This is a genomic window from Bradyrhizobium sp. AS23.2 (assembly GCF_001908185.1).
GTDB lineage: Bacteria > Pseudomonadota > Alphaproteobacteria > Rhizobiales > Xanthobacteraceae > Bradyrhizobium.
In genome coordinates this window covers 1-56,604 of the sequence record NZ_LGHM01000053.1, presented here as the reverse complement: position 1 = coordinate 56,604, position 56,604 = coordinate 1, and the positions used below count along the sequence as shown (strand labels likewise).

Annotated in this window: 46 protein-coding genes and 1 pseudogene; 27 read left to right on the top strand and 20 right to left on the bottom strand. The window is 64.0% G+C overall.

The annotated features are described in order from the left end of the window. Nucleotides 1-358: 358 nt before the first annotated feature. The 8 genes from AC630_RS13010 to rnd all read left to right on the top strand — a co-directional run bounded on the left by AC630_RS13010 (nt 359) and on the right by rnd (nt 9,504). Nucleotides 359-1,207 (top strand): phosphodiesterase, encoded by an 849-nt coding sequence (locus tag AC630_RS13010; protein ID WP_074118923.1) that lies wholly within the window; start codon nt 359-361, stop codon nt 1,205-1,207. 1 nt (nt 1,208) lies between these two features. Further along, complete coding sequence (locus tag AC630_RS13005; RefSeq protein ID WP_083636236.1) at nt 1,209-2,159, top strand: carbohydrate ABC transporter permease; 951 nt, start codon at nt 1,209-1,211, stop codon at nt 2,157-2,159. Then, nucleotides 2,156-3,025 carry a carbohydrate ABC transporter permease gene (locus AC630_RS13000; RefSeq protein WP_074118922.1) on the top strand — a complete coding sequence of 290 codons (870 nt, stop codon included), beginning with the start codon at nt 2,156-2,158 and terminating at the stop codon, nt 3,023-3,025. Before AC630_RS13005 ends, AC630_RS13000 begins: the two co-directional genes overlap by 4 nt. An 11-nt stretch (nt 3,026-3,036) precedes the next feature. Further along, nucleotides 3,037-4,368, top strand: coding sequence for an ABC transporter substrate-binding protein (locus AC630_RS12995; RefSeq protein ID WP_074118921.1), 1,332 nt, complete (start codon nt 3,037-3,039; stop codon nt 4,366-4,368). Between the two features lie 318 nt (nt 4,369-4,686). Then, on the top strand, nt 4,687-5,700 hold the full coding sequence (locus AC630_RS12990; protein WP_167561192.1) for a helix-turn-helix domain-containing protein: 1,014 nt from the start codon (nt 4,687-4,689) through the stop codon (nt 5,698-5,700). Nucleotides 5,701-5,971: 271 nt separating this feature from the next. Continuing rightward, nucleotides 5,972-7,348, top strand: coding sequence for a hypothetical protein (locus AC630_RS12985; RefSeq protein ID WP_083636235.1), 1,377 nt, complete (start codon nt 5,972-5,974; stop codon nt 7,346-7,348). 133 nt (nt 7,349-7,481) lie between these two features. Beyond that, the gene (locus tag AC630_RS12980; RefSeq protein ID WP_245330365.1) at nt 7,482-8,000 is read left to right on the top strand and encodes a hypothetical protein; all 519 of its coding nucleotides are present in this window, start codon (nt 7,482-7,484) and stop codon (nt 7,998-8,000) included. A 355-nt stretch (nt 8,001-8,355) separates the two neighbouring features. Beyond that, a complete protein-coding gene (gene rnd / locus AC630_RS12975) occupies nt 8,356-9,504 on the top strand; it encodes a ribonuclease D (RefSeq protein WP_074118918.1) in 1,149 nt (382 codons plus the stop codon). 169 nt (nt 9,505-9,673) lie between these two features. On the opposite strand, the gene AC630_RS12970 is transcribed toward rnd, so the two are convergent. The 5 genes from AC630_RS12970 to AC630_RS12955 form a co-directional block, all read right to left on the bottom strand. Continuing rightward, a complete protein-coding gene (locus AC630_RS12970) occupies nt 9,674-11,056 on the bottom strand; it encodes an aspartate aminotransferase family protein (protein ID WP_074118917.1) in 1,383 nt (460 codons plus the stop codon). A gap of 156 nt (nt 11,057-11,212) precedes the next feature. Further along, a complete protein-coding gene (locus tag AC630_RS45390; RefSeq protein ID WP_167561190.1) occupies nt 11,213-11,383 on the bottom strand; it encodes a hypothetical protein in 171 nt (56 codons plus the stop codon). Nucleotides 11,384-11,417: 34 nt separating this feature from the next. Continuing rightward, complete coding sequence (locus AC630_RS12965) at nt 11,418-11,981, bottom strand: isochorismatase family protein (RefSeq protein WP_074118916.1); 564 nt, start codon at nt 11,979-11,981, stop codon at nt 11,418-11,420. Between the two features lie 25 nt (nt 11,982-12,006). After that, nucleotides 12,007-12,627 carry a GNAT family N-acetyltransferase gene (locus AC630_RS12960; protein ID WP_074118915.1) on the bottom strand — a complete coding sequence of 207 codons (621 nt, stop codon included), beginning with the start codon at nt 12,625-12,627 and terminating at the stop codon, nt 12,007-12,009. Continuing rightward, nucleotides 12,614-13,231 carry a hypothetical protein gene (locus AC630_RS12955; protein WP_074118914.1) on the bottom strand — a complete coding sequence of 206 codons (618 nt, stop codon included), beginning with the start codon at nt 13,229-13,231 and terminating at the stop codon, nt 12,614-12,616. The genes AC630_RS12960 and AC630_RS12955 overlap by 14 nt, the downstream gene beginning before the upstream one ends. 71 nt (nt 13,232-13,302) lie before the next feature. Here AC630_RS12955 and AC630_RS12950 point away from each other — a divergent pair, with 71 nt between their 5' ends. After that, nucleotides 13,303-14,343 (top strand): LysR family transcriptional regulator, encoded by a 1,041-nt coding sequence (locus AC630_RS12950; protein ID WP_074118913.1) that lies wholly within the window; start codon nt 13,303-13,305, stop codon nt 14,341-14,343. A 70-nt stretch (nt 14,344-14,413) separates the two neighbouring features. On the opposite strand, the gene AC630_RS12945 is transcribed toward AC630_RS12950, so the two are convergent. Continuing rightward, nucleotides 14,414-15,568, bottom strand: coding sequence for an autotransporter outer membrane beta-barrel domain-containing protein (locus AC630_RS12945; protein ID WP_074118912.1), 1,155 nt, complete (start codon nt 15,566-15,568; stop codon nt 14,414-14,416). Nucleotides 15,569-15,949: 381 nt separating this feature from the next. On the opposite strand from AC630_RS12945, the gene AC630_RS12940 reads away from it, so the two are divergent. Further along, nucleotides 15,950-16,156, top strand: coding sequence for a cold-shock protein (locus AC630_RS12940; protein ID WP_008551638.1), 207 nt, complete (start codon nt 15,950-15,952; stop codon nt 16,154-16,156). An 89-nt stretch (nt 16,157-16,245) separates the two neighbouring features. Here AC630_RS12940 and purN read toward each other — a convergent pair whose 3' ends face one another. Both purN and purM read right to left on the bottom strand, forming a co-directional pair. Beyond that, the gene (purN, locus tag AC630_RS12935) at nt 16,246-16,899 is read right to left on the bottom strand and encodes a phosphoribosylglycinamide formyltransferase (protein ID WP_074118911.1); all 654 of its coding nucleotides are present in this window, start codon (nt 16,897-16,899) and stop codon (nt 16,246-16,248) included. Continuing rightward, nucleotides 16,899-17,972, bottom strand: coding sequence for a phosphoribosylformylglycinamidine cyclo-ligase (purM, locus tag AC630_RS12930; RefSeq protein ID WP_074118910.1), 1,074 nt, complete (start codon nt 17,970-17,972; stop codon nt 16,899-16,901). Before purM ends, purN begins: the two co-directional genes overlap by 1 nt. A 156-nt stretch (nt 17,973-18,128) precedes the next feature. Between purM and AC630_RS12925 the strand changes: the two genes are divergently transcribed. The 4 genes from AC630_RS12925 to ppx all read left to right on the top strand — a co-directional run bounded on the left by AC630_RS12925 (nt 18,129) and on the right by ppx (nt 23,327). Continuing rightward, complete coding sequence (locus tag AC630_RS12925) at nt 18,129-18,671, top strand: CDP-alcohol phosphatidyltransferase family protein (protein WP_074118909.1); 543 nt, start codon at nt 18,129-18,131, stop codon at nt 18,669-18,671. Nucleotides 18,672-18,798: 127 nt separating this feature from the next. Beyond that, complete coding sequence (locus AC630_RS12920; protein WP_074118908.1) at nt 18,799-19,476, top strand: P-loop NTPase family protein; 678 nt, start codon at nt 18,799-18,801, stop codon at nt 19,474-19,476. A gap of 143 nt (nt 19,477-19,619) precedes the next feature. Continuing rightward, on the top strand, nt 19,620-21,809 hold the full coding sequence (locus AC630_RS12915) for an RNA degradosome polyphosphate kinase (RefSeq protein ID WP_074118907.1): 2,190 nt from the start codon (nt 19,620-19,622) through the stop codon (nt 21,807-21,809). Nucleotides 21,810-21,824: 15 nt separating this feature from the next. Further along, on the top strand, nt 21,825-23,327 hold the full coding sequence (gene ppx / locus AC630_RS12910; protein ID WP_074118906.1) for an exopolyphosphatase: 1,503 nt from the start codon (nt 21,825-21,827) through the stop codon (nt 23,325-23,327). Between the two features lie 4 nt (nt 23,328-23,331). Here ppx and AC630_RS12905 read toward each other — a convergent pair whose 3' ends face one another. From AC630_RS12905 to ndk, 4 genes are all read right to left on the bottom strand, one after another. Continuing rightward, complete coding sequence (locus AC630_RS12905) at nt 23,332-24,456, bottom strand: PepSY-associated TM helix domain-containing protein (RefSeq protein WP_074118905.1); 1,125 nt, start codon at nt 24,454-24,456, stop codon at nt 23,332-23,334. A 27-nt stretch (nt 24,457-24,483) separates the two neighbouring features. After that, nucleotides 24,484-26,727, bottom strand: coding sequence for a TonB-dependent receptor (locus AC630_RS12900; protein WP_502691512.1), 2,244 nt, complete (start codon nt 26,725-26,727; stop codon nt 24,484-24,486). A 428-nt stretch (nt 26,728-27,155) separates the two neighbouring features. Continuing rightward, entirely contained in the window at nt 27,156-28,016 is an 861-nt protein-coding gene (locus AC630_RS12895) for a TerC family protein (protein ID WP_074118903.1), read from the bottom strand. Nucleotides 28,017-28,147: 131 nt separating this feature from the next. Next, entirely contained in the window at nt 28,148-28,570 is a 423-nt protein-coding gene (ndk, locus tag AC630_RS12890) for a nucleoside-diphosphate kinase (protein WP_008130731.1), read from the bottom strand. 311 nt (nt 28,571-28,881) lie between these two features. Between ndk and AC630_RS12885 the strand changes: the two genes are divergently transcribed. The 3 genes from AC630_RS12885 (at nt 28,882) to AC630_RS12880 (ending at nt 31,446) form a co-directional block, all read left to right on the top strand. Beyond that, the gene (locus AC630_RS12885; RefSeq protein WP_074118902.1) at nt 28,882-29,136 is read left to right on the top strand and encodes a sulfur globule protein precursor; all 255 of its coding nucleotides are present in this window, start codon (nt 28,882-28,884) and stop codon (nt 29,134-29,136) included. Nucleotides 29,137-29,353: 217 nt separating this feature from the next. Beyond that, on the top strand, nt 29,354-29,527 hold the full coding sequence (locus tag AC630_RS45385; RefSeq protein WP_167561189.1) for a hypothetical protein: 174 nt from the start codon (nt 29,354-29,356) through the stop codon (nt 29,525-29,527). Between the two features lie 56 nt (nt 29,528-29,583). Continuing rightward, entirely contained in the window at nt 29,584-31,446 is a 1,863-nt protein-coding gene (locus AC630_RS12880; RefSeq protein ID WP_074118901.1) for an ABC-F family ATP-binding cassette domain-containing protein, read from the top strand. Between the two features lie 151 nt (nt 31,447-31,597). Here AC630_RS12880 and AC630_RS12875 read toward each other — a convergent pair whose 3' ends face one another. The 3 genes from AC630_RS12875 to AC630_RS12865 form a co-directional block, all read right to left on the bottom strand. After that, on the bottom strand, nt 31,598-32,896 hold the full coding sequence (locus tag AC630_RS12875) for an HlyD family type I secretion periplasmic adaptor subunit (protein ID WP_074118900.1): 1,299 nt from the start codon (nt 32,894-32,896) through the stop codon (nt 31,598-31,600). A 143-nt stretch (nt 32,897-33,039) separates the two neighbouring features. Further along, on the bottom strand, nt 33,040-35,172 hold the full coding sequence (locus AC630_RS12870; RefSeq protein WP_074118899.1) for a type I secretion system permease/ATPase: 2,133 nt from the start codon (nt 35,170-35,172) through the stop codon (nt 33,040-33,042). Between the two features lie 28 nt (nt 35,173-35,200). After that, nucleotides 35,201-38,047: a beta strand repeat-containing protein gene (locus AC630_RS12865; RefSeq protein ID WP_074118898.1), complete on the bottom strand. Its 2,847-nt coding sequence runs from the start codon at nt 38,045-38,047 to the stop codon at nt 35,201-35,203. 212 nt (nt 38,048-38,259) lie between these two features. Here AC630_RS12865 and AC630_RS12860 point away from each other — a divergent pair, with 212 nt between their 5' ends. Beyond that, nucleotides 38,260-39,843, top strand: a complete 1,584-nt coding sequence (locus tag AC630_RS12860; RefSeq protein ID WP_074118924.1) for a winged helix-turn-helix domain-containing tetratricopeptide repeat protein — start codon at nt 38,260-38,262, stop codon at nt 39,841-39,843. 59 nt (nt 39,844-39,902) lie between these two features. Here AC630_RS12860 and AC630_RS12855 read toward each other — a convergent pair whose 3' ends face one another. The 3 genes and pseudogenes from AC630_RS12855 to AC630_RS12845 form a co-directional block, all read right to left on the bottom strand. Beyond that, nucleotides 39,903-40,397, bottom strand: a complete 495-nt coding sequence (locus AC630_RS12855; RefSeq protein WP_208867007.1) for a hypothetical protein — start codon at nt 40,395-40,397, stop codon at nt 39,903-39,905. Nucleotides 40,398-40,562: 165 nt separating this feature from the next. Continuing rightward, nucleotides 40,563-41,015 (bottom strand): DNA polymerase III subunit chi, encoded by a 453-nt coding sequence (locus AC630_RS12850; RefSeq protein WP_074118896.1) that lies wholly within the window; start codon nt 41,013-41,015, stop codon nt 40,563-40,565. After that, nucleotides 41,012-42,512, bottom strand: a pseudogene (locus tag AC630_RS12845) (leucyl aminopeptidase). Before AC630_RS12845 ends, AC630_RS12850 begins: the two are co-directional and overlap by 4 nt. 332 nt (nt 42,513-42,844) lie before the next feature. Between AC630_RS12845 and lptF the strand changes: the two are divergent. The 9 genes from lptF to AC630_RS12800 all read left to right on the top strand — a co-directional run bounded on the left by lptF (nt 42,845) and on the right by AC630_RS12800 (nt 54,913). Then, the gene (gene lptF / locus AC630_RS12840; RefSeq protein ID WP_074118895.1) at nt 42,845-44,014 is read left to right on the top strand and encodes an LPS export ABC transporter permease LptF; all 1,170 of its coding nucleotides are present in this window, start codon (nt 42,845-42,847) and stop codon (nt 44,012-44,014) included. Continuing rightward, nucleotides 44,011-45,108: an LPS export ABC transporter permease LptG gene (lptG, locus tag AC630_RS12835; RefSeq protein ID WP_074118894.1), complete on the top strand. Its 1,098-nt coding sequence runs from the start codon at nt 44,011-44,013 to the stop codon at nt 45,106-45,108. Before lptF ends, lptG begins: the two co-directional genes overlap by 4 nt. Continuing rightward, on the top strand, nt 45,108-47,594 hold the full coding sequence (locus AC630_RS12830; protein WP_074118893.1) for an LPS-assembly protein LptD: 2,487 nt from the start codon (nt 45,108-45,110) through the stop codon (nt 47,592-47,594). The genes lptG and AC630_RS12830 overlap by 1 nt, the downstream gene beginning before the upstream one ends. Nucleotides 47,595-47,661: 67 nt before the next feature. Beyond that, entirely contained in the window at nt 47,662-48,597 is a 936-nt protein-coding gene (locus AC630_RS12825; protein WP_074118892.1) for a peptidylprolyl isomerase family protein, read from the top strand. Beyond that, complete coding sequence (gene pdxA, locus AC630_RS12820; protein WP_074118891.1) at nt 48,597-49,610, top strand: 4-hydroxythreonine-4-phosphate dehydrogenase PdxA; 1,014 nt, start codon at nt 48,597-48,599, stop codon at nt 49,608-49,610. Before AC630_RS12825 ends, pdxA begins: the two co-directional genes overlap by 1 nt. Next, complete coding sequence (gene rsmA / locus AC630_RS12815; RefSeq protein WP_074118890.1) at nt 49,610-50,464, top strand: 16S rRNA (adenine(1518)-N(6)/adenine(1519)-N(6))-dimethyltransferase RsmA; 855 nt, start codon at nt 49,610-49,612, stop codon at nt 50,462-50,464. Before pdxA ends, rsmA begins: the two co-directional genes overlap by 1 nt. 25 nt (nt 50,465-50,489) lie before the next feature. After that, on the top strand, nt 50,490-51,548 hold the full coding sequence (locus AC630_RS12810; RefSeq protein WP_074118889.1) for an alcohol dehydrogenase: 1,059 nt from the start codon (nt 50,490-50,492) through the stop codon (nt 51,546-51,548). 773 nt (nt 51,549-52,321) lie between these two features. Then, nucleotides 52,322-52,822, top strand: a complete 501-nt coding sequence (locus AC630_RS12805; protein WP_074118888.1) for a DUF1269 domain-containing protein — start codon at nt 52,322-52,324, stop codon at nt 52,820-52,822. Nucleotides 52,823-53,680: 858 nt separating this feature from the next. Further along, nucleotides 53,681-54,913, top strand: a complete 1,233-nt coding sequence (locus tag AC630_RS12800) for a hypothetical protein (RefSeq protein WP_074118887.1) — start codon at nt 53,681-53,683, stop codon at nt 54,911-54,913. On the opposite strand, the gene gmk is transcribed toward AC630_RS12800, so the two are convergent. Together gmk and AC630_RS12790 are read right to left on the bottom strand one after the other, a co-directional pair. Beyond that, the gene (gene gmk / locus AC630_RS12795; protein ID WP_074118886.1) at nt 54,846-55,505 is read right to left on the bottom strand and encodes a guanylate kinase; all 660 of its coding nucleotides are present in this window, start codon (nt 55,503-55,505) and stop codon (nt 54,846-54,848) included. The two genes, AC630_RS12800 and gmk, sit on opposite strands and share 68 nt — an antisense overlap. 3 nt (nt 55,506-55,508) lie before the next feature. Beyond that, nucleotides 55,509-56,396: a YicC/YloC family endoribonuclease gene (locus AC630_RS12790; protein WP_074118885.1), complete on the bottom strand. Its 888-nt coding sequence runs from the start codon at nt 56,394-56,396 to the stop codon at nt 55,509-55,511. Nucleotides 56,397-56,604 lie beyond the last annotated feature (208 nt).

Genomic DNA, 56,604 nt, shown 5'->3' with positions numbered 1-56,604 from the left:
AACCGGATTGTCGCCAGCCACATAATCTTCCACGCGCGCTGGCAGAAAGCTCGGCTGAGCCCGGCTCATGCCGGTCTTGAAGGTGCGATTCGTCACGCCGAATCGTCAGATAAGAATCTTGCCCAACCTCTTCGCTCTACCCATCCTACAGACCTGCGGGACTTCGAGAGCACAACTTAGAGCTGGCCCACAGTGATGGATGACACCTTCGGCTAGTCTATCCTGTGCTTGAGAGCTTTGTGGACACGTCCCGCCCTCGGGAACCGCTGTCATCAAACTGAAACACTCGCGCTCTAACGGCCTGTCAGGGCCGTCTTGCCGGAGGCGCCCATCGTCCAACAACCCAGACAAGCGCTCCATGCCCTTCAAGTTCATCCATATCACCGACACGCATCTCGCGAACCCGGGGCTGAAGCTCTATGGCCTCGACCCGCGCGCCCGGCTGGACGCCGCCATCGCCGACATTAACAAGCATCAGTCCGATGCCGCCTTCGCGGTTGTGACCGGCGATCTCACCCATTGGGGCGAGCCTGAATCCTACGCCAATTTCGCCGAGGCGATGGCTGCGCTGAAAATGCCGTACATCGCCATGGTCGGCAATCACGACCGCCGCATCGCCTGCCTCGACGGCCTGAAGGCGGCGCCCCGCGATCCCAACGGCTTCGTGCAGGGCACGCGGGCCACCGAGCACGGCCTGTTCGTCTTACTCGACACGCTGGACGAAACCAGCCACGCCGGCGAGATGTGTGCCCAGCGCCTCGACTGGCTTGCGAATACGCTCGCCGCCGCGCCGGCGGACATGCCGTTCGTCGTTTTCATGCATCATCCGCCCTTCCCGGTCGGCGTTCACGCGATGGACGAGATCGCGCTGAAGCAGAGCGCGGAATTCGCGGAAGTGATCGCGCCCTACCGGTCGCGCATCCGCCATCTCTTCTTCGGCCACGTGCACCGCCCGATCTTCGGCAGCTACGGCAAGATCCCCTTCTCCACCCTGCGCGGCACCAACCACCAGGTCTGGTTCGAGCTCGACGCGAGCGCTCCGCATCTCGCCAGCCACGAGCCGCCGGCCTATGGCGTGGTGCTGATCGACGGAGAGAACCTGGTCGTGCACAGCCACGATTTCCTCGACACCAGTCTGCGCTTCCCCTTCGCCGCACCGGCGGGAATGGACGACCGCGACTATGCGCTCAACCTCCCGGCGCGTTGAGATGAGCCTCGCTGAACTCGCGGCTCTCCCGGTCGCGACGTCAGCGCCGCCGCGACTGCACGTGCTGAGGCGGTTCTCTCACCGCTTCAAAGCGTCGCTGCCGGCCTATCTGCTGCTGCTGCCCTCGCTGGTCTTCCTGGCGCTGTTCACCTACGGCGCGATGGGACGCGTGTTCGTCGATGCGCTCTACCAGCGCGCCACGCCGAAGGCGCCGCTCCGCTTCGTCGGTCTCGACAATATCAGCGCGGTGCTCGCCGACCCTTATTTCACCGGCGCTGTCGTCAACAATCTCGTCTATGCCTTGGGCACGGCGATCCCGAGCATCGCGCTGGCGCTGCTGTTCGCGCTGGCGCTGGCGCGCACCAACGCCGTGAGCAGCGTGCTGCGCGCCGCGCTGTTCCTGCCGGTGCTGATCCCGATGGTCGCTGCGTCCGCGCTGTTCCTGTTCATCTTCCTGCCCAATGTCGGACTGCTCGACTACTATATCGGCCGCCTGCTTCCGGTGCTGCCGAACTGGCTCGGCGACCCCGATATCGCGCTCTATGCGATCATGGTGATCACCATCTGGAAGAACGCCGGCTACTACATGCTTTTCTTCCTCGCCGGCCTCCAGGCCGTGCCGGAGGACGTCATGGAGGCGGCGCATCTCGACGGTGCGGGGCCGTTCCAGCGGCTGCTCTACATCATCCTGCCGGAGCTTAAGCCCACCTTCCTGTTCGTCATCGTGATCGCCACGCTCAACGCAGTCACCCAGGTCGACCACGTCTTCGTCATGACCAAGGGCGGCCCCTCGAACGCCACCAATCTGGTGCTGTTCTACATCTACCAGCAGGCGGTGGAGCATTACGACATCGGCAAGGCCTCGGCGGCCACGCTGCTGACGCTCGGCGCGCTGATGGGCCTCACCGCGCTCTCGTTCCGAACAATGGCGAGCCGCGAGGGCGGACCATGACGCTGGTCGACCGCCTTTTTAGGGACACCCCGCTCGCCACCCGTCGCGAGATCACGCCAAAACTCGGCTTCGCGCTGACCGTGCTGCTCGCCATCGTCTGGCTCATTCCCTTCCTGTGGATGGGCGTGGCGACGCTGCGCCCCGCCTCGGACGGCATCAACGCCATGGCCGAGTTGATGCCGAGCCTGAAACCGACGCTCGACAACATCAGGGACGCCTGGGAGATCGGCGATTTTCCGCGCTACTTTCTCAACACCACGATCATCTGCACCGGCATCCTGCTGGTGCAATTCGTCACGATCACGCTGGCGGGCTTTGCCTTCGCGCGGCTCACCTTCGCCGGCAAGACGCTGATCTTCTATCTGTTCCTGATGCAGCTGATGCTGGTGCCGGTGCTGCTGATCGTACCGAATTTGAAGCTCGTCGCGCAGCTCGGCCTCTACGACACGCTCGCCGGGGTGATGATGCCGTTCTTTGCTTCCGCGTTCGGCACGTTCCTGATGCGCCAGGCGTTCGAGGCCATTCCGACCGAACTCGAGGACGCAGCGCTGATCGACGGCGCCGGACTGTTCCAGCGCATCCGCCACATCTACGTGCCGCTGTCGCTGCCGAGCTTTTCCGCCTTCGCCATCATCTCCGTGACCAGCCACTGGAACGACTTTCTGTGGCCGCTGATGGTGATCAATTCACCGGACAAGCGGCCGCTCACGGTTGGCCTGTCCGTCTTCACCGCGACCGCGGAAGGCACGCAGGCCTGGGGCACGATCGCCGCCGGCACACTGATGGTGATCGCACCGCTGCTCGTCACCTTCCTGATCTTCCAGAAGCGCTTCATCAGTTCTTTCGTCACCTCAGGCATCAAATAGGAGAATTTCCGATGCTGTTTTCCCGCAGGCTCATGCTTGGCCTTGCCATGGCAGGCACTTTGGCAGGCGCCCTGGCCTTCCCGGCGCTGGCCGCAGGCCCGACCGAGATCGACTTGTTCTTCCCCGTGCCCGTCGACGGCAAGCTCGCGCGCGACATGGGCACCTTGATCAAGGAGTTCAACGAAGGTCATCCGAACATCAAGGCGACCGCCGTCTACACCGGCTCCTATGACGATACGCTGATCAAGACGCGCGCGGCCATGAAGGCGGGCAAGCCGCCGGCCGCCGTGATCATGTCGGCAAACTTCCTGCTCGACATGCAGATCGAGAACGAGCTCACCAATCTGGATTCCCTGATTGCCGCCGACGGCACCACCAAGGAGCAGTTCCTCGGTCAGTTCTTTCCGGCGCTCCAGGGCAACGCGGTGATCAACCGCTCCGTCTACGGCGTGCCCTTCCACAACTCGACGCCGCTGCTCTACATCAACGCCGACCAGGCCAAAGAAGCCGGCCTCGATCCGAACAAGCCGCCGCAGACCTGGGCCGAGCTCACCGACTGGGCCAAGAAGCTCACCAAGCGCGAGGGCGACAAGGTGACCCGCTGGGGCATCGCGATCCCCTGTGCCTACGACTATTGCGGCTGGATGATGGAAACGCTCACCATGACCAATGGCGGGCGCTACTACAACGAGGAGTTCGGCGGCGAGGTGTATTACGACACGCCCTCGATGCTCGGCGCACTCACCTGGTGGAACGATCTCATCGCCAAGCACAAGGTGCATGCGCCGGGCGCAACGCCCGGCCCGGCCGTCAGCACCTCCTTCATCTCCGGCAATGCCGCGATGATGATGCTGTCCACGGGCTCGTTGACCTACGTGCGCGACAACGCCAAGTTCAACTACAAGGTCGCGTTCATCCCGCGCAACGTCCGCAACGCCGTGCCGATCGGCGGCGCCTCGCTGATCATTCCGGCCGGCCTCGAAGCCGACAAGCAGAAGGCTGCCTGGACGCTGATCAAGTGGATGACCTCGCCCGAGAAGAGTGCCTGGTGGAGCCGCGCCACCGGCTACTTTGCGCCCAACATGGCCGCCTACAAGACGCCTGACATGGTCGACTTCCTGAACAAGAACCCGGACGCCAAGACCGCCGTCGAACAGCTCGACGTCGCCAAGCCCTGGTTTGCGACCTACAAGACCGTGCCGGTGCGCAAGACGCTGGAAGACGAGGTGATGCTGGTCCTCAACGGCAAGAAGCAGCCGAAGGAAGCGCTCGTCGCCGCCCAGAAGGCCGCCGACGAGACGCTCAAGCCGTACAACGCCGAGACATCGCTGAAGCTGCCGTAGACCCGGCGAGCATAGCATAGATCGAGCATAGCATAGATACGTCGGCGCCCTGGACCCTGGGGCGCCGAACTGATTCAAGGCCTGGCAACAGCCGATGTCGAGCCTGAGCACCTGCGCACGGTCCAGTGAGTCTGACCGCGCGTTTCCCAAAATTTCCAATTTCTCTTCCTGCAAATTCCTTTCCTGCTGGCACCCGCCCGTCTTGGCCCATATCGTGCTAGCGGCAGGTTGTCGCACGCGAACCTGATCTCGTTGAAAGGGCACCAACTGCCCGCGGCAGCAGGTTGGACGATACGTCTAGGCATGACAGAGCACCCAGTGAACGGTATCCCCCATTCGATCCTCGATACGCGCGGTCTCCCGGGAAAGCAGGCATTCGCCCTCTGGCAGGAGCACATAAGCCGCTACTATGACCTACGGACGCAAAAGGAGCATCCCCATGCTTTCAACGTCCGTGCAGACTTCTGGCATCTCGGCAATGTTCTATTCGCCGACTTTCGAGTGCCTCCCCAGGACTGGAGTCGCTCCCGCGCATGCATCGGGCGCGACGGACTGGACCTGTTCATGATTCAGGTCCTGACAACAGGTTGGAACGGCCCGCGCGACAGTGGGGGGACGGCTCGCCCCGGCGACATCCTGGTTTGCGACATGGCGCAGCCGACAAACAGGCGCGGCGGCGACAACCACGCGCTCACCCTGTTCCTGCCGCGCAATCTACTCGGCCCTCGTCTTAAGGCGCCCGACGAACACCCGCTGCGTCTGTTGCCGGCGCACGACCCGCTCGCCGCCTTGCTCCGCGATCATCTCCTGGGCTTTCACGCGCGCTTGTCCGGGATGCTGCTGGGCCAGGCTCAAGCCGTCATACCTGCCACCGTGCAACTGATAGCCGCGGCGATCAACGGAGCGGTCGGAGAGGAGCAGGCTGGCGGCATACGCTTGGCCATGACCGACCGGATCTGCTCCTACATCAACGCACACATCCTTGATCCCAACCTCACTCCGGAAAGCATTGCCGGCAGGTTCGGAATGACACGGCGCAACCTCAGCTACCTCTTCGAATCTTATGGTGGTGTTGCCGCCTACGTACGACGAAAGCGGCTCTCCTCCATACGAGTTGCGTTGAGTGATCCCGCACGCAAAGGGCAGTCGATCGAGGCGATCGCCGAAGCCCATGGCTTCAAGCACTATCGCAGTTTTGCTCTCGCCTTTCACAAGCATATCGGCCTCACACCACGCGAGGTGCGCGCGCGCAGTCTCGAGGGCAAAGCCTTGTCATCCATGTCGTGCGATGACCTCGCGGAGTGGGCACAATGGCTCGAGTTCATGAAGTGATTTACCGACCACCGTTGCGGCGGCGCGAACGATGACGCTTCCGGCTCCACGCCCGGAAGCAAGCATGCTTCCGATGTCCTGCGCAGGAGAGAGACGCTGTCGGCAAGGGTAGGCTGCGCAGCAACTACGCGTGATTGATTTGCTGGTCTTCCCGCTGAGGAGACAAGCTCTCCCTTCCTAAAAATTCCCGTTTCACTTCCCGCCATTTCCTATTCCAGGACAGTTCATTCCTTGATCTGTCCTTTCCACGCACGTTCCGCCAAAGAGAGGCATGGGCAGAATGCGCCCGAACGAGCGCGCGACGGCCTTCGCAACAATGCGAGCCTTGCCCGAGGAGAGAATGATGAGTCTTCTGAAGCTTGAACGCTGCAAGCGTCGATTGGCACAAGAAGCGACAACGTCAGAACGCAGACGGGCCCGGCAAGCCGCCCCCGCGGGTGTCGCAGGTTCTGGTCCACTGCAACGGAATCGCAGGTACCTAGCCCGGGTCGGGGTCGCTCTCAGCGGGCTTTTCCTGCTCCTCACGCCCGGCTCAGCTTTCGCGCAGTTCGTTTGCGTCGACGCATCACTCTCGGCTGGCGGATCAACTGCGACTGGGGCCAATTCTGTGGCCTGTGGGATTTCACAGACTGCTGCCGGCCAACGTAGCGTGGCTGTCGGCTTCTTCAATCAGGCGACCGGGGATGACAGTGCAGCCTTTGGCAGCAGCGCCAAGGCGAGTGGAACCGCGAGCACGGCTCTCGGGCTTTCGGCACTGGCAAACGGCGACTTCGCGGTGGCGGTGGGAGATTCGGCTAGTGCAATCGGGGTCTCCTCGACCGCGATCGGCGACCAATCGGCCGCCCTGGGGGTCGGCGCCGTCGGCGTAGGCGCCCGTGCCGCGGCGGACGCGGATCATTCAGTCGCGATCGGCGAAGACGCTTGGGCGAAGGCAGCCGGGGGGAACTCGGTCGCTATCGGCAACGCGGCTACTGCGGCTGCCGTCGGCGCAACGGCCGTGGGTCAAAAAAGCCATGCGTTCGGCGTGAACTCCAGTGCATTCGGCATCGGCAGCGTCGCCAGCGGCGACAACGCGACCGCAGTCGGCACGAGTGCGAGCGCGACCGCCGTCGGCGCGACCGCACTCGGCGCAGGTGCGAGCGCGACCTTCGCCAACTCCACCGCGATCGGCAACGGCGCCTCGACCAGCGCCCCTAACCAGGTCGCGATTGGCACCGCCTCGAACACCTACCGCCTGTCCGGCATCACCTCTGCTGCCAGCCTCGCGGCGCAATCCGGGACGACCTACCTCGTCACGTCAGATGCGAGCGGCAATCTGGCCACCACCGGCTTCAGCACGGCAGGTCTGACATCGCTGCAGTCGCAAGTCACCTCCCTGCAATCCCAGGTCCTCGACAACAGGACCGAGGCGCGGACCGGCACGGCCATCGCATTGGCGGTAGGCTCCATGCCGGCGCTCCAACCCGGCCGAAAATTCGCGCTTTCCGGTGGCTACGGTAATTTCCAGGGCAGCAACGCGTTCGGCCTCGGTGCAACCGCGCTCGTTTACGACAGCAAGAGCTACGCCGTCGTCGTGAATGCGGGCGCCGGCATCGGCCTGGAGCGCAACGTCGCCGGCGGCCGCGGCGCGGTCTCGGTTCAGTGGTGACACGTCCTTGGTCGAGCGCGCGGTGCGTTGGCAACGAGACGGGTCGTTGATTGTTTCGGGGCCGCGGAGCGGCGGTTCATTCCGCCTCCGCAAACTGCTTGTTGCCTCAATCGCGCTCCTCGCATCCTGCGATGTGATCGCGGAAGCGCAGCAGCGGCCCAGCCACGAGGTCGCGCAAGCGCCAAAGCCGGCCAACATCGACCGCAACGGCGTGCTGACGCTGGTGCGCGGAACGCTGCTTGCGCTGGACCACGCCAACAAGACCGGTAACTACACCGTCCTGCGTGACCTCGGCGCGCCCGCATTCTATGTCGGCAACAGCGCCGCACGGCTGTCTGAGATCTTCGCCAAACTACGCAACGACAAGCTCGACCTCTCGGGCGTTGCGGTCATCGATCCGCAGCTCTCGCTGCTGCCGCAGATCGAGACGAACGGAATGATGCGTATGGCAGGATTTTTCCCGTCGGTGCCGTCGCAGGTCAACTTCGAGCTGATGTACGTGCCGGTCGACAGTCAGTGGCGCCTCTTTGGAATATCGGTCGCGGTCGGCCAGTCCGGCCCTGTGCCGCCTCCGTCAGAGCCTCCGAATTCACCCGCAAAGCGGTCGGCGACCGAGAAGAAGCTGCCCTCCCCACAGCCATCTCCGAAATAGCGGCATTGCCCTGCCTCCCGTTAACCCCCCGTCCACCATCCGGCCCACTGCGCCGGCGGTAACCACGAGAATTAACAGACCGTCAACGCGCCCCCGACAATTCTAACGGTCTTGCGAGGGATTTTGCCGTGGATCTGTTGGTTTTCGAGTTCCTGGGACTGGCGCTGGTCGCCATGTGCGTGGTCGTGGTGGCGCTGCCCTGCGCGCGAAAACCCTCGCAGCGGATCCGTTACGAATAGGATTTTGCGCCTGTTCAAGCCATTCCGGCCCAAATGCAAGGCTCGAATTCGCTCCAAGCCCCTTGACATCACAGCGCTTTCGGCAGAACGGCTGATGGTCTCGTCATGGGCCGTTCATGGATTTGATTACCACCACCGCTGACCTCGCGGCTGCCTGCAGCCGGCTGGCCAAGCACCCCGTTATTACCGTCGATACCGAATTCCTGCGCGAAACCACCTATTACCCGCTCTTGTGCGTGGTGCAGATGGCCAGCGCTGAGGAAGCCATCATCATCGACGCCCTGGCCGAGGGCATCGACCTCAAGCCGTTCTTCGAGCTGATGGGCAACGAGAGCGTACTGAAGGTGTTCCATGCCGCCCGGCAGGACATCGAGATCATCTGGCACCAGGCCAGCATCATTCCGCACCCGGTGTTCGACACCCAGGTCGCGGCCATGGTGCTCGGCTATGGCGACAGCATCGCCTACGATCAGCTGGTCGAGAAGGTCACCGGGCATCGGCCCGACAAAACCCACCGCTTCACCGACTGGTCGCGCCGGCCCCTGACCAAGGAGCAGATGCACTATGCGGTGTCCGACGTCACGCATCTGCGCGACGTGTTCGCGGCGCTCGATGCCGACCTGAAGAAGCGCCGCCGCAGCGAATGGGTCTCCATCGAGATGGAGATCCTGACGTCTCCCAAGACCTACGACTTCCACCCCGAGCGCGCCTGGGAACGGCTCAAGACGCGGGTGCGCAAGCCGAAGGACCTCGCCGTGCTGATGGAGGTTGCGGCCTGGCGCGAGCAGGAGGCGCAGAGCCGCGACGTGCCGCGTGGCCGTGTGCTGCGCGACGAAGCCGTCAGCGACATCGCGACCCATGCGCCGAATACGCTGGAAAAGCTCGCCCATCTGCGCTCGGTGCCGAAGGGTCTTGAGAAATCCAAATGGGGCGCGGACATCGTTGCCGCCGTCGAGCGCGGGCTGGCGCGGGATTTCTCCACGCTGCCAAAGCTGGAGAAGCCGCGGAACAATTCCAACGGCGCGGCCATCGTCGAGCTATTGAAGGTGCTGCTGCGGATGACCGCGGAGCGCCATGCGGTCGCCAGCAAGGTGATCGCGACCGTCGACGATCTCGAGGAGATCGCGGCCGACGACGAGGCCGACGTGCCCGCCTTGCACGGCTGGCGCCGCGAACTGTTCGGCGATGCCGCGCTGAAGCTCAAACGCGGCGAGCTGGCGCTGGCGATCGAGAAAGGTCGCGTGATCGGGGTCCAGCGGGCGTAGGCGATTAAACCGTCATTCCTGACGTGCTCGCCATGCGCAGCATGACGAGCCTCGAAGGATGAGCGGCCCCCGCTGCGAGCCAGTCGGGCCGTCGCCCTTTGAGGCTCGCCGAAGAGGCGAGCATCTCAGGGTGACGGTGTTAGATTGAATGCCAAGACGAGGCGAGAGCCTAGGCCGGCGTCAGATTCGCCACGTCCGCCTTCATGTCGTCGAGCACGCCGGCGATGGCCGTGACCAGCTCATCGATCTGGCCCTTGTTGACGATCAACGGCGGGCAGATCGCGATTGCATCTAACATGTTGCGCGAGATCACGCCGCGTTCCTGGAGCTTGCGGCTTGCGATGCCGCCGACCGCGCCGGGCGTTGCAGCGGCCGTCTTGCGCTGCTTGTCGAGCACGAGCTCGAGGGCTGCGATCATGCCGACGCCGCGGACCTCTCCGACCAGCGGATGGCTGGTGAGCTCGCGCAGCTTGCCCTGCATGTACGCGCCGAGCTCGGCGGCATGCGCGACCAGGCCGCGCTCCTCGATGATCATGAGGTTCTCCAGCGCAATGGCCGAGCCCACGGGATGGCCGCCCGCGGTGAAACCGTGGCCGAGCACGCCGATCTTGTTGCTCTCGTCTGCGATCGGCTCGAACATGCGCTCGTTCAGCATGATCGCCGACAGCGGGAAATAGCTCGAGGTGATCTGCTTGGAGACCACCATCGCGTCCGGCTTGATGCCATAGGTCTCGCAGCCGAACATCTTGCCGGTGCGGCCGAAGCCACAGATCACTTCGTCGGCGACGAGCAGGATGTCGTACTTCTTCAAAACCTGCTGGATCTTGTCCCAATAGGTCGCCGGCGGCACGATGACCCCGCCCGCCCCCATCACCGGCTCGCCGAAGAAGGCCGCGATCGTGTCAGGTCCTTCCTTCTGGATCAACGCGTCGAGCTCCTCGGCCCGCCGCGTCGCGAAGGCTTCCTCGCTCTCGCCGGGCGCGCCGTCCTTGTAGAAATGCGGCGAGCCCGCGTGCAGGATGTTCGGCAGTGGCAGGTCGAACGAGCGGTGATTGTTCGGCAAGCCCGTCAGACTTGCCGATGCAATGGTGACGCCGTGATAGGCGCGCAGACGGCTGATCACCTTCTTGCGCTGCGGCTGGCCAAGCGCGTTGGAGCGATAGGCGATCAGCTTCAGGACAGTATCGTTCGCCTCCGAGCCGGAATTGGTGAAGAACACCTTGCTCATCGGCACTGGGGCGAGCGCGACCAGTTTCTCGGCGAGATCGATCGAGGGACCGTGCGATTTGGCGGAGAACGTGTGATAGAACGGCAGCGCCTGCATCTGCTTGTGCGCCGCCTCGACCAGACGCTTCTCGTTGAAGCCGAGCCCGACGCTCCACAGGCCAGCCATTGCCTCGAAATAGCGCTTACCCGACGCGTCGAAGACGTAAGGGCCCTCGCCGCGCTCGATCACCAGCGGGCCGGCCTGCTGATGCGCGCGGGCGTTGGTATAGGCGTGGAGCTGGTAGGCCACATCGCGGGCCTCCTGCGAATTGGGCAGCATGGACATTTGCGAGATCCCTCAAGTCGTCACGTCGCCGGGGGGCCAGCGTCATCACTCGATTATCGAGTCACTTGGCTATTGCGACAGGACAAAACTTGCAACGCCAATTCGGCGGCGGCAAGCGCTCAGCAGCGTTGCACAAAGCCGCACACGCGGCAGCTCTCAGGCCGCGCCGTCGTCATCCGCATCGCCGGTGGCGGCAGCGGCTTCCCTCACCTCCACAAGCGCCATCGAAAGCAGATAGACCGTTGTCGGCAAGCCGATGCGGCGGGCCGCCTCGGCGGCGCGCGACAGATCGCTTGCCAGCTCCTTGAGCTGTTCTCCCCGTGACAATGTCCCACCCCATTCATCCGCCGATCGCGGCCGCCTAAACAGCGACGGCGCCGCTGGTTCTGATTAGTTCGGCGCCGGACTGGACTGTAGCAAAATTGCCGAGGACATTCACCATCGCATGCTTGTAGGCGACCGCATCGCCCGTGCCCGGCTGCCGGCACGCCACGGCGTCGCCGACCAGCTGGTAGCGATGGCTGCGGTGAAATCCCTCAACGGCGGTGGCCAGGATGGTTTCATCCAGGGAGAAGCCGATCAGCACGCAGCGCACATTGCGGATATTGGACATATAGTCCACAAACCTCGCCGAGCTGTAGGCCGAGGGCAGCGGGTGCTCGAACGTCATCTCGCCGGGCTGCGGCTTCGTCTCGGCGATCCAATCGGTCAGCCTGGATGCCGGATTGAACCAGGCTGCCTGGGCGATGCGCTTCAGGTGCATCACCGGCCAGAGATTGTCGCGCCACAGCATCAGGAGTTCCAGACAGCGCGCGGTGACGGCGTCGCCGTCGAGGATCACGTGGCGACGCCCGGGGGTCAGATATTCGACCTGAAGATCCGCACAGATCAGGATCGGCGGATCAGCGTGGTTGGAAACCAGCATTGTCTTGCGCTTAGCTGCACCAGTTTCAACGGCTGGCGAGTGCGAGGTCCCGCAGCGGCGAGGTCACCGACCGTCCCGCGGACGCATCGAGCACGCCCGGCCGGTCCCAATCGCCCTCGGGACGGATGATCACATAGGGATCGCTGTCCAGCGTGATGGCATCCGGCCCCGGCTCGATCTCCAGCAGCATTTCCGTATAGGAGAAATCCGAGAACGTGATCTTGCGATTGTGGCCCAGCGGCTTGGCGCCGAAATGAGCCCAGAAATCGACCAGCCGGTCCTGCGCCTGGCCGTAGATCTTGCGAAAGCCCTTGCGCTTCACATAGTCGACGCTCGCCTGCACCAGCTTGAACGAGACGCGCGAGCGACGATATTGGTGCCGTACCGCGAGCCGCTCCACCTTGGCGAAATCGCCGAAGAAGCGCACCCGCAGGCAGCCTGCAGGCTCGTTGCCGACGAAGCCGATGAAATGCGCGGCGACCATGTCGTTGCCGTCGAACTCCTCCTCGAACGGACAATCCTGCTCGGCGAGATAGACCGCCGAGCGGATGGCGGTAACAAGCATGAGATCGCTGGGATCGCGCGCGAGGCGGATGGTGATGGCGCGGGAGTCGGGCTTGGCGAGAGGAATCCTAGTACCGTGCATCTGCAAAACTCCTTGCTTGGATGATTGCGCCCGGCATGCGCATCGGCTGCCGGTGCCAGGGGCGCTCGTAACACCAGAGGTCAGGCTGGAAGCTCGGGATGGGCTCGAAGCCGGTCGCCTTCATGATATCTCGTCCGGCCACGGTTGACGGCTGCGCATAGCAATCTGCGTTACGAAATCTTACCTGTCGCAAATGAGCCGCGGCCTTGCCGAGACCGGCGACGCCGCGCCCCGTCGCCGCGATCGCCCAGATATAGATGGCAGCAACGTCCTCCTTCGCGGAAGCGAGATAGTGCGTCTCAGGCGAGGTGAGGCAGATCTCGTCGAGCAGCAGCGCATCGTGCCCGCGGTCGTTGAGAAACAGGAAGGCCATGCCGCCGAGCAGTCTACCCTTCCGGCTGAAAGTCAGGATGCTCTGAGGATCGAAAGTGAAGTATCTCGCGAGTTCCGCCGCCCCGATTTGCACACCCGGCACCAGCCGGTGCGCCATGTCGGAAAGCGCGGCAATTTCGGAAAATTGCGCGCAACGAACTTCGACATCCGGACTCAGCGGCAAGGCATCAAAATGATGTCTTGCGGCAAACGAGCCCCTTTCCATAGCCATATCGCCCCTCTATCGTTCGGGGCTTTAGTGCCCCGCTACGACATTGAACTTAGCGGTTGGGGATCAGGCGTATGCAGCAAGTATTGCACCGGGGTGCTGCGATGATGCAGCACCGTGAAGAGGCCCTGGATGCATCCTGGGATGATTTGAAGCTTTTTTTAGCGTGCGCAAAATATAAAAGTTTCCGCAACGCCGCCGAGGAACTCGGGCTCACCTCCACCACACTGATGCGCCGGATCGACCGGCTCGAAGAGAGCATCGGCTGCAAGCTGTTCCTGCGCGACCAGAGCGGACTCACGCTCAGCGACGAAGGCACTGCGATGATCGCCGACGTCGCACACATGGAGCGTCATGCCTTCAACGTTTTTCGTCGCGCCTCGCGATCGTCGAGCGACACCACAGGCACCGTACGTGTTGCGGTGACTGAAGGCCCCGGCAATTTCTGGATCCTGCCGCGGCTGATCGATTTCCAGAAGACCTATCGCAAGATCACCGTCGATCTGCGCTGCGCGATGGAGCAGGCCGACGTCGCACGGCTTGAATCCGATATCGCGATCCAGCTCGAGCCGCCGACAAATCCCGATCTGATCGTCGCAAAGCTCGGGCGGCTGCACATCTATCCCTTCGTCTCCAAGGAGTACGAGAAGCTCTACGGCCTGCCGTCAACGCTGGCCGAGCTGAAGGACCACCGCATCATCAAGCAGACCGCGCCGCAGGTCGACGACGGCGCCTACGCCCGCATCCTCGGGCTGTCGTCGCTCGAAGGCATCGTCGGGATCAAGACCAATTCTTCGGTCGGCGCGCTCTATGCAGTGGAGCGCGGCGCCGGCATCGGCTTCCTGCCGACGGTGTCGATCGCGCTCGGCGCGCCGCTCGTTGCCGTCGATCTTGGCGTCAGTCACCACGCCGATCTCTGGCTCACCTATCACCGCGAGTTCCGCGCCTCCGAGCGCCACAGGATCGTAGTCGACTGGCTCAAGAAGATCTTCGATCCCAAGAAATATCCCTGCTTCCGCGACGAGTTCATTCATCCGAACGCGCTGGTGCCGATGATGACGACTGCGCGAGAAGGCTTTGGGCTGACGGGATATGTCGCGGCGACGCCGACATAGGCGCGGCCGTTTGCTCGAGCATGATCTTGTCGGAAAACCGCTGCACACTTTTCCGGATCATGCTCGCGCATTACCACCGATATTCGAAGCCCGCCGTGCCCTGGTGCGAGGTGAGTTCGTCGCGGAACTTGGCATCGTAGTTGATGTAGAGCCGCGCGGTGTTGGTCAGACTGAGCGAGGCCGAGGCGCCGGCATCCATGCCGTAACGGCTCTCGCCGATCCCGGGAACGATGATGCTCTGGGTCCCCAGGCTGACCTGCACCACTCCCAGGTTCTGGTAAAAATTGTCGACGAACTTGCCGTAGGCCGACAGGTCCAGAACCTTCTGGTCGAGGATGAAGTAGCGCCCGATCTCGGCACCGATCATGACGCGCGCGCGTGAGAGCGCGGTGAAACCAACGTTGAGCGGATCGAGCCCTCCGGCCTCCTGGAACGCTGCGCTGGTGGCGCGAACATATTCGAGCGCGCCCTTGGGCACGATCCGCATCTGGTCCTGGGTCCAGTAATAGCTGATCTCGGTCAGCGCGCCGTCGACAGCGGCGCGATAGCCCGCGGTCGCAAGGCCAAAGCCAGTGTCCCGGTTGGAATGGACCTTGCCGAAACCGTGCACCACCGCGAAGGCCCAGGTCCACGGTCCCTTGTCGACCGAGCCATTGAAGCCAATCTGCGTCAGATCGAGCGTCGCCGACTGGAGCGCGAGCGGCACGTCGATGTCGGTGTGGCTCTGGTCGATGGAGAAGCCGAGATTGACGCCCGGCGCGACCCGCGCGCCGAAACCGGCAACGCCGCCAAATGTCTTGCGCTTGTCGCCGACGAAATCACCCTGCGCATCGGTCCGGACGGAAATGCCGTAGCCCTCTATCCAGGTGCGGTAGCGCGGATCTTCCGTGCTCTCGGACGCACCGCCGCCGCCGGGATTGGTCCGGAACGCGCGGTTAAACCCGCCCGAGGCCTGATTGCCGAGCCGTTCCAAGAACCACGAGCCGAGATTGAGCGTGCTATTGCCGGCCGACTGGTCGTAATTGATCGAGGTGGGCACCGGCACCGGCGTTGGCGACGGAGTCGGCGTCGGGGTCGGAGTGGGCGTCGGACTTTGTGCGAAGCCGGGCGTCACCGACATCGTCACGACGAGCGCAAACGCCATCGCAATCGCAGCCGCGATCCGGCGGACGCGGTCCAGCCGGATCGTCTGCCGTGTCCCGGAGAGCTGCGAGATGCAGCACATGACAACTAATCCCGAAGCAAAATGGCGGCTCGCAAAAATGCAACACAACCTGCGAAGCGTGCGGCGATTTGTGCTGAACTGCTACGGAGCGTCAATCGGTTGAAGCGCTCGGGCAAGGGCTATTGCCCTCGATTGTGGTTCCGCTGCCACAGGTCGCAAATAGGAGGCGGTTAGACCCGACCCGGCCTTGAAATCCGCACGCGGCTTGCTAATGTGCGATTTTCATGTTGCAATATTGCACACAATCGGAATTGGCCGCTCGGCTGTGCGTTTCGCGACGTTGAGACTCAAGACTCGAACAGACTTCCGGAAGCCCGTTTGTGGCGTGGCACGCAAAAAAGGCGGCCGCGTCTTTTTCGTATCTAGTGGAGGAGACTAGCGATGCCGCAAAAGGGCACCGTCAAATGGTTCAACCCGACCAAGGGCTATGGGTTCATCAAGCCGAACGGCGGCGACAAGGACGTGTTCGTCCACATCTCGGCCGTCGAGCGTGCTGGACTCTCCACCCTGAACGAGAACCAGGTGGTTGAATACGACCTCGTGGAGAACCGCGGCAAGTCGTCCGCAGAGAACCTCAAGGTCTCCTGATTTCCCCCGGCCAAGCCCGCGAGAAATCGTGACGTTGCCCCCGGCCCTGCCGGGGGATTTTGTTTGTGAAGACGAAACGCGACGGCGCTTCAGCTCGCCACAGGCGCAATCAGGAAATTCTCCGACGCCGCGCTGCCAGCCGTCTTGCAGACATCGCCCTCGATCCGGACCTTTCCGGTCGCGAGCAGCCGCAGCGCTTCGGGATAGATGCGGTGCTCGACTTCGAGGATTCGCTCCGACAGCGTATCCGCCGTGTCATGATCGCCGACGGGCACCGCGCCCTGCATCACGATCGGGCCGGCATCGGTCTCGGGGATTACGAAATGCACTGTCGCGCCAGACAACTTGACCCCGGCGCGCAAGGCCTGACCGTGCGGGTCGAGGCCGGGGAACGACGGCAACAGGGATGGATGGATGTTGAGCATCCGCCCGTACCAGGCCCTGGTGAATTCCGCCGTGAACAAGCGCATGAAGCCGCCGAGACAGATCAGCTCGATGCCATGCTGGTCGAGCGCTGCTTGCAGCACCGCCTCGAAACCGGCGCGGTCCTTGCCGAACGGCTTGCTCTCGATCACCTGCGTCTTCACGCCGCTCGTCTTGGCCCGTTCGAGTCCCACCGCGTCGGCCTTGTTCGAGATCACGAGCGAGATCTCCGCCGGAAAATCCGGCGCGGCGGCGGCCCTGATCAGCGCGGCCATGTTGGAGCCGCGACCGGAGATCAGGATGGCGACGCGGCGCTTCATCACAGCGCCAGATCGAGGTGGCCGTTATAGACGACGCGATGCTCGCCCTCGGCCGGGATCACGGTGCCGAGCTGCGCCACGGTCTCACCGGAATCAGCGAAGACCTGCACGACCTGATCGACCTTGTCAGGCTCGACAATCGCGATCATGCCGATACCGCAGTTGAAGGTCCGCAGCATTTCCAGCTCGGCGATGCCAGCTTGCGCCGCTAGCCATTTGAACACCGGCAGCACAGGCAGGCGCTCAAGATCAATGCCGACGCCGAGATGCTTTGGCAGCACGCGCGGGATGTTGTCGGTGAAGCCGCCGCCGGTGATATGGGCGAGCCCCTTCACAGCGCCGGTCTCGCGGATCGCGCGCAGGCAGGATTTGACGTAGAGCCGCGTAGGCGTGAGCAGCGCGCCTCCGAGCGTCGTGACAGGCGAGAACGGCGCCGGCGCCTCGAAGCCCAGGCCGGACTGTTCCACGATCTTCCGTACCAGGGAGAAGCCGTTGGAGTGCACGCCCGACGAGGCCAAGCCAATCACGGCATCGCCCGCGGCGATGTCCTTGCGCGGAAGCAGCGTGCCCCGCTCGGCGGCGCCGACGGCAAAGCCGCCGAGATCGTAGTCGCCGTCCTTGTAGAGGCCGGGCATCTCAGCGGTCTCGCCGCCGATCAGCGCGCAGCCGGATTCCCGGCAGCCTTCGGCGACACCCGCGACGATCGCGGCCGTGGCCTCGGGGTCGAGCTTGCCGCAGGCGAAATAGTCCAGGAAGAACAGCGGCTCGGCGCCCTGCACCACGAGGTCGTTGACGCTCATGGCGACGAGATCGATGCCGATGCCGCCATGCAGCCCGGTCTCGATCGCGATCTTGACCTTGGTGCCGACGCCGTCGGTGGCGGCGACCAGGACGGGATCCTTGAAGCCGGCCGCCTTGAGGTCGAACAGGCCGCCGAAACCGCCGATCTCGGCGTCGGCGCCGGGCCGTGCGGTGGCACGCACCATCGGCTTGATCAGGTCGACCAGGCGGTTGCCCGCGTCGATATCGACGCCTGAATCGGCGTAAGTGAGGCCGTTTTTGCGGTCGGTCATGCCCGATTTCCAGTGGGTTTCCGGCTGGTTACGTCGAATTCCGGGGACACGCAATGGCTCGCATGGCGCCCCACCGTATACTATGTAGAGATATCAACCGGTTCAGCCTCCAAAGGGGCCGGATTCGAGGTCAGACCGGGTGCCGGGAAGCGCCACGTGAGTATTCCGAACATCATCACCCTGGGCCGCATCATGCTGGTCCCGATTATCGTCTGGGCCATCGTGTCGAGCCAAATGGAGGTCGCGTTCGCCGTCTTCCTCATTGCCGGCGTCAGCGACGCGGTCGACGGCTTCCTGGCCAAGCGCTTCAACATGGCGAGCGAGCTTGGGGCTCTGCTCGACCCGCTCGCCGACAAGGCGCTTCTGGTCTCGATCTACCTGTCGCTCGGCATCTGGGGCGATATCCCCCGCTGGATCGTGATCCTGGTGGTGTCGCGCGACATCATGATCGTCGCCGCCGTGATCGTATCCTGGCTGTTCGACAAGCCGGTCGAGATGAAGCCGTCGAAGGTGTCGAAGCTCAATACCGCTGCGCAAGTGGCCTACGCGGCGCTGGTGCTGGCGGCGCTCGCCTTCGGCTTCAAGCCGGCCCCCTATGATATTATCCTGATGGGCCTCGTCACAATCTTCACGCTCTCCTCCGTGTCGCTCTATCTCGTCGAGTGGCTGCGGCACATGAGCACGATCGAAGCCAAATGAGCGCAAAATAGGCGCAAGAGCGAGCGCGGAACGGCCCTGCAAAAGGCCAAGTCCCGCTTAACAAGTCGCACTCGATAGGTCGAATCTATCAACTGAGGCCGGCCGTCCGGCGTGGAGCAAAGCAAGCGTGGCAGGCCGCGTTCATCCCCGACAATTGGCGTTCTCGCTTCCGCATGCGGAGAGCCTCAGCCGGGACAATTTCCTCGAAGGCCCCGCCAACGCTGCCGGGCTCGCTTTGATCGACGGCTGGCCAGAATGGCCGAACCGGATCATGTGGCTGGTCGGTCCCGAAGGAAGCGGCAAGAGCCATCTCGCTGCGATCTGGGCCGAGGAGGCCGGCGCCCGCTCGACCACGGCCAATGGGCTGACCGCCGAAGCCGTCCCGGGGGCGCTCGCCACCGGTGCGCTGGTGGTCGAGGATCTCAAGGCAAAGGAGTTCGACGAGCGCGCCCTCTTCCACCTGATGAACCTCGCCCGCGAGGACGGTGCCTATGTCCTCCTCACCGGTCGCGAGGCGCCCGCGTCGCTTGAGATCGACCTTCGCGACCTGCGCTCGCGCCTGCGCGCTGTGCCGGTGGTCGCGCTGCTGCCCCCCGACGACCAGCTCTTCCGTGGCCTGATCGTCAAATTCTGCACCGACCGCCAGCTCACCGTGGACGAGAGCGTAGTCAGCTACCTCGCCACCCGCCTGGAGCGGTCCTCGGCCGCGGCCCGGCAAGCCGTGGAACTGCTCGATAGCGAAGCCCTGCGGCTCGGCCGCCCCGTCACCCGGGCCCTAGCCGCTGATCTGCTCCGCGACGCCTGACCTGCCCGCCCGGCTCCAAGGCCGCTTGACGCGGCGGAGCGGTGGAACATCAATGTCATCGAAACGTCATCGCCCTAACACATGCTCCCGGCGGTTTTGCGCGTAAGTCGCAAATTGGGGCAAACTGGATGGATCGACTTCTCATGGACATCGCGCAAGCTGTTGAGACTAAAGAGAAAGTCGCAGAGACCGAGAGCCTGCCGGCGATCGCATCGAGCCCCGAACGATTCATCAACCGCGAGCTCTCCTGGCTGCATTTCAACCGCCGCGTCCTGGAGGAAGCGGTCAATCCCAGCCACCCCATGCTGGAACGGGTGCGTTTCCTGTCGATTTCGGCGAATAACCTCGACGAGTTCTTCATGGTCCGCGTCGCCGGCATCAAGGCCCAGGTGCGCGAGGGCATTGCCGAGCGCAGCCCCGACGGCCTGACGCCGTCCGAGCAACTCGCGCTGATCAACCGCACGGTCTCCCAGCTTGCCTCCGACCAGCAGGCGATCTGGCGCGACCTTCGCAGCACGCTGGCCGACGTCGACATCGTGCTGGTCGACGGCAAGGACGTCACCAAGGCGGAACGGACCTGGATCGAGGACTACTTCCTCAACAACGTGTTCCCGTTGCTGACCCCGCTCGCGATCGACCCGGCCCACCCCTTCCCGTTCATTCCAAGCCTCGGCTTCACCATCGCGCTGCAGCTCACGCGCGAGGCCGACGGCAAGCAGATGAACGCGCTGATCCGCATGCCCGGCAAGATCGACCGCTTCATCCGCCTGCCCGCCGAGGGCAAGGTCCGGCTGATCACGCTGGAGCAGGCCACCGCCCTGTTCATCAACCGGCTGTTCCCTGGCTACAATCTGCACGGCCAGGGCGCCTTCCGGATCATCCGCGACTCCGAGCTCGAAATCGAGGAAGAGGCCGAGGACCTCGTCCGCCTGTTCGAGACGGCGTTGAAGCGCCGCCGCCGCGGGTCGGTGATCCGGCTCGAGATCGACGCCAAGATGCCGGAGGAGCTGCGCAGCTTCGTGCAGCACGCACTCTCGGCTGCCGACGATGAGGTGTTCCTCGTCGACGGCGTACTCGCCATGAACGAGCTCTCGCAGCTCACCCGCCTCGACCGTCCCGATCTCGAATTCACCCCTTACGTGCCGCGCCATCCCGAGCGCGTGCGCGAGCATGGCGGCGACATCTTTGCCGCAATCCGGCAGAAGGATCTCATCGTTCATCACCCCTACGAATCCTTCGACGTCGTGGTGCAGTTCCTCCAGCAGGCCGCGCGTGATCCTGATGTCGTCGCGATCAAGCAGACGCTCTATCGCACCTCCAACAACTCGCCGATCGTGCGCGCGCTGGCGGAAGCCGCCGAAGCCGGCAAGTCCGTCACTGCGCTGATCGAGCTGAAGGCGCGCTTCGACGAAGAGGCCAACATCCGCTGGGCGCGCGATCTCGAACGCGCTGGCGTGCAGGTCGTCTACGGCTTCCTCGAACTGAAGACGCACGCCAAACTCTCGATGGTGGTGCGCCGTGAAGGCGGAAGCCTCACAACTTACGTCCACACCGGCACCGGCAATTACCACCCTGTGACGGCGCGCATCTACACCGACCTCTCCTACTTCACCTCGGACCCAACCATCGGCCGCGACGGCGCGCGCGTGTTCAACTTCATCACCGGCTATGCCGCGCCAAGCGATCTGGAAAAGATGGCGGTGTCGCCGCTGACGTTGCGCAAGCGCATTATCGAGCACATCCAGGGCGAGACCGCGCATGCGCGGCACGGCCGCCCCGGCGCGGTCTGGATGAAGATGAATGCACTGGTCGACCCCGACATCATCGACGCGCTCTACGAGGCGTCACAAGCCGGCGTGCAGGTCGAGCTCGTGGTGCGCGGCATCTGCTGCCTCAGGCCCGGCATTCCCGGCCTGTCGGAGAACATCCGCGTCAAGTCGATCATCGGACGCTTCCTGGAACACGGCCGAATCTACTGCTTCGGCATGGGTCAGGGCCTGCCGAGCGCGAAAGCCGCTGTGTATATCTCGTCCGCCGACATGATGCCGCGCAACCTCGACCGCCGCGTCGAGGTGCTGTGTCCGCTGCAAAATCCCACTGTGCATCAGCAGGTTCTCGAACAGATCATGGTCGCCAACCTGAAGGACAATGAGCAGAGCTGGCAATTGTTGCCCGATGGGTCCTCAACGCGTATGAAGGCCGCGAAGGGCGAGGAGCCTTTCAACGTCCACAACTACTTCATGACAAATCCGAGTCTGTCTGGCCGTGGAAAGTCGCTCAAGGAATCCTCGCCGCGCCGTCTCACGCGCCGTAATGAACGTCATCAATCCTGATCCGGGATCCGCGACGTGAAGCGGCCGCGCAAGCGCGGCTCGAGCGTCGCGGTCATCGACATCGGCTCCAACTCGGTCCGTCTCGTTGTCTACGAGGGACTGACCCGGAGCCTCATTCCGCTCTTCAACGAGAAGACGCTGTGCGGCCTCGGACGCGAGGTGCAGAGCACCGGCCTGCTCGCGCCCGACGCCGTCGACAAGGCGCTGACGTCGCTGAAGCGGTTCCGTGCGCTGTGCCGCGTGATGCAGGTCGGGCGCGTGTTTGCGATCGCGACCGCCGCCTGCCGTGACGCCTCCAACGGCCCCGACTTCATTGCGAAGGCCGAACGCATCTGCGCCGTGAAAATCGAGATCCTGTCGGGCCCGCGCGAGGCGCGGCTGTCGGCGCTCGGCGTGATCTCCGGCATCCATCACCCCGACGGCATCGTCGGCGATCTCGGCGGCGGCTCGCTCGAGCTGATCGACGTGCGCAGGAACAGCGTGCGCAATGGTGTGACGATGCCGCTCGGCGGTCTTGCGCTCCAGGACCTCGCGCACAAATCGCTCAAGCGCGCCGACCGCATCGTGCGCGAGGAGCTCGACGAGGTGCCGCAGCTCACCGCGGGGCGCGGCCGCACCTTCTACGCCGTGGGCGGCACCTGGCGTGCGCTCGCGCGCATCCACATCATCCAGAGCGGTTATCCGCTCCAGGTGATGCACGGCTACTCCATTTCCGCAGCAGAAGCGCTCGACTTCTCGCGCCGCCTGCGGCGGCTCGCGGCCGCCGACATGCTCGCCGACATCGAGATCGTCGCCGACGCACGCCGCCCGCTCCTCACCTATGCGGCGCTGGTGCTCGAGCACATCATCCGGGTGGCCCAGCCGAAGACCATCGTGTTCTCGACCTTCGGAGTGCGCGAAGGCCTGCTGCACGAGAAGCTACCGGAGTCCGAACGCAACGAGGACGGGCTGATCTGCGCGGCCGAAGAGCTGAACCAGCTGCTGTCGCGCTCGGCGAAGCACGCCCGTGAGTTGATTGCCTGGACCGACCGCCTCGCGCGTGTGGTGAAGCTGCGCGAGACCGAAGAGGACCGCCGGCTGCGTCACACCGCGTGCCTGCTCTCCGACATCGGCTGGCGCGTGCATCCCGACCATCGCGGCGAGCAGACGCTGAGCCTCGTCGTTAACGGAAACTTCGGCGCGATCACCCACACCGAGCGCGCCTTCGTCGGCCTGTCGGTGTTCTATCGTTATGCGGGCCTCAGCGAAGAAAACCAGCCGCCGGCCAACATGCAGGAGCTGCTGACGCCGGCGCAGCTCGAACGCGCCCGCCTGCTGGGTGCGGCATTCCGCGTCGCACATCTGATCTCGGCGGCGCGGCCGGGCGTGCTGCCGGCCACGCATTTCCGCAGCCAGGGACGCAAATTGATGCTGGTGTTCGAGCATCGCCTCGGCGACCTCGTCGCCGACCGCGTCGGCGGCCGCTTCCGCCAGCTCGCCCGCCTGGTCGGCCGCTCCGGCTCGATCGTGAGGCGCTGATTGGCTAGCTGGTCCTCATCCTGCCGGGACGTTTCTTGAGCCACATGATCAGGCCGGAGACGAACAGGACGAGAGGCGCGAAGCCGGTTGTGAACACCAGCAGGCGTCCCACGAGTCCGAACGCCGAACCGTTGTGAAGCCAGAGCTGTTCGGCCAAATAGCGGTCAGCCATGGACATGGTGCACGAGGTGCGGTCGTGCACCACGGCGCCACTCCATGGATCGAGCCAGATTGCCCCCCGTGACCGCACGGCGGGATCAGCGCCCTCGGGACGGAACTGCACGCGCCACGTGTTGCGCGTTGCTGTTGGCGGGTTGAGCATCGCGATCGCTACGCCAGGCTTGGCCGCCTGCGCGATCCGCACGATCGCGTCCGCCGGGAGCAGCGGCGTCCCAGCCGGAGGCGGTATTTCAATCCGCGGCGACGGATCAGGTGTCGGTTGCGACAGAAGACCGACGACAGGACGCACCACGTCGGGAAAGGTGATCCCGACTCCCGTGATTGAGATCACCAGGAGTGCGAACAACGCCCAAAAGCCGGCCGCGCGATGAACGTCGAAAACAAATCGAAATAGCGAAACATTCTTGCACACGGACACCGATCGCCAGAATTGGCCCGCCCTCGGCCACCACAGGATGAGGCCCGACAGGGCCAGGCCGAGCAGTATGAACCCGACCACGCCGACCAGCTCTTTGCCCCACCACTCATAGAGTAGCAGCGTGTAGTGGAGACGATAAACCTTGAGTGCGAACGCATTGACGTAGTCACGCCGCCCGAGCACCTTCCCGTTCGAAGGATCGACCATGGTCGTCCAACGATTCGGGGTGCGGCCTGTCGCGGTTTCGTGCGTATGGATCACGACCCAGACCGGCCAGGTCCGATCCGGCGCCAGTATGGTGGAAATCGGCGCGGCATCCGCTGCCGCAGCAGCGCGCATCACCTCGGTCAATTCAACCTTTTGCTCCGGGCTCATCGGGGTGTAGAGCGCCGGATTCAAAGCGGCGTCGATTTCCCGGTAGAATACGATAAAGCTTCCGGTCAGGCCTATCAGCACCACGACGATGCCGCCGGTCAATCCAAGCCATCGGTGAGCCAATGAGAGCGCGTGCCGCACGCGTCCAGGCAGCATTGTTGCACGCGTCAAAGCCGACCTGTCTCAGAAATCCGTGGACATCGACAACAGCAGGGTTCGCGGCACACCTTGGGACAATCCCGAGTAGCTCGCCACGCCTGACCAGTAATTGGTATCGAACACGTTCTGGACCAGGGCCCGGAGCGCGACCGGCCGGTTGTTGATTCGTGTGGTGTAACGGGCACCGAGGTCGAGTCTCGTCCAGGCCGGAACGACCTGCGTGTTCGCCGCATCCAGATATTGGTATCCCGTATAGACCGTATTTGCGACCAGCGTCAGACCAGGCGCGAACGGGGTGTCCCATTCAGCGGACAAATTGGCTTGCACCTGAGGCACACCGATCGGCGTCTTGCCGAGATTGGATGGCGTGCTCGTCTTTGTCAGCTCCGGATCGATGAGCGTCACGCCGCCAAGCACGCGAACGCCCGGCTGCACCTCTCCGAATACCGTGAATTCCAGGCCGCGATTGCGCTGTTCGGCGTCGGCCCGGAAGACCTTGTCGACACCGAGCTGTCCCGATGGCTTGGTGATCTCGAATACGCTGATGGTGGTGGCCAGCATGCCGAAATCAATCTTGACGCCCGCTTCCTGCTGCTTGCTGAAATAAGGTGCAAGGACTTCTCCGGAATTGCTCGCCGTCGTCGGCGCGATGTCGCCTTTGCTGAGCCCTTCGATGTAGTTGGCGTAAAGCGAAACGTTGCTCCAGGGCTTGACGACGACGCCGACCATCGGCGTGAGCGCCGTCTGGTCATAGGAAGCGGTGACCGCGCCCGTGGTGGTGTTGTAGTTGTTCGATTTGACGCCCTGTTGCCGGACGCCGACGGTCAGTTGAATACGCTCTTGGAAAACTGACAACGTGTCGGCCAGCGCCAGGCCGGTCAATTCGCTATCTGAAAGCTTTGGAACAGTCGCGGGAGCAGGAACGAGCTGCTCGGGACGGGCGATCGGCGCGTAGATGTTGGACAGAACCGGCGTGCCGGACACGGAGCCCCGCGAGATCTCATCTGTGTAGTAGCTCCCCTGGAAACTCACGGCATGACTGATCGCGGCGGTTTCAAAACGGGCGCGCACACCGGCGTCGGCAACATTCCTGTCGATATCGAATTTGAAATGCCCCGGTATCGAAGTGGTATTGCCAGCCGCGTTCAGGATCGTCGGCGTACCAAAAAGACGATCGACCTGGGTCCTGCCACCACCGGCGTCGGCGAACACAGTCACGGATTCCGTCACATCGTATTCGGCGCGCGCCAGCAGCGAGTTGTCGTGAACCTTGGACCATTCCCAGGCCTGGGTGACATTGCGCCTTCCGACCGGAGCGGTCGGGACAGCTACGCCTGTTGCCACCAGAAACGGCCTCGTGGGAGCGTCGAACTTCTCGTCCTGATCGATGAAGTCGAGCGAAGCCCTGAATCTTTCGCCGCGATAGTCGAACGCGGCGGCGCCGACATACGCCTCCCGGTTTTGGTTGTCCAGCGGCGTATCGCCATTGTGGTAGCTGCCATTGACGCGAATTCCGAATTCGCGGTTGTCGCCGAACCGTCGGCTCACGTCGAGATGCGTGCCGAGCTGGGAGCTTGTCGCGTAGTCGGTCGTAACCCGTGTAAGATCGACATCCCCAGCACGTTTTGGAACAATGTTGATGGTGCCCGCGACGCTGCCGTTCGGGGCCATGCCGTAAAGCAGCGCCGCCGGGCCTTTGATGATTTCGATGCGTTCGACGTAATCGGTGAACACACGATAGTTCGGCGCAACACCATAGACGCCGTTGAAGGCAATTTCTCCGACATTCCCCTCGCCGATCGGAAAGCCACGAATGAAGAAGGAGTCGAGAATGCCGCCGGTCTGCCCCGTGAAACGGACCGAAGGGTCGTTGCTGACGACGTCGGCAACCGTGGTGGCCTGTTGATCTTCAATCTTCTTCGCCGTGTAACTCGTGATGTTGAACGGCGTATCCATGAAGTCCTTGTTGCCCAACAAGCCAATCTGGCCGCCGCGGGCCACCTGTCCACCCGGGTAGGAGGGCGGAAGTGCGCCCGGCTTGGCAGCCGTGGGAGTCGCTTCCGCCTGCATCTTGGCGCGCTCACTCGGAGGCGCGCTTTGACGGCCGGCCCTTCGGGCTGAATTGACCCGTGGACGTGCGCGCGGCTTCGGCGCATCTGCGGTGACGGTCACTGCGGGCAATGTCGTCCCCTGCTCCGTCCCCGGCACAGCGCTCTGCGCGTTGGTGTCATGCAGGAAGCCGTCGCTAAACAGGGCGACGGAGACCACAGAGGCCGCGAATGCCGTCGGGCTGGAGCACGCCAGAAGTGCTCTGACGCTAGCGGCAAGAACAGCAACAGGACGGCGAATGACTCTCGATGGCATTGCGACAGCTTCCGATTTGATGGACGTGAATATCGGAACGACGTGCCGCGGGAGCCTTCATCGAGTCAACGAAAGAACCCCTTGTTTTCAATAGTTTATAATGAGACAAAATCTAAATCGCGCGGTGGTTGAAAAGACGGAGCCGCTCTTCCGCTGAGCACATGCCGGTGGTTGCTCGCGTCTTCCGGCCAACGCCGCTTATCAAGCGGCGGTCCGTCGGAGGCCCGACCGGTCTAGTTGCGAATCGCTGGTGTCGCAGTCGATCGGAATGATCTCAAGCAAGACCTATCCCAGCGGGAAAGAGGCAAGCAGGACTGATCAGATCGCCGAGGTTACTCCGCCGACGCCTTGGCGTGGCGCTCGGAGGATGCGAGCGCGGCCTGGCTCAGGCTGCGCCGGCGCCAGATGCTGCCGACGACCAGCACGACGACGACGCCGAGCGCCGCGCAGAGATATTCGCCGCCTCCGCCGCCGTGACCGAACTGCGGCGGGATGCGCAAGGCGCCAAGCATGCTGTCCAGCGAGGCGCCAAACGGGCCGTCGAACAGCGTGTGCAGCTTCGGCGCGACGCCGGGATCGGTCGCGATCACCTCGCCCGCGATCCAGCCGAGCAGCGCCGCACCGGCCCACACCAGGACCGGCAGCTTGGCGAGCAGCGCCATGATCAGCGCCGCACCGGCCACGATCAGGGGTACGCTGATGGCGAGGCCGAGGATCAGCAACGGCACGCTGCCATTGGCGGCGGCGGCAACCGCAATGACGTTGTCCAGACTCATGACGATGTCGGCGACGACGACGATCTGCACCGCCTGCCAGAGATGCGAAGCCGACTCGACGCCGTCCTCGTCCTCTTGCTCCGGCACGAGGAGCTTTGCCGCGATCACGATCAGCGCGAGGCCGCCGATGAGCTTGAGGTAAGGCAGCTCCATCAGGCTCGCGACGATGCCGGTGAAGATGATCCGCAGCAGCACCGCCGCGCCGGCACCCAGGATCATGCCCCATAGCCGGTGCCGCGGCTTCAGGCCGCGGCAGGCAAGCGCGATCACCAGCGCATTGTCGCCGGAGAGCAGGATGTTGATCCAGATGATCTTGCCGACCGCAATCCAGAAGGTCGGCTCGGCCATCTCATTGCGGAACTGGGTGAAGAATACCCCGATCGTAGCGGGATCGAAGATCTGCCAGAGCCAGTTCACAATACGTCCTTTCGCCCCGTCGTCTTAAAGCATGATCCGGAAAAGTGTGAAGCGGTTTTCCGAAAAGATCATGCTCAAACAAGAACCTAAAGCGCGATGGCATTCATCGCGCTTTAGTACCAGCTGATGGATCAGCCGACGATCTCGTTGCCCGAGAAGAACTGCGCGATCTCGATCGCGGCGGTCTCCGGCGCGTCCGAGCCGTGAGCAGAATTCTCACCGATCGACTTGGCGTAGAGCTTGCGGATGGTACCCTCGGCCGCCTTGGACGGATCGGTCGCACCCATCGCGTCGCGGTACTTGGCAACAGCCCCCTCGCCTTCCAGCACCTGGACGACCACCGGGCCCGAGGTCATGAACTCAACGAGCTCGCCGAAGAACGGCCGCGCCTTGTGGACGGCATAGAAGGTCTCGGCCTGCTCCTTGGTCATGCGGATGCGCTTCTGCGCGACAATGCGCAGGCCGGCCTTCTCGATCACGGCGTTCACCGCGCCGGTCAGGTTACGCGCGGTCGCATCGGGCTTGATGATCGAGAAAGTGCGTTCAATCGCCATGGTCATGTCCTTGAGGAAAATCGGTGGTTCGGAGTTGCGGGGCTTATATCGGCGCCTTCGCCATCCGGCAAGCGACCGCCGGATCGGCCCTCGCAGGCGCTTCGCCGCAGGGCGCAGGCGCCTGATTCCAGCATGGATTACAACAATTTCACGTGGATGAACCCAATCTGAAGCCCCTGTCAGGATTCGGTTCAGCCTCGCCGGCGTAAGGTCGAGCCCATCGAAACCAAAGCCTGATCATGAGGCGGACCGTTTCGGCGGCCTTTCCATCGACGCGATAGCCCCGCGCCGGCAGTTTTGAGGAGATCACCATGTTGAGGAAACTTTCGCTTGCCGCCGTCGCCGCGGCCGCGCTGGGTGCCGCGCTGGCACCGACCTCCGCCTCCGCTCATTGGCATGGCGGCTGGGGCTGGCACGGTGGCGGCTGGCACGGTGGCTACGGCTGGGGCGCTTCGCGCTACTATGTCGGCGGCCCCGTCTCATACGGTTATGGCGGCTGCTATGTGCGCCGGCTGGTCCCGACCCCCTGGGGACCTCGCTGGCGGCTGATCAACCGCTGCTACTGAGCCCGACAGCACCTTCCTACCGGTACCTTCCCCCAAGGTACCCTCCAAGCGAAGCCCCGGCGTTCCCCCCCCCTGCGCCGGGGCTTTGTATTTGGGCGGATATCACGCGTTCATACTATTTTTACTAGAATGCCAAGCATTCCCCACATACGGCGAAACCATTTTGGGGGCCAAGGACTTGGTACCGTGTCGTTACTTTGAGAGCACGGACCCCGCGATGGCTGGCCTTTCTGCCAATGACAGCGAACAGATCGACCGGCGGACCAGCCGCTCGATTTGCGAAGCCGTGGGCGAGCGGCTCCAGCAGAGCCTTCGCCCCGAGCCCCGGCTTCCGACGCATATCGAGCAGCTCCTCAGCGAGCTGAAGAAGCGCGACGGCGACTCGCACTGACCGAGCGACACGGAAAAACGGGTTGCGTTTGATCCCGCCTGCGGTGACAAGGCCGCATGCTCTCGATCACCGACCTCTCCATTCGCCTCGCCGGACGCCTTTTGATTGACCAGAGTTCCGTGCAGATCACGCCCGGCTCGCGCGTCGGCATGGTCGGGCGCAACGGTACCGGCAAGTCGACGCTATTCAAGGTGATCCGGGGAGAGCTGGCGGCCGAGCACGGTTCGGTGACCCTGCCGCCGCGCTGGCGGGTGGGCAGCCTCGCGCAGGAAGCCCCGAACGGCCCCGAAAGCCTGATCTCCGTCGTGCTCAAGGCCGATCTCGAACGCGACGCGCTGCTCGCCGAAGCCGAAAGCGCGACCGATCCGCACCGGATCGCCGAGATCCAGACCCGGCTCGTCGACATCGACGCGCATTCGGCGCCGAGCCGCGCCGCCGCGATCCTCTCCGGCCTCGGCTTTTCCGCCGCCGATCAGCTGCGCCCCTGCGCCGAGTTCTCCGGCGGCTGGCGTATGCGCGTCGCGCTTGCCGCCACGCTGTTCGCGGCGCCCGACCTGTTACTCCTTGACGAGCCGACCAACTATCTCGACCTCGAAGGCACACTGTGGCTCGAGGATCACCTCGCGCACTATCCGCGCACCGTGATCGTGATCAGCCACGACCGCGATCTCCTCGAAAGCTCGGTCGACCAGATCCTGCATCTGGAGCGCGGCAAGCTCACGCTCTACCGCGGCACCTACTCCTCCTTCGAGGAGCAGCGCGCCGCACGGGAGCTGCTCGATGCCAAGCAGGTCAAGCGCCAGGAAGCCGAGCGCGCGCGCCTGCAGGCCTTCGTCGATCGCTTCAAGGCCAAGGCCTCGAAAGCGCGCCAGGCGCAGTCTCGCGTGAAGATGCTGGAGCGGCTCAAGCCGATCACGGCGCTGGTCACCGAGGACGTGCGCGAAATCAGCTTTCCCGCGCCGGAGAAAATCCTGTCGCCCCCGATCATTGCCGTCGACAACGCCTCGGTCGGCTACGATCCGGCAATGCCGGTGCTGGGCCGCGTCACGTTACGCATCGACAATGACGACCGCATCGCGCTTCTCGGCGCCAACGGCAACGGCAAGTCGACGCTGGTCAAGCTGCTCGCCGGCCGCCTCGCGCCCTTCTCCGGCAAGGTGACGCGAGCCGACAAGCTGTCGATCGCCTATTTCGCGCAGCACCAGCTCGACGAGCTGAACGAGGACGCCTCCGCCTACGACCACATCCGCAAGCTGATGGGCGATGCGCCCGAAGCGAAAGTGCGGGCACGCGCCGGCGCGATCGGCTTCTCCGGCAAAGCGGCCGACACCAAGGCGGGAAAACTGTCGGGCGGCGAGAAGGCGCGGCTCCTGCTGGGGCTAGCGACCTTCTTCGGCCCCAACATGATCATCCTTGACGAGCCGACCAACCATCTCGACATCGACAGCCGCGCCGCACTCGCCGAGGCGATCAACGAGTTTCCGGGTGCGGTCATCATGGTCTCGCACGATCGCTATCTGATCGAGGCCTGCGCCGACCGGCTCTGGATCGTCGCCGACCGCACTGTGACCAATTACGACGGCGATCTCGACGAGTACCGCCGCCTGGTGCTGTCCGCGCGCAATGCCGAACCCGCCCCGCGCGAGCGCAGCGCAGCGAGCGAGAAGCCGCAGCGTCCGAAATCGGACAATCGCGGCTCGCTGAAGAAGCGCATCGCGGAAGCCGAAGTCGAGATCGCCCGCGTCAGCGACATCATCGCCAAAATCGACACTGCGCTTGCCCTGCCCGACATCTTCACCCGCGACCCCAAGCAGGCCGCGCAACTGTCGAAGGCACGCTCCAATGCAGCCGACGCGCTGGCGCGCGCGGAGGAGCAATGGCTGGAGGCGAGCACGCAATACGATGAGGCGGCGGGATAGCATCGGGGCCGTGAGGGGCCGGACCGCTCGACCGGTCGAGGCTCCCATCAAAATGTGAAAAACAACCCCATGCACAGTAGCGGGGCGGGCGCCGGAGGCGCGCGGGTCAGACAACACAAGTCATTGTAATAATTTATAAAATAGACACAACCTAGCGCTCCCGCATGATGTCATGCCGGTAGCGTCGCAGCGGCGATAACAGGTAACTCAGGATGGTTCGCGAGCCGGTCCTGATCTCCACGGTCACCGCCATTCCCGGTGACAGGCTGACGAGACGGTCGTCCACCTGCATCTGTGTGCGATCGAGCGAGATGCGTGCGCTGTAGCTCAGCTCCTGCCCGTTGGGCTCGCTGCTGTCGTGTTGCGCCGCGAGCGCACGGTCGTTCCCGGGCTCCGGCGGATGGTCGCGAATGATGGCGTCGTGCGAAACGCTCAGCACGCGGCCTTCCAGAAGGCCGTAGCGGGTGAAGTTGAAGGTGTCGATCTTGATGGCGGCACCCTGCCCGACCTCAACGAACCCGATATCGCGGTTGGAAATCATTGCCTCGATCTCGAGCCGCGTATCGGTCGGCACGATGACGAGTAGCGATTGTGCAGGCGTGACCACGCCTCCCACGGTGTGAACCGCCAGCTGCTGCACAACGCCGTCGACCGGTGACGTCAGTTGCTGGAGCCGCGTCCTCTGCTGCGCCTTGATCAGGTCCCGCGCAATCCCGTTCGCTTTCTGCTCACTCTTCGCGAGATCGTCGGACAGGCTCTTCCCGTACTCGGCCACGGCCTGGATGCGGGTCTCCCGGATCGCCGCGACTGCTGCCTCGGCTTCCGTCAGGCGGCTGCTTTGGACGCGGAGCTCCTCCTGCTGCTCGATCTGGAGCTGAAGGGTCTCATAGTAGGTCAGCTTCGAGCCGATTTCCTTTTCCATCAGCGTCTTGCGGATATCGACGCGTTGCTGCGTGACCGGCAACAGCGCGTCGAGCTTGTGAATCGTCGCCGCGATCGTCTGATGCTCGGCGTCCTTCTGCGCTTCCTGGCGCGAAAGCGCCGCGAGCTTGGCGCGATGCTCGCCGACCTGATTGACGAGAAGCTGCCGCTGCGTCGCGACCAGCATGGGGTCGGCGTCCCCGGGTGCGACGAGATCGGCGGGAGCATCTTCGCCGACCGCTAGTGCCGCACGAAGACGCGCGATATTGAGCCGTTCGGCCATGAGATCGTCATGCAGACGATCGCGCTCTGCGGCGTTCACGGTCGGATCGAGCTCGATCAGCACGTCGCCTGATTTGACCGCCTGCCCGTCCTGAACGTGGATAGCGCGCACCACGCCGGTCTCGAATGGCTGAATCACCTTGCTTCGCCCGCTCGACACAATCTTCCCGGTCGCGGAGGCGACGATGTCGATCGTGCCCAATGCGGCCCATGCGAGCGCCACGCAGGCCAACACCATCAGCGACATGCCGATGGCGCGGCCGGTCGGCGACGGCGGCGTTTGGGTAATTTCCAGCGCCGCGGGCAGGAAGGCGGTCTCCTCGGCGCGGCGGCGTTTTACGTTCCGGAAGAGAACGACGGTCTGCTCCGGCCGGGGGGGCCGTGGCGGCGCTAGCCGACCTCATAGATCCCTCCCTGTAGACGGTGCAGGGCAGCGTACCGGCCACCGGTCTTGATCAACGCGTCATGCGTGCCGTCCTCGACCAGCCGGCCGCGTTCCAGGGTGAAGATGCGATCGGCGCCGCGGACGGTGGACAGACGGTGCGCGATGATCAGGACCGTGCGGCCCCTGGCGATCTCCTTCATGTTCTCGTGGATGATCCGCTCGCTCTCGTAGTCGAGCGCGCTGGTGGCTTCATCGAAGATCAGGATACGGGGATTGCTCACCAGCGCGCGGGCGATCGCGATGCGCTGGCGCTGCCCGCCCGAAAGCGTCGAGCCGCGCTCACCGACCATCGTATCGTAGCCTTCGGCGAGTTCCAGAATGAAATCGTGCGCGCCCGCAAGCCTGGCCGCTTCCATGATGCGGTCCATCGGCAAGGTCGGATCGGCCAGCGCGATGTTGTCGCGAACCGAACGATTGAACAGCATGTTTTCCTGGAGCACTACGCCGATCTGCCGCCGCAGCCAGGCCGGATCGGTCGTCACGAGATCCATTCCGTCGACCAGCACGCGACCGCCCTGTGGAACGTAGAGCCGCTGCACCAGCTTGGCGAACGTGCTCTTGCCCGAACCCGACGATCCGACGATGCCGACGGTTTGCCCGGCTGGAATATCGAATGAGACGTCGTGCAGGATTTCACGCCCTTCGAGCCGGTAGCGGAAGGATACGTGCTCGAACCTGATGTCGCCCCGGATCGGCGGCAGCCCCGCGCGCGCGGCCGAATAAGCCGGCTCTGCCGCACTGTTGAGGATGTCGCCGAGCCGCGCGATCGAGAGCCGTGCCTGATGAAAATCCTGCCAGACCTGCGCAAGACGCAGCACCGGCGCCGAAACCCGGCCTGCGAAGATGTTGAAGGCGACGAGCTCACCGACGGTCAAGGCGTCGCCGATTACGAGCCTGGCGCCGACATAGAGGATGGCGGCGGTGACGACCTTGCTGACAAACTGCACGAGCTGGCTTGCCGTGTTGCCGAGGCTCGTAACACCGAAGCTCGCGGAGACATAGCCGGCGAGCTGCTCTTCCCAGCGGCGCTGCATCTGCGGCTCGACCGCCATGGCCTTCAGCGTTTCGATGCCGCTGACGCTCTCGACCAGAAAGGCCTGGTTCTCGGCGCCGCGACGGAATTTCTCGTCCAGCCTGCGGCGGAACAGCGGCGTCGCCACGGCCGAGATCGCGATGTAGAACGGGAACGATCCGAGAACGATGAAGCTCATCTGCGGCGAATAGGCGAACATCACCGCCAGGAACACCGAGGTGAAGAACAGGTCGATGACGATCGTCAGCGACGAGCTGGTGATGAAATTGCGGATGTTCTCCAGTTCGCGGACCCGGGCCACGGAATCTCCGACACGCCGCGCCTGAAACCAGGCCATCGGGAGCGCCAGCAGATGATGGAACAGGCGAGCCCCCAACTCCACGTCGATGCGGTTGGTCGTGTGCGAAAACAGATAGTTGCGCAGGATTCCGAGCACGGTGTCAAACAGCGAGACAACGACCAGGCCGATCACGAGAACGTCGAGCGTGGACAGCGAGCGATGAACCAGCACCTTGTCGATCACGACCTGGAAGAACAGCGGCGAGACCAGCGCGAAGAGCTGGAGGAAGAACGAGGCGGCCAGCACCTCGCCCAGCAGCCGCCGGTATTTGCCGATCGCGCCGATGAACCAGGTGACATCGAAATGACGCCCAAGCTCAGATAGCCCTGCGCGCCGGGCCATCAGGATCAGTTCTCCGTCCCAGATCGCGCAGAGCTCGTCGCGTGTCATCAACACCGGCCGCTGCGCCTCCGGCGACTGCACCAGCACCTTTTCGGCGGTGGCCTTGGCGATCACCATGAAGCCGCCGTCACGCAGCATCGCGATCGCAGGCAACGGGCTGGCCGCGAGGCGGCTCCACGTCGTCCGATAGGTTCGCGCCTTAAGCCCGAGCGACCTGGCGCAGCGGACAATGTCCGCTGCGCCAAAGATCGCCGTTCCGGTCCGGTGCCTGAGCTGCTCGCGATCGGCCGCAACGCCCTGCAGATGCAGCAACGTCAGCAGAGCGTCGAGCCCCGTATCGGTCGAGACCGGGTTCGTCGTCATGAGCGTCCTCCAGGCCGGAGCAGCTGGCTCAGGCGTGCTGCGGCGGTGCGAGCACCTGGCTCTGCGTCGCGTGCGGATCGGGCAGCGGCATGTCGCCGTGGCCGTCGCCTGCCGGAACGAGGTTCGCCGCCATGGCCTGGTTGAGCAGCATCGCGGCCGCCATCGCCGCGCCGCCGTTGATGACGACGTTGTTTCCGCTGCCGCCATCGAGGATGTCCACGCCGCCATTGCCGATCAGCACGTCGTCCCCCGCACCACCCGCCAGCGTGTCGTTGCTGGGGCTGCCGATCAGCACGTCGTCGCCATTGCCGCCGTTGGCGACGAGCTGGATGCCGCCATGCAGGCCGGAGGCCGTGATGACGTCGTCGCCATCGAGGCCGTTGATGACGATCCTGTCGCCCGCGCCGGCATCGGTGATGTTGATGTCCTCGCCAAGCCCCGACACCGTGATGATGCCGTCATGCTCGGTCACCGTGATGACGTTGTTGCCGGCGGTGGCGTTGATGGTCACCGTATCAGCGGCGCCATCATTGGCACCGAGGTCGAGGTTGATCTGGTTCACGCCAGTGCCGGAGAGGTCACCGACCGTGATGTTGTCCGCGCCGCCAAGGGCGTTGAAGTCGATGTCTTCGACTCCATTTACGTCCATCGCGATGTTGGCAACGTCGCGGGTGAACAGCACCCTGCCGCCATTGGCCGAGATGTTGATCGTCTCGTTGATGTTGGCGCCGTTGAACAGCAGCGTATCGGTGCCCTTGCCGCCCTCGACGGTGTCACTGCCATCGCCGGGGTTCCAGATGAAGGTGTCGTCGCCGGCGCCGAGATTGGCGACGTCGTTGCCGCGCCCGCCGATCACGGTGTCATTGCCGGCGCTGCCGGTGATGGTGTCGTTGCCATCGCCGCCATTGATGTTGAGGCTGGCAAGCTGTCCCGCCCTGATCGCGGATGCATCGATGACATCGTTGCCGGCTCCGCCGTTGAGGCCGAGCACGTCACCGGCATCCGCGTGCGCGATCGTCACCTGCGCCGCAAGGCCGTTGACCACGATCGATCCGCCAGAACTCGCGACCGTGATGTTGTCATCGCCGGCGCTGCCGTTCACCGTCACGCGGTCCGCCGCGCCGTCACCGCTCTGGCTGCCGGGGCCGGCAGTCAGGTCAATGGCAACCTGCGCGATGCCGGTCCCGGTCAAGTCGTTGACCGTGATGTTGTCGGCGCCGCCAGCGGCGGCGATCTGTACGCGCTCCACTCCGTTGAGATCCATGACGATATTACCGACATCACGGGTGAGAACCGCATTGCCGCCGTTTGCCCCGATGGACATGCTTTCGGCCGCGTTGGAGCCGTTGAACACCAGCGTATCCGTGCCCGCTCCGCCGAGAACGGTGTCGCTGCCGTCACCGGGATTCCAGACGAAGGTATCATCGCCGGCACCGAGATCGGCAACGTCGTTGCCCCGGCCGCCGGTGACCCTGTCATTGCCATCACCGCCGTTCAGGGTGTCGTCGCCCTGACTGCCGCTGATGGTGTCGTTACCCGCACCACCATCGATGGTCAGTCCGATCACTGCGGCGAGCGTCGATGCATCGATGACGTCATTGCCGCCGAGCGCCTGGATGACCAGCCGATCGCCAGGTTCTGCATTTGCGATCTTCACGACTTCCGGCAGGCCGGTCACCGTCACCGTGGTGCCGTCGGCCGTAACCTGGATGTGCTGGCTGGCATTGGTGCCGTTGACGGTCACCGTGTCCGCCGCGCCGTCGCCTTGCGTCCCTCCGGGATTGGCTCCGAGATCGACGAGCACCTGCTTGACGCCGGTCCCGGTGAGATCGCCGATGGTGATGTTGTCGGCACCCCCGCGCGCATCGAATTCGATCTGCTCGATGCTGTTGAGGTCCATTGTGATGTTGGCGACGTCGCGGGTGAAGCGCACCCGGCCGCCATCGGCCGAGATGTTGACGTTCTCGTTGATGTTGGCACCGTTGAACAGCAGCTTGTCGTTGCCGGATCCACCTTCGACCGTGTCGCTGCCGTCGCCGGGATTCCAAATGAAGGTGTCATCGCCGGTGCCGAGCTGGGCGACGTCGTTGCCGCGGCCTCCATTGACGATGTCGTCACCGGAGCCGCCGATCAGGAGGTCGTTGCCGTCGCCGCCGGTGATCCTGTCGTTGCCGGCGCCGCCATCGAGCGTCAGCGAGATCAGGCTGCCGAGCCCATTGCCCGCGGTGATGACATCGTCGCCGTCGCCGGCGTTCAGCACGAGATTCTCCGTCGTGCCGATGTCGAGCGTAAATGGCGCCGGGCCCGTCCCGTCAAGCCGCACGCGGGTTCCGTTCGCCGTAATCGTGAACGTCTCGGAGACATTGCTGCCGTTGACCTGCGCCGTATCGTTGCCGTCACCGCCCTCGAACAGATTGGTGCCGCCACCCGGATTCCAGATCATGAGATCGTTGCCGGCCTCACCGAACAGCTGGTTGTCGCCGCTGCCGCCGTCCAGGATGTCGTTACCCGCGCCGCCGAACAGCAGATCGTTACCGCCGCCGCCCTTGATCGTATCGTCACCGGCCTGACCGAACAGCAGATCGGCACCCGAGCCGCCCGTGATCCTGTCATTGCCGTCGCCGCCGAAAATGTGCACAGCGGGCATCGGCCCATTGGCTTCGTTGACGGTGATCGTGTCGTCACCGCCTTGACCGAAGACGTCGATCCCGCTGGTGTTGGCGATGGTGGGATCGCCACCAAGCGGCTTCACAGAACCGTTGTTGATGAGAATGCGGCCGGACTTGTCGCGGCCGATCACGAGGCCGTTATTGGCGGTATCGCCGAAAATAGTGAGTTGGCCCGTAACCGGGGAAAAAACAGCGGTAATAGACATCCTAATGATCCTTCGATCGATCTAGCCCCTCCCCTGGAGGCGTAGCAGCCGCTAGAATGACTTTCTTGAAGCGCTGCTTGAGACGCGCGTGATTATTCTGGAGATTTCCTCCAGATTTCCTGCGGGCCAATTTCGGCCCGCGGCGGATGCAAAGGCACCTTCACATTGCGCGTCGCCTGATCGCGTGCAGCATTTCGATTCCGGAGCCGGACTTGCAGCTCATATTCGAACGTCACGTGCTTGATACGAACACGCGCGAGTTGCGTCGCGACAGCGAACCGGTCACGGTCGAGCCCCAGGTTCTGGATCTCCTGATCTACCTCATCGAAAACCGCGACCGCGTCGTCAGCAGGAACGATCTGATCGGCTCGGTGTGGCAGGGGCGAAACGTCTCTGATTCATCGCTGAGCAGCCGCATCTACGCGGCCCGCAAGGCCATCGGAGACAGCGGCAGGGACCAGAAGCTGATCCGCACCGTCGCGCGCCGGGGCTTGCGCTTCATCGGAACGCTCGAGACGCCACCGAGCGGGGTGGCGCCAACTGACGAAGCCGGGGCCGCGCGGGTCGAGAAGAGCCGTTCCGCCGAGGCGGCGCTCGCCTTGCCGGTGTCCGATCGCCGCGTCATCGCGGTGCTGCCCTTCACGAATATGAGCGACGACCCCGAGCAGGAATTCTTTTCCGACGGCATTAGCGAGGATCTCATCACCGCCCTGTCAAAGCTGCGCTGGTTCCTGGTAATCGCGCGCAACTCGTCGTTCAGCTACAAGGGCAAAGCGGTTCACATCAAACAGATCGGCGAAGAGCTCGGAGCGCGGTACGTGGTCGAAGGCAGCGTTCGCAAGAGCGGCGGACGCGTCCGCGTCACGGCGCAGCTCAACGATGTCGCGAGCGGCAGCCACGTCTGGGCCGATCGCTATGACCGGGAGGTGACCAGCATCTTCTCAGTCCAGGACGAGATCACCGAGGCGATCGTATCGGCCATCGAGCCGCAGCTTCACGCCGCGGAGAATTCGCGCACGCGCAGCAAGGCGCCAAGCAGCATGGACGCGTGGGAGCTCGTCATGCGCGCGCTGTCGCACTACAGCAGGCTCACGCCGCAGGATCACGTGACTGTGCGGGAGTATCTGGACAAGGCAATCGCGCTCGACCCCCGTTATTGCCAGGCGCTTGGCGTGCTCAGCACGAGCTACACCTTCTCTGCGCATATGGGATGGATCGACGCCGACGTGGCCGTGCCGCTCGCCAAAGACGCGGCGCTTGCGGCCGTTCGGATCGACGGCGAAGACCCCTGGGCCCATCACGCGCTCGGTGCCGTGTACCTGATCACGCGCCAGTTCGACGACGCACTCTCCGAGATCGAGCTGGCATTGAGGCTCAATCCAAGCTTCTCGCATGCCCAGAACTATTATGCGACGGCTCTCGCCTTCGCCGGACGCTGGGAAGAGGCCATCGAGGCGGTCAAGCGTGCGCTGCGGCTGTCGCCGCGTGATCCGCTGCTGGCATTGAACTACGGCTCGGCATCACTCGCCCATTATTTCGGGCGCAACTACGAGGAGGCGATGCGACAGGCGCAGACCGCCATCCGGCTTCGCGCGGATTATGCGAGTGCTCATCGCGTGCTGGTCGCAGCCGCAGCCATGTCGGGACAGGCGGAGATCGCCGCCTCCGCTCTCCGAGCGCTTCGACGCGCACAGCCCAATATCTCCTGCGACTGGATCGCGACCCATGTGCCGATCAAGCTCGACGCCGACCGCGCCCATTATCTGGACGGCTTTCGTCGTGCCGGGCTGGAGTGATCGTCAGGCCTCAGCCCACCCCGCACGGTGCACGGTGGCTCGGGAGAGGCACGCTCGCCTTACGCCGCCGACTTCTTCTTCGGCTTCGGCTTGGTCGCCTTGGGCATGACCGGTGCCTCTGGCGTACCCTCGATCGAGGACAGGCGGCCGGAGGTGAAGGTGTAGATGCCGGCGCGCGGACCGGTTGTCCAGGTGACCACGGCGACGCGCCTGCCGGCGGCATCGTTGGAGAGGTTGACGGTCGAGGGCGCGCCGATGCCGCGCACCACGTCGCATTCGGTGTGGCCAAGCGCGACCGTGCCGCCCGTGGGCGCCGGCGCGGTCGTCGACGCGTTGGCATCCGCCGGCCCGGGAGGCGGTGCCACGCCGGGACAGGCCCCGTCAGTGCTGACCAGATCCTCGGCGCCAACCGGCTTTTCGGGGGTCAGCGGCGGCGATTCGATCGAGATGCTCTTGATGAACAGGCGGCTGGGCGTGTTGAACCATTGGGCGTCCTTGGACAAGAGATCCGTCCCGCCCGAGCAGCCCGCGACCAGGGGTGCTACGGCAGCCAACGCAACTATGAGCGAGCTGGGAAGCTTTTGATGTCGCACGATAAACTAAATTCCCCGCGTGAAGGACCAGCCCTAAGCGATTGTCCCAACATCACTTTGCGGCACGAAGGTGACCAAAGCCATCATCGCCCGAAAAGTGCAAATTATCATTAATTGCGACCGACGCTAATTCCGCCGCTGCCACCGGCCCCGTTCGTCGGCCTGCCAATAGGTGACATCAAATCCCTGCGCCTTGCAATCCGTCCAGGCGCTGCGGGCCAGGGCGAGCGCGTCCGGATCGTCGCCGTTGAACAGCAGCACCATGCGTTCATAGCCTTGGGCGTCCTGAGGCAGCGCGGCGTTGTCGACCAGAAAGCGGACGTTTGCGCCGTTGGGATTGTCCTCCTCGACCGCCAGCACGATCGGTTGATCGGCGGCGTCGTTCACGCGCCATGTCGCGTGCGGCAGGAAGGAATCGTCGCGATAGGTCCACAGATGCGCATCCAGCGCATCAGCCCGCTCCGGCGAGGTCGATTGCACCACGACTCGCCAGCCGCGCTCGAGCGATTTCTCGAGAAGCGGCGGCAACACGTTCTCCACCGTCATGTTTTGCAGATGGTAGAACAGCACTTCGGTCATTGGCGCTCGTAATGGTCGGCGACCAGCCGGTCGAGCAGCCGGACGCCATAGCCGGAGCCCCAGCTCTGGTTGATGTCGGTCTTCGGCGCGCCCATGGCGGTGCCGGCGATGTCGAGATGCGCCCAGGGCGTGCCGTCGACGAAGCGCTGGAGGAACTGCGCGGCGGTGATCGAGCCGCCATGACGGCCGCCGGTGTTCTTCATGTCGGCGAACTGGGAATCGATCAGCTTGTCGTATTCGGGGCCGAGCGGCATTCGCCAGACCTTTTCCCCGCTCTCGATGCCGGCTGTGAGCAGCCGGTCGGCAAGCTCGTCGTTGTTGGAGAACATGCCGGCATGCTCGGTGCCGAGCGCGACCATGATCGCACCGGTCAGCGTCGCCAGATCCACCATGAATTTCGGCTTCGTCTTCTTGGCGACGTACCAGAGCACGTCGGCCAGCACGAGACGGCCTTCCGCGTCGGTGTTGATGATCTCGATGGTCTGGCCCGACATCGAGGTGACGATATCGCCCGGCCGCTGCGCATTGCCGTCGGGCATGTTCTCGACGAGGCCGATGGCGCCGACCACGTTGACCTTGGCCTTGCGCGCCGCGAGCGCGTGCATCAGGCCGACGACGCAGGCGGCTCCGCCCATATCGCCCTTCATGTCCTCCATGCTGCCGGCTGGCTTGATCGAAATGCCGCCGGTATCGAAGCAGACGCCCTTGCCGACGAAGGCGACCGGCGCGTCGCCCCTCTTGCCTCCGTCCCAGCGCATGATCACGGTGCGACTCGGCCGCACCGAGCCCTGGCCGACACCGAGCAGCGCGCCCATGCCGAGCTTGCCCATCGCCTTGACGTCGAGCACCTCGACCTTGACGCCGAGCTTGCGGAGCTGACCGGCGCGGCGCGCGAATTCCTCGGGGAAAAGCACATTCGGCGGCTCGTTGACGAGGTCGCGCGCGATGATGACGCCGTCGATGACGTGGCCGGCCGAAGCAAACGCCTTCTTCGCCGAGGCGGCATCGCCAACCGCGAGCGAGACGTCGGCGCGCGAGCCGCCCTCCTCTCCGTCCTTCTTCTTTGTCTTGTACCGGTCGAACTTGTAGGCGCGCAGCCGCAGGCCCGAGGCAATCGCGACCGCCTGCTCGCTCGTCATGGCGCTGCCAGGCAGTTCCGCCATGATGGTCATGGCGGCAGCCCCGGCCGGAAGCTTGCTCGCCGCCACCCCGCCGAATTTGAGAAAGTCGTTCGCCTTCAGGCCGGTTGCCTTGCCGGCGCCGATCACCACCAGACGGGAGGCCTTCACCCCCTCCGGTGCCAGGATGTCCAGCACGGCGCCGCTCTTGCCTTTGAAGGCGGCGGCAGAGGCCGCCCGCTTCACGAGTTCGGTGGCGCCGCCCAGCGCCTTGGCCGTCGCCGGACCGACTTTCAGACTGTCGTCGCAGAACACGACCATGATGCCACGGGGGGGCGGCAGACAACGGGACGAAGCCGACCTTAATGGCATCGGACATGGGTAACTCCTCCAAAACATGGGACTTTTTGCGTCACGGCCGAGGGCCGGACCTGAATGACGATTCACTGAGCCTGCCGCACTATGGGCCAGCGACCCTGCAGATGCCAAGCACCCCCCGTGGCCGCCGGGCCACAACGAGGGAAATATTAACCATATATTGCGGGTGCCACGGGGCAGCCATTTTGTTGACGGATCAAAGGGATGGTAGTGAGAGTGTAAGCCGGACGAAGAGGCGGCTGGCCGACCTTGGGGATCCCCTTTCAGGGGATTGGTTGGGCAGCCGGAATTTGGGCCTGCAGTGGGGACTCGGTGGGATTCGTGCGGTAGCGCATGGGGTCGATTGATAGGTATATTTTCCGCACGACGCTGGCGTCGTTTGCGCTGGTCCTGGTCAGCCTCACGGGCGTGATCTGGATTACGCAGGCGTTGCGCGGCATCGACCTGATGACGAGTCAGGGGCAGACCATCCTGACCTTCCTCGGCATCACCAGCCTCGTGGTCCCGGCCCTGGTCCTGATCATCTCGCCGATCGCGCTGATGATCGCGATCTCGCACACGCTGAACAAGCTCGCAACCGATTCCGAGATCATCGTGATGAATGCCGCCGGCTTCTCGCCGTTCCGGCTGTTCTATCCGTTCTTCTACGCCACCTGCGTGGTGGCGCTCCTGGTCGCCTTCATCGCGGCCTATCTCGCCCCCGACGGCATGCGGCGGATCAAGCAGTGGGACGCCGAAATCACCGCGGACGTGCTCACCAACATCCTGCAGCCCGGCCGCTTCGCCCAGCTCGACAAGAACCTCACGATCCGGATCCGAGAACGCCAGCCCGGCGGCATTCTGGCCGGCATCTTCATCGACGATCGCCGCGATCCGAACGAGCGCGTCTCGATCGTAGCCGAGCATGGCGAGGTCGTGAAGAACGACAACGGATCGTTCCTGGTGCTGAAGGACGGCAATCTCCAGCGTTTCGAGACCGGCAAGCGCGATCCAGCTCTGGTGGCGTTCGGCCGCTACGGCTTCGACATGTCGAAGTTCTCCAACCAGGGCCACGACGTCACCCTCGGTATCCGCGAGCGCTATCTCTGGGAGCTGTTCTCGCCCGCCGAGGACGATCCCGTCTACAAGGCGGTCCCCGGCCAGTTCCGGTCCGAGCTGCATGACCGCATCATGGCGCCGCTCTATCCGTTCGCCTTTGCGGCGCTGACCTTCGCCTTCCTCGGCGCGCCGCGCACCACGCGCCAGAGCCGCAACTTCTCGATCGGCGGCTCGGTGCTGGCGGTGTTCGGTCTGCGCATGGCGGGATTCGCCTGCTCGGTGATGGCGGTGAAATCGCCGGCCGCGGCGCTGGTCCAGTACACGATGCTCGCAGCCGCGATCGGCACCGGCGTCTGGATGATCATCGGTGGCATCGTGGTCGAACCGCCGCCCGGCCTCATGGAGGCTATCAACAGGTCGAACGCGCGGATCGCGCGGCTGTTCGGACGGCCGGCCACCGCATGAGCATGCTCACCAACACACTCGGGCGCTATTTCGCCGGACGATTCGTCGTCGCGGCGCTCGGCGTGTTCGCGAGCATTTTCCTGCTGCTGGTGCTGGTCGACTACATCGAGATGGTGCGCAAGACCTCTGGCCTCGCCTCCGCCTCCGCGATCATGGTGGCCGAGACCTCGCTGTTTCGGGTTCCGCAGCTGCTGGAGAAGCTGACGCCGTTCTGCATGCTGATCGGCGCCATGACCTGCTATCTCGCCCTATCCCGCCGGCTCGAGCTCGTGGTCGCGCGCGCCGCCGGCATCTCCGCGTGGCAATTCATCTCGCCGGCGCTCGGCAGCGCGCTCCTGATCGGGGTGATCGCCACCGTTGCCTACAATCCGCTGTCGGCCAATCTGCGCGAACTCTCCAAGCGCATGGAGGCCGAGCTGTTCGGCTCGGCGCCCGGCGGCGGCATCCAGGACGCCTCCGGCTTCTGGCTCAACCAGGTCACCGATGATGGCCAGGTCATCATCAATGCTGCGCGCAGCGAACAACAGGGCGTCCGACTGACCGGGCTGACACTGTTCCGATTCGATACGGATTGGCATTTCAAGGAGCGGATCGAGGCCCGCGAGGCCACGCTCGAGGCCGGCCACTGGCTGTTCAAGTCCGTCCGCCGCTTCTCGCTGGATTCGCCACCGATCGACCAGGCCACCCTGGAGATCCCGACGACGCTGACTGAGGCGCAGGTCCGCAACAGCTTTTCCACACCCGAAACTGTGTCTTTTTGGCAACTACCGAGCTACATCCGCTCTTCCGAAAGCTCAGGCTTCGCGACAGCCGGATATCGACTCCAGTATCACAAGCTTCTGGCACAGCCGTTTTTGCTTGCAGCCATGGTGATGCTTGCGGCCTCCGTGTCGTTGCGCTTCTTCCGGATGGGCGGCGTGCAGAAGATGGTTTTGAGTGGCGTGGGCGCAGGCTTTCTGCTCTACGTTCTGTCGAAAGTGACTGAAGACTTGAGCAAGGCTGAGTTGATGCATCCGATCGCTGCGGCGTGGTTGCCCGCGGTGGTGGGCGGCCTCACCGGCTTTTTAGCCTTGCTGTATCAGGAGGACGGATAGTGACGACCGTCCGCCGAGGACCCGTGTCTCGTTTGACGCGGCGCACGATGGTGCGCGCGAACGGGTGCCGGTTGTCCATCCGCAGGCTCCTGCTTGCCGTCGCCGCGGTGGCTTCGCTCGGCGGCCTGATGGACGTTGCCGCCGTGGCGCCGGCCTCTGCCCAGAGCTTCACCTACAACCCGCTGCCGCCGCGTCCGAAGCCGCCGAAGGTGGCCAACGACAACCAGATGCTGGTTCAGGCGACCGAGGTCGACTACGACTACAACAATTCGCGCGTCTCCGCGGTCGGTAACGTCCAGCTGTTCTACAACGGCACCAGCGTCGAGGCCGACAGGGTCGTCTACGACCAGAAGACCAAGCGCCTCCATGCCGAGGGCAACATCCGCATGACGGATGCCGACGGCAAGATCACCTATGCCGAGATCATGGATCTCTCCGACGACTACCGTGACGGTTTCGTCGATTCGCTGCGCGTGGACACCGCCGACCAAACCCGCATGGCCGCGAGCCGCGCCGACCGCTCCAGCGGCAACTACACGGTGTTCGAGAACGGCGTCTACACGGCCTGCGCGCCCTGTAAGGACGATCCGAAGAAGCCGCCGCTGTGGCAGGTCAAGGGTGCCCGCATCATCCACGACCAGCAGGAGAAGATGCTGTATTTCGAGACGGCGCAGCTGGAATTCTTCGGCGTGCCGCTCGCCTACATGCCCTATTTCTCGACGCCCGACCCGACCGTGAAGCGCAAGACCGGTTTCCTGATGCCGGGCTTCACGTCGAACACGCCGTTCGGCTTCGGCGTCGAAGTTCCGTTCTATTGGGCGATCGCGCCCGACATGGACCTGACCTTCAATCCCCGCATCACGACCAAGCAGGGCGTGCTGTTCCAGGCCGAGTACCGCCAGCGCCTGATGGACGGCGCCTACCAGATCCGCGTCTACGGCATCGACCAGCTCGACCCGGGCGCGCTCGCCGGTCAACCCGGCGATCGCCAGTTCCGCGGCGCCGTCGATACCAAGGGCCAGTTCGCGCTGAACGACAAGTGGGTCTGGGGTTGGGACGGCGTCGTGATGTCCGACTACTATTTCTTCTCGGACTATCGGTTGTCGCAGTACCGCGATCCGCTGGGCTCGTTCCTGTATCTACCGACCGACGCGCTGTCGCAGCTCTATTTGACCGGCGTCGGCAATCGCAGCTTCTTCGACGCGCGCACGATGTACTGGCTGAGCTACTCGGGCAACCAGAGCCAGGTGCCGGTCGTCTACCCCGTGATCGACTACTCGAACGTGCTCAACTATCCGGTCTTCGGCGGCGAGTTCAGCTACAGGACCAACTTCGTGAATCTGTCGCGTGACACCGCGGTGTTCGATCCGATCACGACGCTCGCCAACACCGCCAGCCTGTGCACGACCACATCCGCCGATCCGCTCGCGCGCACGCCCTCGCAGTGCCTGCTGCGAGGCTTCCCCGGCACCTACACCCGCCTGACCGCAGAAGCGCAGTGGCGCAAGTCCTTCACCGATCCGTTCGGTGAGATCTGGACGCCGTTCGCCATCGTGCGCGCCGACGCGATCAACTCCTCGGTCTCCAACCAGCCCGGCGTGTCCAACTTCCTGCCCGTCGGCGACACCCAGGCGCTGCGCCTGATGCCGACCGTCGGTCTGGAGTACCGCTATCCCTTCATCAACGTTCAGCCCTGGGGCTCGACCACCATCGAGCCGATCGCGCAGATCATCATCCGGCCGAACGAGACTTATGCCGGCAAGCTCCCGAACGAGGACGCGCAGAGCATGGTGTTCGACACCTCGAACCTGTTCAGCGTCGACAAGTTCTCCGGCTACGACCGCGTCGAGGGCGGCGGCCGTGCCAATGTCGGCGTGCAGGCCACCACGCAGTTCGACAAGGGCGGCGCTGTCAAAGTGCTGTTTGGCCAGTCCTACCAGCTGTTCGGCTTGAACTCCTATACGGTCCAGGACTCCATCAACACCGGTCTGGATTCCGGCCTCGACAAGCCGCGGTCCGATTACGTGGCGAGCGCCAGCTATTCGCCCAACAGCACCTATACGTTCAGCGTCCGCTCGCGCATGGACGAGCAGACCTGGAACGTCCAGCGCTTCGAGGCGGAAGGCCGCGCCAACTTCAATCGCTGGTCGATGAGCGTGATGTACGGCAATTACGCGGCGCAGCCTGAGCTCGGCTATCTGACGCGCCGCGAGGGCATCCTGACCTCCGGCTCGCTGAAGGTTGCGGCCAACTGGGTGGTGACGGGCTCTGCGCGCTGGGACCTCGAGGCCAACAAGATCAACCAGTATGTGCTCGGCGCCGGCTATGTCGACGATTGCTTCGTGCTGGCGGCTAACTATGTAACTTCGTATAGCTACTCCGCGGGCACGACGCCGCCCGTGCTGAGCCACGCGTTCATGTTCCAGATCGGTCTGCGCACGTTGGCGACCTCGACCGGATCTAGCAGTTCCGCCGGCTACCAGTAGACCGTCTGAAGTGCCTGCGCCGTGTTCCCAATCGCAGGCTCACCTGGCTGACATCCGAGCGACAACCATGACGACCCGATTGCCTGTCTTCCGCCTCCTCCTCGCCTTCGGCGCCGGACTGGTCCTGACCGGCCTGCCCTCACCGTCGCGCGCGCAGAACATCGTCGTCATGGTCAACGGTGATCCGATCACTGATTTCGACATCGAGCAGCGCACCAAGCTCGACCAGCTGACGACGCAGAAGACGCCGAGCCGGCAGGATGTCATCAACGAGCTGATCGACGACAAGGTGAAGCTCAAGGAAGGCAAGAAGTACGGCGTCGATCCCGGCGTCTCCGACATCAACCAGTCCTACGAAGGCATGGCGCAGCGCATGCGCGTCTCGCCGGACCAGCTCACCAAGTCGCTCGAGGCCAAGGGCGTCCGCCCCGAGACCCTGAAAGGCCGCATGAAGGCCGAGATGGTTTGGACCAGCCTCGTGCGCGGTCGCTACAAGGAAAAGCTGATGGTCGGCGAGCGTGACGTCGCGCAGGCCGTGCAGGCCCAGACCGGCGACAAGCTCCAGATCGAGGGCACTGAATACAAGATGCAGCCGATCGTGTTGATCGCGCCGCGCGGCTCGTCCCAGGCGTTCCTTGAGACGCGGCAGAAGGAAGCGGAAAGCTACCGCGCGCGCGTCGGAAGCTGCGAGGAAGCCAACTCGCTGTTCCGCTCGACGCCGAACGCCACCATCCGCGAGAGCGTCACCAAGACGACCGCAGACCTGCCGGAGGCGCTCCGCAAGGTGCTCGACGACACGCCGATCGGCCACCTGACCGCGCCCGAGGTGACCAAGCAGGGCATCGAAATGGTGGTGCTGTGCTCGCGCAAGCCGACCATGATCGACACGCCGAAAAAGCGCGAGATCCGCGAGAAGATGTACTCCGAGAAATACGAGAAGACCCAGAAGGCCTATCTCGAAGAGATCCGCAAGGCGGCGATGATCGAATATCGCAACCGCTGATGGCCAAGCCCCCTGCAAAGCCCCTCGCCCTGACCTTGGGAGAGCCCGCCGGCATCGGCCCCGACATCACGATCGCAGCCTGGCTTCGGCGCCGCGAACTGAACCTGCCCGCGTTCTATCTGCTCGGCGACGAAGCGGTGATCGCGCGGCGCGCCAAAGCGCTCGGGGTCGATATCGGGATCGCCTCCGTGAGCGCCGGTGAGGCCGAAGCAGCCTTCACGAACGCCCTGCCCGTGGTCGCAACCGGCGAGCACGCGACGGCCGAGCCCGGCAAGCCCGACGCATCGAGCGCACCGGCCGCGCTCGCCTCGATCCGGCAGGCGGTCGCCGACGTCCGCGAGGGCCGCGCCGGCGCCGTCGTCACCAACCCGATCGCCAAGAGCGTGCTCTACCGCGCCGGCTTCCGCCATCCCGGCCACACCGAATTCCTCGCCGAGCTTGCCGTAGAGGCCGGCCGCACGCCGCAACCGGTGATGATGCTGTGGTCGCCGCGGCTTGCCGTGGTGCCGGTCACCATCCACGTCTCGCTGCGCGATGCACTGTCCGAGCTCACCAGCGAACTGATCGTCTCGACGGTTCGTATCGTCGCAACCGAGCTGAAATCCCGCTTCGGCATCGCCCGGCCGCGCATCGCGGTCTCCGGCCTCAATCCGCACGCCGGCGAGGACGGCTCGCTCGGCCACGAGGAGCAGACCGTCATCGCGCCCGCGCTCAAGACGCTGCGCAACGACGGCATCGATGCCAGGGGCCCGCTGCCCGCCGACACCCTGTTCCACGAGGCTGCGCGCAGCACCTATGACTGCGCGGTCTGCATGTATCACGACCAGGCGCTGATCCCGATCAAGACGGTCGCCTTCGACGACGCCGTCAACGTCACGCTCGGCCTGCCCTTCGTCCGCACTTCGCCCGATCACGGCACCGCCTTCGACATCGCCGGCACCGGCAAGGCCAATCCCGCAAGCCTGATCGCCGCGCTGAAGCTTGCGAGCCGCATGGCGGCCGCGAAAATCTGATGAGTGCGATCGACGACCTCCCGCCGCTTCGCGAGGTCATTCGCCAGCACGCTTTGTCAGCCCGCAAATCGCTCGGTCAGAATTTCCTGCTCGATCTCAATCTCACCGCGCGCATCGCGCGTGCCGCGGCTCCGCTCGACGACTCCACCATCGTGGAGATCGGCCCGGGCCCAGGCGGCCTGACGCGCGCCTTGCTCGCACTGGGCGCCAAACGCGTCATCGCGATCGAGCATGACGAGCGTGCGATTCCTGCCTTGCAGGATATTTCCCTGCGCTATCCCGGCCGGCTCGAGATCGTGCATGGCGATGCCATGACCTTCGACCCGCGCCCGCTGCTCGACGGAGGCAAAGCCAAGATCGTCGCCAATCTGCCCTACAACATCGCGACCCAGCTCCTGATCAACTGGCTGACCATCGAGCCCTGGCCGCCCTGGTACGACATGATGGTCCTGATGTTTCAACGCGAGGTCGGCGAGCGCATCGTCGCACGCGAGGACGAGGAGGCCTATGGCCGCCTCGGCGTGCTCACCAACTGGCGCGCCGAAACAAAAATCCTGTTCGACATTTCGCCGTCCGCCTTTGTGCCGCCGCCGAAGGTCACCTCCTCCGTCGTGCGCCTGGTGCCGCGTGCAGAGCCTCTCCCCTGCGATCGCAAGCTGCTCGAACAGGTCGCCGCTGCCGCATTCGGCCAGCGCCGGAAAATGCTGCGCCAGAGCCTGAAATCGCTCGGCGTCGATCCCGCACGACTTGCGACTGCTGCCGGCGTCGACGCGACGCGGCGTGCCGAGACCATTCCCATCTCCGGCTTTGTTGCCATGGCGCGCGAATTGGCGAATATACGCAGCGAAGCGTGACAACAGGAATTTCGGAGGAAGAAATATGGCACTGATGCGCAGGCAGTCCCTGGTCAAGTTCGACGCGCCCTTGTGCGAGACCATCATCGACACGCCAAAGCCGCAAGGCCGCGAGGTGCTCGTGCGCATCGAGCGCTGCGGCCTCTGCCATTCCGATCTGCACATCCAGGACGGCTATGCCGATCTCGGCGGCGGCAAGAAGCTCGACACCACGCGCGGCATGACGCTGCCCTTCACGCTCGGCCACGAGATCGCCGGCGTCGTCGACGAAGTCGGCCCCGATGTGCCGGCCAGCCTTGTCGGCTCGAAGAAGGCGGTGTTTCCATGGATCGGCTGCGGCCAGTGCCGCGACTGCGCCAATGGCGACGAGAACCTCTGCGTCAGGCAGCGCTTTCTCGGCGTTTCCATCGACGGCGGCTTCGCCACCCACGTCCTGGTGCCCGATGCAAAATACCTGCTCGACTACGATCCCCTGCCCGTCAACCAGGCCGCCACCCTGATGTGCTCCGGCGTGACCGCCTACGGCGCGCTCAAGCGCCTGGTCGACCGTCCGCGCCAGCGCAACCTCCTGCTGATCGGCCTCGGCGGCGTCGGCATGATGGGCCTGTCGTTTGCACAGGCGATGTTCAAGCAGCCGATCACGGTCGCCGACCTCAGCCCGGCCGCGCGCGAAACCGCACTGAAGAACGGCGCGGCGGCCGCCTACGATCCGGCCGAGCCCGACGTGATTAAGCGCATCCTGAAGGAGACCGAGGGCGGCTTCGATGAGATCGTCGATTTTGCCGGCAACGAGAAGTCGATGGCGTTCGCGGTCGCAGTCGCCGCGCGCGGCGGCAAGGTCGTCGTCTCAGGCCTGATGGGCGGCCAGTTCACGCTGCCGATGGTGCAATGGGTCTACAAGCGCCTGACCGTCGAGGGCTTCATGGTCGGCACGCTCGCGGAGGGCCACGAGCTGATGGCGCTCGCCCGCGCCGGCAAGATCAAGCCGACGCCGATGCGTGAGGAGCCGATGGGCGACGTCCAGAAATGGATCGACGAACTGCGCGCCGGCAAGGTCGTGGGCCGCATCGTGCTCAAGAACTGAGATAGAAAACCAAGGCGCATTTGGCGGTGGGACCAACCTCCCGCCGCCGACGTTTTCACGACGCATCAATTCGGAATTGACGCTGAGAATAAGGATGCGTCGTGCATTGCCCATCAGGCTAGTGGGTCAATTTATAGCAGTGGCCGCCGCCCCTGTGCTTTACACGCGCACGACAGGCATCCAGCGTCGAGAATGAGCAGTCGGGTTGTCCCGCGGCCTTCGCCCCTCTTAGCTGCGCACAGAAACTGGCAGCATCGGCAGATCCTTGAGGACAGAGAGCGAAGCCGATCGAGAGTAGCATCATCGCGGAGATGAGCCATAGTTTCGAACGCGGCATATCAATTCCTCCCGTGAGGCTTTGCCCCCGATTCAGGACTGCTCGCGCGAAACTTTTTCTGGTTTGAAAATCGTGTTCTGGAAAGACGCGAGCGCAGAGTCTCAAAAATTTCCAATTCAGAAGCTGTTCGCGAACTTCTGCTTAGTTTCTGATAGCGGCGGAATAGCGGTCATTCACCCGCCCCTCAAGTTTCCTGTCCGAGCCAATTTGCGACAATTAATCACGATCGAGCTTGTTTGCGACGAAAGCACTTGCGCGCCGCCGCATAAGACAACGCCGCTTACTCAATTGCACGGAGACGATAGACATCTCCGAGTTGTGAACACACGGGTTCGATTAGCAGGCTGGAGCCATTTTGCTCTGTGATAGATACAACCGCGCGCAACAAGTGCACGTGATCGGGGGCAGCGCTTCAGGTGAATACGGGAGTGATTCAATGTCAGACCTCATCGCAATTGTTTATCCAAACGAAGCCAAAGCAGAGGAAGTTCGGCAGAAAATACTCAAGCTGCAAAAGGAGTATTTGATCACTATCAGCGATGCCGTGATCGCGGTGAAAACCGAAGACTCTGTCAAACTCAATCAGCTCGTGAATACGACGATGATGGGCGCCGCAAGCGGCAGCTTCTGGGGACTGCTGTTCGGATTGGTGTTCTTGAATCCTCTCATCGGCGTAGCTATCGGCACTGGCGCCGGCGCGCTGGGTGGCGCGTTGACCGATTTCGGGATCAAAGATCCGTTCATGAAGGAACTCACTTCGAAGGTGAAACCTGGAGATGCTGTTCTGTTCTTGCTGATCCAGAACATGACTGCCGACAAGGTTCTCAACGAGATCAAGGATGCAGGAGGGACCGTTCTCAAGACCTCGCTGGACGAGAAGAAGGAACAGCACTTGCGCGATACCCTCGCAGCCGCAAGTCAGACCAAGGCTGCGTGATCGAAGCTGCCTGATTGCGCAAGCCAAAGCCTGGGACCGGCTCCGGTCCCGAGCGGTCGCCCAATCCCCTTGGCCATCGGTCACGCAATCGATGCCAAGGAATCCAAGCGCCGAACAAGGCGGTGAATCCTCTGGGTCCACCGCCAAGTCGCTGCGGCTCACCAGCAAACATTCACGGGGACGACGCGCCACCCCCAGCCTGTCCAGACCCGACGCCATCTCGTGCAACTGTCATAAGAAGCATAGCTCCAGCCCGGAGCACCCCAACCAGGTCCCCAGCCCCAGCCGGATCCCCAAGCGGCCGCACTGGCGAGCCCGAGGCCTACGCCGAGACCCACGGCCGGTCCGCGCCAACCCCAGCCTCCCCCCACGCCAACCGCCGCCCCATCCACCGCCGTGCCATCCTCCGCCGTGAAAGCCACGTTGTGCGGAAGCAGCACCCGGCGCGAGGGCAAGGACCGTGGCAACGCTGAGCGCAAAAAGGGCCTTCTTGACCATGAAAACCTCCTTAGGTTGAGCCGTAGCGCGACCTAAACGCGTCGTCGTCTCGTTTGTTGCAGTCCGCGCGGGAGTTCCCGGAGCCGCAGTTGTTGTCAGGTCATCGGCATGGTCTTCAAATGGACCGTTTCGCGAGGACGCATCGAGAGTTTGCTGCGCGAACGCAGGCCATGGTCGCTCGGGAACCTTGTCCGCGAAGCCTGCAATAGCGTCGAGAAAATGCCGGATTTCACCGCGGAACGATCACCGCGTAGGCCCCATTCAAGCCACATCCTCTCCGGATTTGCGGCTCATTGCCACCCAAGTCTTTGATGACAAAAGGCAGGCAAGCGTCGCGTGATGCGTAACGGGGAGACCAGGATGGGCAACCGAACCGCGAAATTCATATCCGCCCTCGTTGGCAGCGTCATTGCCGGCGCGCCACTGGCGGCCGTGTCGCAGAATGCGCCGAGCGCATCGAGCCCGACAAACGCAGCCTCCGATTGCCTCGCCTCACCGAAGGGGATCGCGCCACAGGGACAGCACTGGCACTACCGGGTCGAACGCGGGACCAAGCGGCAATGCTGGTATCTGCGCGCCGAAGGCGGCAAGGACAGCGCAAAGGCCGTGCAGACCGCGCAGGCTGCGACCAACACACCAACAGCAGATTCAGCAGCGCCTCAGCAGCACCCGGTGCAGGACGCACGCGCCGAATATCTGACGCCGCAAGGCGCTGCGCCGAGTACACTGATTGCGCCGACGCGAGCCGCAGCAACGACACCGGCGCCGACGCAACAGCCTTCAAGCCCCACCTCTGACAGCAACACGCAGCCCGCCGTCGCCACGCGCTGGCCTGACGCCTCCGCCACGGCCGATCAATCGGCATCGCAGCCAGCGCCCGCTCCTGTCGCGGCAGCCGCGCAGCCGAGCACGAAGCCGTCGAAATCCCCTGCCCCGGTGGCGCTTGCCGCCGCGGACAGCACTGACAATACGACCGGCTCGCTCCAGATGTTGCTGCTCGTCGTCGGCGGCGCGCTCGCGCTCGCCGGTGTGCTCGCCAGCATCATCTACCGTTTCGCCGGCGGTCGGGTCCGCGCGCAGGCAGGCGATCACCGCCGCGTCAAATGGGACAATCGGGAGCCGCAGGATCACGACGACAGCCGCGCCCCCTGGCACAATGCGGAGATTGCCTCCGCGCCGCGCGCGCGGCGGCCGGGGCCGGTGGATTTCGATGCCACACGTCCTCAGCCCGCGCGACTCGCCGCATTCACCAACGCGATCGGCAGGATCGCAACACAATCCGCTTCCACTCACGTCGAAGCAGCAGAACCCGACGAAACCGAGATCGCGGAATTCAACGGAGAGTTCGAGATCAAGGCTTCAGCGCCCCGGCTCGCGGCCAACGAAGTCCATGACAAGCAGCCGGTCGATCGCAATGAAGACGTACACGCGGATGAGCACGTACACATGGACGATATTGTCGATGTCGACGTGATCACGGCCATGCTGGAGCGGCTGGCAAAGGATGGGCCGCGGCTGTCGCAGCCTAGCCTTGAAGCTGACCTTGCAGACCCCGCACAAAGCCGACGAGGCCAATCCGCCGCTCGCGCTTGAGGCGCTCGGCCTTCAGGATCGACTGCACCTCGGCGAAGGCTTCGTCGACGTCGTGGTTGATCACGATGTAGTCGTACTCGGCCCAGTGGCTCATCTCGTGGCTGGCGCGGCTCATGCGCTTGCGGATCACCTCGTCGGAATCCTGCGCGCGCGAATGCAGGCGCTTTTCGAGATCGCCGGCCGAGGGCGGCAGGATGAACACGCTGACGACGTCCCCACCGGCCTTGTGCTTCAATTGCTGCGTGCCCTGCCAGTCGATGTCGAACAGCACGTCCTGGCCCGCCGATAGCGCTGCCTCGACCGGCCCACGCGGCGTGCCGTAACTATTGTCGAATACGGTCGCCCATTCCAGGAGCTCGTCGGCCTTCACCATCGCCTCGAAGCGGGGCTTGTCGACGAACAAATAGTCGCGGCCGTCGACCTCGCCGGGGCGCTTCTCGCGCGTAGTCGCAGACACCGACATCCTCAAGCCTGGCATCCGCTCGATCAACAAACGCGACAGCGTCGTCTTGCCCGCGCCCGACGGCGAGGACAGCACGAACATCAATCCGCGCCGCTCGACACCGTCAGTTCCGTGACCGCCCGTCGTCATCGATCACTCCAGATTCTGGACCTGCTCGCGGAACTGCTCGACCACGTTTTTCATGGCGAGTCCCGTATTGGTGAGCTCGATGTCGTTCGACTTCGAGCAGCAGGTGTTGACCTCGCGGTGAAACTCCTGCGCCAGGAAATCGAGCTTGCGCCCGATCGGACCGCCCTTTCCGATCAGCTCGCGCGCCTGCGCGACGTGGGAGGCGATGCGATCCAGCTCCTCGCGGATGTCGGCCCTGGTCGCGATCAGGATCGCCTCCTGCATCAGGCGATCGGAATCGAAACGGTCGGAAGTGTCGAGCAGTGCGGCGATCTGCTCGGCGAGCCTGGCCTTGATCGCCTCGGGCTTGCGGCCCGGCGCGAACTCCGCCTTTTTCGCAAGCTGCTCGATCTCGTCGACACGTTGGGTCAGTATCTGCCCGAGCGAAGTCCCCTCGCGCTTGCGCATCTCGACGAGGTCGACGAGCGCCTTGTCGAAGGCTTCGGCGGCCGCGGCGCGCGCCGCCGTGTCCTCCTCCTCATCGCCCTCGGGCTCGGCGACCTCGACGACGCCCTTGATGGCGAGCAGGCCGTCGATGCTCGGTGCCACCGCGTCGACCTTGCCGGCGATCTGGGCGGCGGCCTTCAGGACGGCGTTCAGCACGTCCTCGTTGACGCGGACCGCGGCGGCGGCGTTGGTGCGCTTGACGTTGAGATTGGCGTAGACGGTGCCGCGCGACAGCACCTCACCGGCGCGCTTCTTGGCGTGGGCCTCGAGTTCGTCGAACCCCTGCGGCAGACGCACCCGCAGGTCAAAGCCCTTGGCATTGACCGACTTCAATTCCCATTCGAACGTGTACGGCCCGCTTGCGCCGTGGCTTCGGGCAAAGCCGGTCATGGATGACAGCGCCATTGGGTAAAATTCTCCAGGAAGACAAGATTCGTAGAGCCATCAAGGCACGCGAATCTTAAGACTATTTTGCAGGAAAGTGGAATCCGCAAAGTCCCGCAGGCAGCTCTGCGCGGGGCTTAGCGCTGGACCACCGGTGGCGTCGACTGGACCGCGCCCTGCCGTGCCGGTGGAGGATTGGCGGGGCGAGCCGGCGGCTTCTTCTGCTGGT

What these genes read in the sequence shown, in the direction of transcription:
- AC630_RS13010 (WP_074118923.1), top strand. Translation starts at nt 359, where the DNA reads ATGCCCTTCAAGTTCATCCATATCACCGACACGCATCTCGCGAACCCG.
- AC630_RS13005 (WP_083636236.1), top strand. Translation starts at nt 1,209, where the DNA reads ATGAGCCTCGCTGAACTCGCGGCTCTCCCGGTCGCGACGTCAGCGCCG.
- AC630_RS13000 (WP_074118922.1), top strand. Translation starts at nt 2,156, where the DNA reads ATGACGCTGGTCGACCGCCTTTTTAGGGACACCCCGCTCGCCACCCGT.
- AC630_RS12995 (WP_074118921.1), top strand. Translation starts at nt 3,037, where the DNA reads ATGCTGTTTTCCCGCAGGCTCATGCTTGGCCTTGCCATGGCAGGCACT.
- AC630_RS12985 (WP_083636235.1), top strand. Translation starts at nt 5,972, where the DNA reads ATGGGCAGAATGCGCCCGAACGAGCGCGCGACGGCCTTCGCAACAATG.
- rnd (WP_074118918.1), top strand. Translation starts at nt 8,356, where the DNA reads ATGGATTTGATTACCACCACCGCTGACCTCGCGGCTGCCTGCAGCCGG.
- AC630_RS12970 (WP_074118917.1), bottom strand. Translation starts at nt 11,056, where the DNA reads ATGTCCATGCTGCCCAATTCGCAGGAGGCCCGCGATGTGGCCTACCAG.
- AC630_RS12965 (WP_074118916.1), bottom strand. Translation starts at nt 11,981, where the DNA reads ATGCTGGTTTCCAACCACGCTGATCCGCCGATCCTGATCTGTGCGGAT.
- AC630_RS12960 (WP_074118915.1), bottom strand. Translation starts at nt 12,627, where the DNA reads ATGCACGGTACTAGGATTCCTCTCGCCAAGCCCGACTCCCGCGCCATC.
- AC630_RS12955 (WP_074118914.1), bottom strand. Translation starts at nt 13,231, where the DNA reads ATGGCTATGGAAAGGGGCTCGTTTGCCGCAAGACATCATTTTGATGCC.
- AC630_RS12950 (WP_074118913.1), top strand. Translation starts at nt 13,303, where the DNA reads ATGCAGCAAGTATTGCACCGGGGTGCTGCGATGATGCAGCACCGTGAA.
- AC630_RS12945 (WP_074118912.1), bottom strand. Translation starts at nt 15,568, where the DNA reads ATGTGCTGCATCTCGCAGCTCTCCGGGACACGGCAGACGATCCGGCTG.
- AC630_RS12940 (WP_008551638.1), top strand. Translation starts at nt 15,950, where the DNA reads ATGCCGCAAAAGGGCACCGTCAAATGGTTCAACCCGACCAAGGGCTAT.
- purN (WP_074118911.1), bottom strand. Translation starts at nt 16,899, where the DNA reads ATGAAGCGCCGCGTCGCCATCCTGATCTCCGGTCGCGGCTCCAACATG.
- purM (WP_074118910.1), bottom strand. Translation starts at nt 17,972, where the DNA reads ATGACCGACCGCAAAAACGGCCTCACTTACGCCGATTCAGGCGTCGAT.
- AC630_RS12915 (WP_074118907.1), top strand. Translation starts at nt 19,620, where the DNA reads ATGGACATCGCGCAAGCTGTTGAGACTAAAGAGAAAGTCGCAGAGACC.
- AC630_RS12905 (WP_074118905.1), bottom strand. Translation starts at nt 24,456, where the DNA reads ATGCTGCCTGGACGCGTGCGGCACGCGCTCTCATTGGCTCACCGATGG.
- ndk (WP_008130731.1), bottom strand. Translation starts at nt 28,570, where the DNA reads ATGGCGATTGAACGCACTTTCTCGATCATCAAGCCCGATGCGACCGCG.
- AC630_RS12885 (WP_074118902.1), top strand. Translation starts at nt 28,882, where the DNA reads ATGTTGAGGAAACTTTCGCTTGCCGCCGTCGCCGCGGCCGCGCTGGGT.
- AC630_RS45385 (WP_167561189.1), top strand. Translation starts at nt 29,354, where the DNA reads ATGGCTGGCCTTTCTGCCAATGACAGCGAACAGATCGACCGGCGGACC.
- AC630_RS12880 (WP_074118901.1), top strand. Translation starts at nt 29,584, where the DNA reads ATGCTCTCGATCACCGACCTCTCCATTCGCCTCGCCGGACGCCTTTTG.
- AC630_RS12875 (WP_074118900.1), bottom strand. Translation starts at nt 32,896, where the DNA reads ATGTCGCTGATGGTGTTGGCCTGCGTGGCGCTCGCATGGGCCGCATTG.
- AC630_RS12870 (WP_074118899.1), bottom strand. Translation starts at nt 35,172, where the DNA reads ATGACGACGAACCCGGTCTCGACCGATACGGGGCTCGACGCTCTGCTG.
- AC630_RS12865 (WP_074118898.1), bottom strand. Translation starts at nt 38,047, where the DNA reads ATGTCTATTACCGCTGTTTTTTCCCCGGTTACGGGCCAACTCACTATT.
- AC630_RS12850 (WP_074118896.1), bottom strand. Translation starts at nt 41,015, where the DNA reads ATGACCGAAGTGCTGTTCTACCATCTGCAAAACATGACGGTGGAGAAC.
- lptF (WP_074118895.1), top strand. Translation starts at nt 42,845, where the DNA reads ATGGGGTCGATTGATAGGTATATTTTCCGCACGACGCTGGCGTCGTTT.
- lptG (WP_074118894.1), top strand. Translation starts at nt 44,011, where the DNA reads ATGAGCATGCTCACCAACACACTCGGGCGCTATTTCGCCGGACGATTC.
- AC630_RS12825 (WP_074118892.1), top strand. Translation starts at nt 47,662, where the DNA reads ATGACGACCCGATTGCCTGTCTTCCGCCTCCTCCTCGCCTTCGGCGCC.
- pdxA (WP_074118891.1), top strand. Translation starts at nt 48,597, where the DNA reads ATGGCCAAGCCCCCTGCAAAGCCCCTCGCCCTGACCTTGGGAGAGCCC.
- rsmA (WP_074118890.1), top strand. Translation starts at nt 49,610, where the DNA reads ATGAGTGCGATCGACGACCTCCCGCCGCTTCGCGAGGTCATTCGCCAG.
- AC630_RS12810 (WP_074118889.1), top strand. Translation starts at nt 50,490, where the DNA reads ATGGCACTGATGCGCAGGCAGTCCCTGGTCAAGTTCGACGCGCCCTTG.
- AC630_RS12805 (WP_074118888.1), top strand. Translation starts at nt 52,322, where the DNA reads ATGTCAGACCTCATCGCAATTGTTTATCCAAACGAAGCCAAAGCAGAG.
- AC630_RS12800 (WP_074118887.1), top strand. Translation starts at nt 53,681, where the DNA reads ATGGGCAACCGAACCGCGAAATTCATATCCGCCCTCGTTGGCAGCGTC.
- gmk (WP_074118886.1), bottom strand. Translation starts at nt 55,505, where the DNA reads ATGACGACGGGCGGTCACGGAACTGACGGTGTCGAGCGGCGCGGATTG.
- AC630_RS12790 (WP_074118885.1), bottom strand. Translation starts at nt 56,396, where the DNA reads ATGGCGCTGTCATCCATGACCGGCTTTGCCCGAAGCCACGGCGCAAGC.